58 protein-coding genes (2 of these 58 cut by a window edge) are annotated in these 54,935 nt (G+C 68.2%); 31 read left to right on the forward strand and 27 right to left on the reverse strand.

What is annotated here, in order from left to right:
• Both glpK (JNUCC0626_RS04325) and JNUCC0626_RS04330 read right to left on the reverse strand, forming a co-directional pair.
• Positions 1-143 carry the beginning of a glycerol kinase GlpK gene (gene glpK, locus JNUCC0626_RS04325; RefSeq protein ID WP_394621967.1) on the reverse strand. Its footprint begins 1,351 nt before the window's first position, so the window shows 143 of its 1,494 coding nt (coding positions 1-143); the start codon lies at positions 141-143; its stop codon lies off the left edge, out of view.
• Positions 144-168: 25 nt separating this feature from the next.
• Positions 169-933 (reverse strand): IclR family transcriptional regulator, encoded by a 765-nt coding sequence (locus tag JNUCC0626_RS04330; protein WP_394618335.1) that lies wholly within the window; start codon positions 931-933, stop codon positions 169-171.
• Positions 934-1,175: 242 nt separating this feature from the next.
• Between JNUCC0626_RS04330 and JNUCC0626_RS04335 the strand changes: the two genes are divergently transcribed.
• From JNUCC0626_RS04335 to JNUCC0626_RS04345, 3 genes are all read left to right on the forward strand, one after another.
• Positions 1,176-1,931, forward strand: a complete 756-nt coding sequence (locus tag JNUCC0626_RS04335) for an MIP/aquaporin family protein (protein ID WP_394618336.1) — start codon at positions 1,176-1,178, stop codon at positions 1,929-1,931.
• 22 nt (positions 1,932-1,953) lie between these two features.
• On the forward strand, positions 1,954-3,471 hold the full coding sequence (glpK, locus tag JNUCC0626_RS04340; protein WP_394618337.1) for a glycerol kinase GlpK: 1,518 nt from the start codon (positions 1,954-1,956) through the stop codon (positions 3,469-3,471).
• A 186-nt stretch (positions 3,472-3,657) separates the two neighbouring features.
• The gene (locus tag JNUCC0626_RS04345) at positions 3,658-5,268 is read left to right on the forward strand and encodes a glycerol-3-phosphate dehydrogenase/oxidase (protein ID WP_394618338.1); all 1,611 of its coding nucleotides are present in this window, start codon (positions 3,658-3,660) and stop codon (positions 5,266-5,268) included.
• A 774-nt stretch (positions 5,269-6,042) separates the two neighbouring features.
• Here the strand turns inward: JNUCC0626_RS04345 and JNUCC0626_RS04350 are convergent.
• Positions 6,043-6,888 carry a helix-turn-helix domain-containing protein gene (locus JNUCC0626_RS04350; RefSeq protein WP_394618339.1) on the reverse strand — a complete coding sequence of 282 codons (846 nt, stop codon included), beginning with the start codon at positions 6,886-6,888 and terminating at the stop codon, positions 6,043-6,045.
• Positions 6,889-7,030: 142 nt separating this feature from the next.
• On the opposite strand from JNUCC0626_RS04350, the gene JNUCC0626_RS04355 reads away from it, so the two are divergent.
• The gene (locus tag JNUCC0626_RS04355; RefSeq protein ID WP_394618340.1) at positions 7,031-7,918 is read left to right on the forward strand and encodes a lysyl endopeptidase; all 888 of its coding nucleotides are present in this window, start codon (positions 7,031-7,033) and stop codon (positions 7,916-7,918) included.
• Positions 7,919-7,922: 4 nt separating this feature from the next.
• Here the strand turns inward: JNUCC0626_RS04355 and JNUCC0626_RS04360 are convergent, their stop codons facing one another.
• Positions 7,923-8,324: an SsgA family sporulation/cell division regulator gene (locus tag JNUCC0626_RS04360; protein WP_285633685.1), complete on the reverse strand. Its 402-nt coding sequence runs from the start codon at positions 8,322-8,324 to the stop codon at positions 7,923-7,925.
• 316 nt (positions 8,325-8,640) lie between these two features.
• Complete coding sequence (locus tag JNUCC0626_RS04365; protein WP_394618341.1) at positions 8,641-9,582, reverse strand: pirin family protein; 942 nt, start codon at positions 9,580-9,582, stop codon at positions 8,641-8,643.
• Between the two features lie 32 nt (positions 9,583-9,614).
• On the opposite strand from JNUCC0626_RS04365, the gene zapE reads away from it, so the two are divergent.
• The 3 genes from zapE to JNUCC0626_RS04380 all read left to right on the forward strand — a co-directional run bounded on the left by zapE (position 9,615) and on the right by JNUCC0626_RS04380 (position 11,737).
• Positions 9,615-10,553 carry a cell division protein ZapE gene (gene zapE, locus JNUCC0626_RS04370; protein WP_394618342.1) on the forward strand — a complete coding sequence of 313 codons (939 nt, stop codon included), beginning with the start codon at positions 9,615-9,617 and terminating at the stop codon, positions 10,551-10,553.
• A gap of 64 nt (positions 10,554-10,617) precedes the next feature.
• Positions 10,618-11,391, forward strand: coding sequence for an ion transporter (locus JNUCC0626_RS04375; RefSeq protein WP_394621968.1), 774 nt, complete (start codon positions 10,618-10,620; stop codon positions 11,389-11,391).
• Positions 11,392-11,407: 16 nt separating this feature from the next.
• Positions 11,408-11,737, forward strand: a complete 330-nt coding sequence (locus JNUCC0626_RS04380; RefSeq protein WP_394618343.1) for a hypothetical protein — start codon at positions 11,408-11,410, stop codon at positions 11,735-11,737.
• A 111-nt stretch (positions 11,738-11,848) separates the two neighbouring features.
• On the opposite strand, the gene JNUCC0626_RS04385 is transcribed toward JNUCC0626_RS04380, so the two are convergent.
• Positions 11,849-14,527, reverse strand: a complete 2,679-nt coding sequence (locus tag JNUCC0626_RS04385) for a right-handed parallel beta-helix repeat-containing protein (protein WP_394618344.1) — start codon at positions 14,525-14,527, stop codon at positions 11,849-11,851.
• A 451-nt stretch (positions 14,528-14,978) separates the two neighbouring features.
• Positions 14,979-15,626: a TetR/AcrR family transcriptional regulator gene (locus tag JNUCC0626_RS04390; RefSeq protein ID WP_394618345.1), complete on the reverse strand. Its 648-nt coding sequence runs from the start codon at positions 15,624-15,626 to the stop codon at positions 14,979-14,981.
• A 77-nt stretch (positions 15,627-15,703) separates the two neighbouring features.
• Here JNUCC0626_RS04390 and JNUCC0626_RS04395 point away from each other — a divergent pair, with 77 nt between their 5' ends.
• From JNUCC0626_RS04395 to JNUCC0626_RS04405, 3 genes are all read left to right on the forward strand, one after another.
• A complete protein-coding gene (locus tag JNUCC0626_RS04395; RefSeq protein ID WP_394618346.1) occupies positions 15,704-16,852 on the forward strand; it encodes an MFS transporter in 1,149 nt (382 codons plus the stop codon).
• A 243-nt stretch (positions 16,853-17,095) separates the two neighbouring features.
• Entirely contained in the window at positions 17,096-17,950 is an 855-nt protein-coding gene (locus tag JNUCC0626_RS04400) for a geranyl diphosphate 2-C-methyltransferase (protein WP_394618347.1), read from the forward strand.
• The gene (locus JNUCC0626_RS04405; RefSeq protein ID WP_394618348.1) at positions 17,950-19,014 is read left to right on the forward strand and encodes a family 2 encapsulin nanocompartment cargo protein terpene cyclase; all 1,065 of its coding nucleotides are present in this window, start codon (positions 17,950-17,952) and stop codon (positions 19,012-19,014) included. The genes JNUCC0626_RS04400 and JNUCC0626_RS04405 overlap by 1 nt, the downstream gene beginning before the upstream one ends.
• Before the next feature lie 371 nt (positions 19,015-19,385).
• Here the strand turns inward: JNUCC0626_RS04405 and JNUCC0626_RS04410 are convergent, their stop codons facing one another.
• Genes JNUCC0626_RS04410 through JNUCC0626_RS04435 form a run of 6 tightly spaced genes read right to left on the reverse strand, consistent with a single transcriptional unit; the run spans position 19,386 to position 25,827 of the window.
• Entirely contained in the window at positions 19,386-20,324 is a 939-nt protein-coding gene (locus tag JNUCC0626_RS04410) for an alpha/beta hydrolase (RefSeq protein WP_394618349.1), read from the reverse strand.
• Positions 20,321-21,139 (reverse strand): carbohydrate ABC transporter permease, encoded by an 819-nt coding sequence (locus tag JNUCC0626_RS04415; RefSeq protein WP_394618350.1) that lies wholly within the window; start codon positions 21,137-21,139, stop codon positions 20,321-20,323. The genes JNUCC0626_RS04410 and JNUCC0626_RS04415 overlap by 4 nt, the downstream gene beginning before the upstream one ends.
• Complete coding sequence (locus tag JNUCC0626_RS04420; protein ID WP_394618351.1) at positions 21,129-22,016, reverse strand: carbohydrate ABC transporter permease; 888 nt, start codon at positions 22,014-22,016, stop codon at positions 21,129-21,131. The genes JNUCC0626_RS04415 and JNUCC0626_RS04420 overlap by 11 nt, the downstream gene beginning before the upstream one ends.
• The gene (locus tag JNUCC0626_RS04425) at positions 22,013-23,206 is read right to left on the reverse strand and encodes an ABC transporter substrate-binding protein (RefSeq protein ID WP_394618352.1); all 1,194 of its coding nucleotides are present in this window, start codon (positions 23,204-23,206) and stop codon (positions 22,013-22,015) included. Before JNUCC0626_RS04425 ends, JNUCC0626_RS04420 begins: the two co-directional genes overlap by 4 nt.
• A gap of 18 nt (positions 23,207-23,224) precedes the next feature.
• Positions 23,225-24,820, reverse strand: a complete 1,596-nt coding sequence (locus JNUCC0626_RS04430; RefSeq protein WP_394618353.1) for an FAD-dependent oxidoreductase — start codon at positions 24,818-24,820, stop codon at positions 23,225-23,227.
• A gap of 17 nt (positions 24,821-24,837) precedes the next feature.
• A complete protein-coding gene (locus tag JNUCC0626_RS04435; protein ID WP_394618354.1) occupies positions 24,838-25,827 on the reverse strand; it encodes a LacI family DNA-binding transcriptional regulator in 990 nt (329 codons plus the stop codon).
• A 136-nt stretch (positions 25,828-25,963) separates the two neighbouring features.
• Between JNUCC0626_RS04435 and JNUCC0626_RS04440 the strand changes: the two genes are divergently transcribed.
• From JNUCC0626_RS04440 to JNUCC0626_RS04455, 4 genes are all read left to right on the forward strand, one after another.
• Complete coding sequence (locus tag JNUCC0626_RS04440) at positions 25,964-27,742, forward strand: hypothetical protein (RefSeq protein WP_394618355.1); 1,779 nt, start codon at positions 25,964-25,966, stop codon at positions 27,740-27,742.
• A gap of 120 nt (positions 27,743-27,862) precedes the next feature.
• The gene (locus tag JNUCC0626_RS04445) at positions 27,863-28,039 is read left to right on the forward strand and encodes a hypothetical protein (protein ID WP_394618356.1); all 177 of its coding nucleotides are present in this window, start codon (positions 27,863-27,865) and stop codon (positions 28,037-28,039) included.
• Positions 28,040-28,127: 88 nt separating this feature from the next.
• Positions 28,128-28,427 carry a hypothetical protein gene (locus tag JNUCC0626_RS04450; protein WP_394618357.1) on the forward strand — a complete coding sequence of 100 codons (300 nt, stop codon included), beginning with the start codon at positions 28,128-28,130 and terminating at the stop codon, positions 28,425-28,427.
• A gap of 9 nt (positions 28,428-28,436) precedes the next feature.
• The gene (locus JNUCC0626_RS04455; RefSeq protein ID WP_394618358.1) at positions 28,437-28,904 is read left to right on the forward strand and encodes a general stress protein; all 468 of its coding nucleotides are present in this window, start codon (positions 28,437-28,439) and stop codon (positions 28,902-28,904) included.
• Here JNUCC0626_RS04455 and JNUCC0626_RS04460 read toward each other — a convergent pair.
• Positions 28,892-29,815, reverse strand: a complete 924-nt coding sequence (locus tag JNUCC0626_RS04460; RefSeq protein ID WP_394618359.1) for an anti-sigma factor RsbA family regulatory protein — start codon at positions 29,813-29,815, stop codon at positions 28,892-28,894. The two genes, JNUCC0626_RS04455 and JNUCC0626_RS04460, sit on opposite strands and share 13 nt — an antisense overlap.
• Positions 29,816-29,966: 151 nt before the next feature.
• Between JNUCC0626_RS04460 and JNUCC0626_RS04465 the strand changes: the two genes are divergently transcribed.
• On the forward strand, positions 29,967-30,344 hold the full coding sequence (locus tag JNUCC0626_RS04465) for an STAS domain-containing protein (protein WP_394618360.1): 378 nt from the start codon (positions 29,967-29,969) through the stop codon (positions 30,342-30,344).
• Here the strand turns inward: JNUCC0626_RS04465 and JNUCC0626_RS04470 are convergent.
• From JNUCC0626_RS04470 to JNUCC0626_RS04485, 4 genes are read right to left on the reverse strand one after another with little or no spacing between them, the layout of a single operon-like run.
• On the reverse strand, positions 30,341-30,712 hold the full coding sequence (locus JNUCC0626_RS04470) for a VOC family protein (RefSeq protein WP_394618361.1): 372 nt from the start codon (positions 30,710-30,712) through the stop codon (positions 30,341-30,343). The genes JNUCC0626_RS04465 and JNUCC0626_RS04470 overlap by 4 nt on opposite strands.
• Before the next feature lie 30 nt (positions 30,713-30,742).
• Positions 30,743-31,138, reverse strand: coding sequence for a PRC-barrel domain containing protein (locus JNUCC0626_RS04475; protein WP_394618362.1), 396 nt, complete (start codon positions 31,136-31,138; stop codon positions 30,743-30,745).
• A 34-nt stretch (positions 31,139-31,172) separates the two neighbouring features.
• Positions 31,173-31,721: a DUF305 domain-containing protein gene (locus tag JNUCC0626_RS04480; protein WP_394618363.1), complete on the reverse strand. Its 549-nt coding sequence runs from the start codon at positions 31,719-31,721 to the stop codon at positions 31,173-31,175.
• Positions 31,706-32,560 carry a lytic polysaccharide monooxygenase auxiliary activity family 9 protein gene (locus JNUCC0626_RS04485; RefSeq protein ID WP_394618364.1) on the reverse strand — a complete coding sequence of 285 codons (855 nt, stop codon included), beginning with the start codon at positions 32,558-32,560 and terminating at the stop codon, positions 31,706-31,708. The genes JNUCC0626_RS04480 and JNUCC0626_RS04485 overlap by 16 nt, the downstream gene beginning before the upstream one ends.
• 206 nt (positions 32,561-32,766) lie before the next feature.
• On the opposite strand from JNUCC0626_RS04485, the gene JNUCC0626_RS04490 reads away from it, so the two are divergent.
• From JNUCC0626_RS04490 to JNUCC0626_RS04500, 3 genes are read left to right on the forward strand one after another with little or no spacing between them, the layout of a single operon-like run.
• Positions 32,767-33,111: a VOC family protein gene (locus JNUCC0626_RS04490; protein WP_394618365.1), complete on the forward strand. Its 345-nt coding sequence runs from the start codon at positions 32,767-32,769 to the stop codon at positions 33,109-33,111.
• Positions 33,112-33,130: 19 nt separating this feature from the next.
• Positions 33,131-33,436 (forward strand): nuclear transport factor 2 family protein, encoded by a 306-nt coding sequence (locus tag JNUCC0626_RS04495; protein WP_394618366.1) that lies wholly within the window; start codon positions 33,131-33,133, stop codon positions 33,434-33,436.
• Positions 33,437-33,682 carry a DUF2630 family protein gene (locus JNUCC0626_RS04500; RefSeq protein ID WP_394618367.1) on the forward strand — a complete coding sequence of 82 codons (246 nt, stop codon included), beginning with the start codon at positions 33,437-33,439 and terminating at the stop codon, positions 33,680-33,682.
• Here the strand turns inward: JNUCC0626_RS04500 and JNUCC0626_RS04505 are convergent, their stop codons facing one another.
• Positions 33,683-34,153, reverse strand: a complete 471-nt coding sequence (locus JNUCC0626_RS04505; protein WP_394621969.1) for a GtrA family protein — start codon at positions 34,151-34,153, stop codon at positions 33,683-33,685.
• A gap of 96 nt (positions 34,154-34,249) precedes the next feature.
• On the reverse strand, positions 34,250-35,170 hold the full coding sequence (locus tag JNUCC0626_RS04510; RefSeq protein ID WP_394618368.1) for an AraC family transcriptional regulator: 921 nt from the start codon (positions 35,168-35,170) through the stop codon (positions 34,250-34,252).
• Between the two features lie 71 nt (positions 35,171-35,241).
• Between JNUCC0626_RS04510 and JNUCC0626_RS04515 the strand changes: the two genes are divergently transcribed.
• Complete coding sequence (locus tag JNUCC0626_RS04515; protein WP_394618369.1) at positions 35,242-35,865, forward strand: class I SAM-dependent methyltransferase; 624 nt, start codon at positions 35,242-35,244, stop codon at positions 35,863-35,865.
• Positions 35,866-35,988: 123 nt separating this feature from the next.
• On the forward strand, positions 35,989-37,965 hold the full coding sequence (locus JNUCC0626_RS04520; protein WP_394618370.1) for a WD40 repeat domain-containing serine/threonine protein kinase: 1,977 nt from the start codon (positions 35,989-35,991) through the stop codon (positions 37,963-37,965).
• A 10-nt stretch (positions 37,966-37,975) separates the two neighbouring features.
• On the opposite strand, the gene JNUCC0626_RS04525 is transcribed toward JNUCC0626_RS04520, so the two are convergent.
• Entirely contained in the window at positions 37,976-38,443 is a 468-nt protein-coding gene (locus tag JNUCC0626_RS04525) for a hypothetical protein (protein WP_394618371.1), read from the reverse strand.
• A 78-nt stretch (positions 38,444-38,521) separates the two neighbouring features.
• Between JNUCC0626_RS04525 and JNUCC0626_RS04530 the strand changes: the two genes are divergently transcribed.
• Together JNUCC0626_RS04530 and JNUCC0626_RS04535 are read left to right on the forward strand one after the other, a co-directional pair.
• Positions 38,522-40,135, forward strand: a complete 1,614-nt coding sequence (locus JNUCC0626_RS04530; RefSeq protein WP_394618372.1) for a purine-cytosine permease family protein — start codon at positions 38,522-38,524, stop codon at positions 40,133-40,135.
• A gap of 51 nt (positions 40,136-40,186) precedes the next feature.
• Positions 40,187-41,884, forward strand: coding sequence for a cation:proton antiporter (locus tag JNUCC0626_RS04535; RefSeq protein ID WP_394618373.1), 1,698 nt, complete (start codon positions 40,187-40,189; stop codon positions 41,882-41,884).
• Here JNUCC0626_RS04535 and JNUCC0626_RS04540 read toward each other — a convergent pair.
• The 4 genes from JNUCC0626_RS04540 to JNUCC0626_RS04555 form a co-directional block, all read right to left on the reverse strand.
• Positions 41,877-42,188, reverse strand: a complete 312-nt coding sequence (locus tag JNUCC0626_RS04540; RefSeq protein WP_394618374.1) for a hypothetical protein — start codon at positions 42,186-42,188, stop codon at positions 41,877-41,879. The two genes, JNUCC0626_RS04535 and JNUCC0626_RS04540, sit on opposite strands and share 8 nt — an antisense overlap.
• Positions 42,188-42,436, reverse strand: a complete 249-nt coding sequence (locus tag JNUCC0626_RS04545; RefSeq protein WP_394618375.1) for a hypothetical protein — start codon at positions 42,434-42,436, stop codon at positions 42,188-42,190. Before JNUCC0626_RS04545 ends, JNUCC0626_RS04540 begins: the two co-directional genes overlap by 1 nt.
• On the reverse strand, positions 42,433-42,855 hold the full coding sequence (locus JNUCC0626_RS04550; protein ID WP_394618376.1) for a hypothetical protein: 423 nt from the start codon (positions 42,853-42,855) through the stop codon (positions 42,433-42,435). The genes JNUCC0626_RS04545 and JNUCC0626_RS04550 overlap by 4 nt, the downstream gene beginning before the upstream one ends.
• 92 nt (positions 42,856-42,947) lie before the next feature.
• Positions 42,948-43,709, reverse strand: coding sequence for a GntR family transcriptional regulator (locus JNUCC0626_RS04555; RefSeq protein ID WP_394618377.1), 762 nt, complete (start codon positions 43,707-43,709; stop codon positions 42,948-42,950).
• A 278-nt stretch (positions 43,710-43,987) separates the two neighbouring features.
• Here JNUCC0626_RS04555 and JNUCC0626_RS04560 point away from each other — a divergent pair, with 278 nt between their 5' ends.
• The 6 genes from JNUCC0626_RS04560 (at position 43,988) to JNUCC0626_RS04585 (ending at position 49,934) form a co-directional block, all read left to right on the forward strand.
• A complete protein-coding gene (locus JNUCC0626_RS04560) occupies positions 43,988-45,124 on the forward strand; it encodes an extracellular solute-binding protein (RefSeq protein WP_394618378.1) in 1,137 nt (378 codons plus the stop codon).
• Complete coding sequence (locus tag JNUCC0626_RS04565; protein WP_394618379.1) at positions 45,121-46,065, forward strand: carbohydrate ABC transporter permease; 945 nt, start codon at positions 45,121-45,123, stop codon at positions 46,063-46,065. Before JNUCC0626_RS04560 ends, JNUCC0626_RS04565 begins: the two co-directional genes overlap by 4 nt.
• On the forward strand, positions 46,062-46,886 hold the full coding sequence (locus JNUCC0626_RS04570) for a carbohydrate ABC transporter permease (protein ID WP_394618380.1): 825 nt from the start codon (positions 46,062-46,064) through the stop codon (positions 46,884-46,886). The genes JNUCC0626_RS04565 and JNUCC0626_RS04570 overlap by 4 nt, the downstream gene beginning before the upstream one ends.
• Complete coding sequence (locus JNUCC0626_RS04575) at positions 46,883-48,286, forward strand: beta-N-acetylhexosaminidase (RefSeq protein ID WP_394618381.1); 1,404 nt, start codon at positions 46,883-46,885, stop codon at positions 48,284-48,286. Before JNUCC0626_RS04570 ends, JNUCC0626_RS04575 begins: the two co-directional genes overlap by 4 nt.
• Complete coding sequence (locus tag JNUCC0626_RS04580; RefSeq protein ID WP_394618382.1) at positions 48,271-49,638, forward strand: cellulose binding domain-containing protein; 1,368 nt, start codon at positions 48,271-48,273, stop codon at positions 49,636-49,638. The genes JNUCC0626_RS04575 and JNUCC0626_RS04580 overlap by 16 nt, the downstream gene beginning before the upstream one ends.
• 122 nt (positions 49,639-49,760) lie before the next feature.
• Positions 49,761-49,934: a hypothetical protein gene (locus JNUCC0626_RS04585; protein WP_394618383.1), complete on the forward strand. Its 174-nt coding sequence runs from the start codon at positions 49,761-49,763 to the stop codon at positions 49,932-49,934.
• Here JNUCC0626_RS04585 and JNUCC0626_RS04590 read toward each other — a convergent pair.
• Entirely contained in the window at positions 49,906-50,307 is a 402-nt protein-coding gene (locus JNUCC0626_RS04590; RefSeq protein ID WP_394618384.1) for an MmpS family transport accessory protein, read from the reverse strand. The two genes, JNUCC0626_RS04585 and JNUCC0626_RS04590, sit on opposite strands and share 29 nt — an antisense overlap.
• A gap of 76 nt (positions 50,308-50,383) precedes the next feature.
• Positions 50,384-50,959, reverse strand: coding sequence for a cholesterol catabolism transcriptional regulator KstR (gene kstR, locus JNUCC0626_RS04595; RefSeq protein WP_394621970.1), 576 nt, complete (start codon positions 50,957-50,959; stop codon positions 50,384-50,386).
• A gap of 159 nt (positions 50,960-51,118) precedes the next feature.
• On the opposite strand from kstR, the gene JNUCC0626_RS04600 reads away from it, so the two are divergent.
• The 3 genes in view from JNUCC0626_RS04600 to JNUCC0626_RS04610 are tightly spaced (each overlapping or abutting the next) and all read left to right on the forward strand, a layout consistent with a single transcriptional unit that may run on beyond the window.
• The gene (locus JNUCC0626_RS04600) at positions 51,119-53,020 is read left to right on the forward strand and encodes an acyl-CoA dehydrogenase family protein (protein WP_394618385.1); all 1,902 of its coding nucleotides are present in this window, start codon (positions 51,119-51,121) and stop codon (positions 53,018-53,020) included.
• Positions 53,020-53,976, forward strand: coding sequence for an acyl-CoA dehydrogenase family protein (locus JNUCC0626_RS04605; protein ID WP_394618386.1), 957 nt, complete (start codon positions 53,020-53,022; stop codon positions 53,974-53,976). The genes JNUCC0626_RS04600 and JNUCC0626_RS04605 overlap by 1 nt, the downstream gene beginning before the upstream one ends.
• Positions 53,966-54,935 carry the 5' portion of an acyl-CoA dehydrogenase family protein gene (locus JNUCC0626_RS04610; RefSeq protein WP_394618387.1) on the forward strand. The gene runs 158 nt beyond the window's last position, so 970 of the gene's 1,128 nt are visible here — the first part of the coding sequence; the start codon lies at positions 53,966-53,968; the stop codon falls past the right edge of the window. Before JNUCC0626_RS04605 ends, JNUCC0626_RS04610 begins: the two co-directional genes overlap by 11 nt.

Below are 54,935 nucleotides of genomic sequence, written 5' to 3' on the forward strand. Positions count from 1 at the left end.
CGCCAGATCTCCACGGCGTCCTGCTCCACCCAGCCGGGCCGAGGGTGGTACTGCCGGTGCTCGCGTTGCGCGACCGCGACGAGGCGGGCGTTCTGGTCGAACACGATGCAGCGCGTCGACGTCGTGCCCTGGTCGATCGCCATTACGAACCGTTGCACGGCGAGCCCTTCAGTTCTCGTCGACGAGGGACGTGGTGACGGATTCCGCTGCCTGCACGACCTGCCGCACCAGGGTCGCACGCGGACGGCCCGTCGAGTCGCACAGCCGGTCGGCGGCACCCGAAATGCCGATCGCGCCGATCACGAGCCCGCCGGGGATGCGGATCGGCGCGGCGATGCTCGCCTCGCCCGGCATGTACTCCTCGGCCTCGCCCGCCCAGCCCTGCCCGCGCACCTCGGTCAGCACCCGCTCCAGCATCTGGGTGCGCGTGATCGTGCGGCGCGTCAACGACGTCAGCTCTCGCCGGCGTGCGGCCGCCGACAGGTCCGGGTCGTAGGCGAGCAGCACCTTGCCGAGCGCCGTCGCGTGCAACGGCAGCATCGCGCCGATGCCGAGGGTTTGCACAGAGTCATCAGGGCGGAACACGTGGTGCACGACGAGCACCGCGCCGTCGTGGTGCATGCCGATCCTGACCTCCTGGCCACTGCGCGCGGCGAGCGTGTCGGCCCAGTTGATCGATCGAGAACGCAGTTCGTTGGCGTCGAGGTAGGACGTTCCCAGGTGCAGAAGTGCCGCGCCGAGGCGGTAGCGGCCGGTCGTTTGATCTTGCTCGACGAACTCGACCCGTTGCAGCGTACGGAGAATCCCGTGCGCGGTGCCGCGCGCGAGACCGAGCGAGTCGGCGATTTCCGTGAGACCGTGATGGCCGGAGCCACGCGCGAGCAGCCGCAGCACGGCGGCGGCGCGTTCGATCGACTGGATGGGTCCCGGCACTCGTCGAACGTAATTCAGACGACCACTGTCGGCAATGTCGAACAGCTACGACGCCCGTCACCCCTGGATACGGGCCTGAAACGCCTTGTCTGCGCGCAGCGTGACGGATCAGTCACGCGATCGTGGGTAGCAGGTGTCGACATTGTCGAAACGCACCTGTTGAACACCTGTTCAGACACTCATACGTTCCGCCTCAATCACCACGGGGTGATCAGCCGTTCAGAGTCGAATGGGAGGCCAGCGTGGGTCTCGGGTCAGTGTTCCTCAGCGAGGTGCTCGGTACGGCCATCTTGCTGTTGATGGGTGCGGGCGTGGTGGCCAACGTGCTGCTCGCCAAGTCGAAGGGTTTCGACGGCGGTTGGCTGTTGATCAACTTCGGCTGGGGTATCGGTGTCTTCGCCGGTGTGTACGTCGCCTTCAAGTCGGGCGCGCACCTCAACCCGGCGGTGACGATCGGCATTCTCACCAGCGGTGCGGCCGAGTACGCCCCTGGTGTTCCCGTCGGCTTCGGCTCGACGCTCGTCTACTTCGCCGGCGAGATGCTCGGCGCGTTCCTCGGTGCCGTCGTCGCGTGGCTCGCCTACAAGCCGCACTTCGAGGAGACCAACGACCACGGTCTCAAGCTCGCCGTCTTCTCCACCGGCCCGGCGATCCGCAGCTACGCCTGGAACCTCGTGTGCGAGATCATCGGCACGTTCGTCCTGGTGTTCGTCATCCTCGCGTTCGCCAAGACCCCCTCGCAGCTCGGCCCGCTGGCCGTCGCGATGCTCGTCGTCGGCATCGGTGCCTCCCTCGGTGGCCCCACCGGCTACGCGATCAACCCGGCCCGCGACCTCGGCCCGCGCATCGCGCACGCCGTGCTCCCCATGGCCTACAAGGGCTCTGAAGGCCAGGAGATCGGCAAGAAGGACTCCGACTGGAGCTACGCCTGGGTGCCCGTCGTCGGCCCGATCATCGGCGGCGCGCTCGCCGGTGTGATCGCTTCCATCGCGTTCTGACACTCCGGAAAGGACTTCTTCGATGTCGCAGTACGTTCTCGCCGTCGACCAGGGCACGACCAGCACGCGGGCGATCATCTTCGACCACAGCGGCTCCATCGTCGCCGTGGGCCAGAAGGAGCACGAGCAGATCTTCCCGCGCGCCGGCTGGGTCGAGCACAACCCGGTGGAGATCTCCGAGAACACCCGGTTCGTGATCGGGCAGGCGCTCGCGAAGGCCGACCTCAACACCGGCGACCTCGCCGCCGTCGGCATCACCAACCAGCGCGAGACCGCGGTGGTGTGGGACAAGAACACCGGCGAGCCCGTCTACAACGCCATCGTCTGGCAGGACACCCGCACCCAGGCGATCGTGGACGAGCTCGGTGCGTTGGGCGGCGGCGCCGACCGCTACAAGGCGAAGGTCGGCCTGCCGCTGGCGACCTACTTCTCCGGCCCCAAGATCCGCTGGATCCTCGACAACGTCGAGGGCGCCCGCGAACGTGCCGAGGCGGGCGACCTGCTCTTCGGCAACACCGACACGTGGACGCTGTGGAACCTCACCGGCGGCCCCAACGGCGGTGTGCACGCCACGGACGTCACCAACGCGTCGCGCACCATGCTGATGGACCTCGACACGCTCCAGTGGGACACCGAGATCGCCGGTGAGATGGGCATTCCGGTGTCCATGCTGCCGGAAATCCGGTCCTCCTCCGAGGTGTACGGCAACGGCGGCCCCGGCGGTGTGCTGAAGGGCGTGCCGATCGCGGGCATCCTCGGCGACCAGCAGGCGGCGACGTTCGGCCAGGCCTGCTACGAGCCCGGCACCGCCAAGAACACCTACGGCACCGGCAACTTCATGTTGTTGAACACCGGTACGGAGAAGGTCGCCTCGAAGAACGGTCTGCTCACGACCGTCTGCTACAAGATCGGCGACGAGGCCCCCGTCTACGCGCTGGAAGGCTCCATCGCGGTCACCGGGTCTCTGGTGCAGTGGCTGCGCGACAACCTCGGCATCATCGGCTCGGCGCCGGAGATCGAGACCTTGGCCGCCTCGGTCGAGGACAACGGTGGCGCGTACTTCGTGCCCGCGTTCTCCGGTCTGTTCGCGCCGTACTGGCGTGCTGACGCCCGCGGTGCCGTCGTGGGCCTGACCCGGTTCGTCAACAAGGGTCACATCGCCCGTGCCGTGCTGGAGGCGACGGCGTTCCAGACCCGCGAGGTCCTGGACGCCATGAACGCCGACTCCGGCGTGCCGCTGACCGAACTGAAGGTCGACGGCGGCATGGTCGCCAACGAACTGCTGATGCAGTTCCAGGCGGACGTGCTGGACGTGCCCGTCGTCCGCCCGGTCGTCGCCGAGACGACCGCCCTCGGCGCCGCGTACGCCGCCGGCCTGGCCGTCGGCTACTGGTCGGGCCTCGACGAGCTGCGCGCCAATTGGGCCGAGGACAAGCGCTGGACGCCCGAGGCCGACGCCGACGAGCGCGAGCGCCAGTACCGCAACTGGAAGAAGGCCGTCACCAAGTCGTTCGACTGGGTCGACGACGACGTTCGCTAGTGGTGTGGCTCGGAAGGTTGCCGGGGGAATGCGCGGTCAGACGGGTGCATCGTGGTGCCGTCCCCACGTCCTCGTACTGGTGGTACGGGGGTGTGGGGGCGGGGCCGCGAGGCGCCCTGCTGAGCGTGGATTACCTCGCCAACGTTCCGAGACGCGCCACTAGTCCTTTCCCTTGAGGAGCTGAAGTTGTTCGCGAGGCTGGATCCGGCTCGGCGTGCCCAAGCCCTGGAAGCGTTGGGCAGCACGGAGTTCGACGTACTCGTCGTCGGAGGTGGTGTGGTCGGCGCGGGCGCTGCGCTCGATGCGGCCTCGCGCGGCCTCTCCGTGGCGCTCGTCGAGGCCGACGACTGGGCGGCGGGCACGTCGAGCCGGTCCAGCAAGCTCGTCCACGGCGGGCTGCGATACCTGGAGCAGTTGGAGTTCAAGCTGGTCCGGGAGGCTCTGAAGGAACGCGGGCTGTTGCTGCGCCGGCTCGCACCGCACCTGGTGCGGCCGGTGCCGTTCCTCTTCCCCTTGAAGAAGCAGTGGGAGCGCGCTTACGTCGGCGCTGGGGTTTTGCTGTACGACTCGATCGGTGGGGCTGGGGCCGTGCCGATGCACCGGCACCTTTCGCGTCGTCGGATGGCTGCTGTCGGGCCGTCCGTTGACTCGTCTGCTTTTGCCGGTGCCATTCGGTACTACGACGCGCAGATGGATGATGCTCGACTGGTGGCCACGCTGGTGCGCACTGCTGCTCAGCACGGTGCGACTGTGGTTTCTCGGGCTCGGGTGACGTCTCTGCTTCGTGCTGACGGCCGGGTGAGCGGTGCTTCGGTGCGGGACGAGCTTTCTGGGGTCACGCATGTGGTTCGGGCTCGGCGGGTGATCAGTGCTACCGGCGTGTGGACTGACTCGCTGAACTCGATGTCGCCTGGGGCGCCGCCGTTTCACGTGCGGATGTCCAAGGGTGTGCACGTGCTGGTGCCGCGGTCGCGGATTTCGCTGGACGGTGGGTTGATCACGCAGACCGAGAAGTCGGTGTTGTTCGTGATCCCCTGGGGGGCTTACTGGATCATCGGTACCACCGACACGCCGTACTCCGGTGCGCCGGAAGATGTTTCGGCCACTGGTGAGGACGTCTCCTACATCCTCTCGCACGTGAACGCTGTTTTGCGGACGCCGTTGTCTGTCGAGGATGTTGTTGGGGCGTACGCGGGTCTGCGGCCGTTGCTCGCCGGGGCGTCCAGCGACACTTCCAAGTTGTCGCGTGAGCATGCTGTGGCTGAGCCGGAGCCCGGGTTCTTCGTGATTGCTGGTGGGAAGTACACGACCTACCGCGTGATGGCTGCCGATGTGGTGAACGCTGCTGTTGCCGGGTTGGGGCGGGCGGTGGCGCCTTCGTTGACTGCTCGGCTGCCGTTGTGCGGGGCGGTTGGGTTCCAAGAGCTGTGGGCGGACCGGGCTCGGATCGCTGTGGAGTCCGGTCTGCCCACGTCCACTGTGGAGCGGTTGCTGGGGCGGTACGGTTCGGCCGTTTCCGACGTGCTGGCTCTCGTCGCGCAGGATCCGTCGTTGGGCGAGACTGTTGCCGGGTATTTGGCGGCGGAGATCGTGTATGCCGTGACGCACGAGGGTGCGTTGGGGCTGGAGGACGTGCTTGCCCGGCGGACTCGGATTGCCATGGAGCACCTGGACTTCGGTGCTTCTGTTGCTGGGGTGGTCGCTGAACTGATCGCCGGGCCGTTGGGGTGGACCGCGGTCGAGCGTGATGCTGCTGTTGAGGCTTATCGGGCTTCGGTGGAGATGGTGGCGAGATGAGATGGACAGCGCTGAGCTGATCGAGAGGTTGCGGCGGGAGGGTGGGTTTCGGCTGCTCCCGTTGCTGGGGAACACCGGGCAGGTTGCAGGGGTGCACCTGGCCCGGTTTCTTCCCGGTGGGCAGCTTGAGGTGATCCAGGCTTGGGATGAGAGATGGGCCGTTTGGGCTCGGATGCCTGATGTTCTGGATTCTGGTGCGCCGTTTGCTGGGCCCGGTGGGGCTGTGGTGCGGAGCGGGTCGTTGGGGCAGATCGCTGCGCCGTTGTTGCCACTTCAGGCTGGGGTGCTTGGGTCCTGACGCCGGTTGGGTTCCTGTTCGCAGCGGGGTTGGTTGCGTTCTGTTGGTTGGGCTGCGGTTGCGAGGGTGGGCGCGCGGGTCGTGACGAATGAAGTGGGTTGCGATTGGGGCTTGACCTTGAGCCTCTAGCTGGATGCGTTCGCGGCCTCAAAAGCCGGGGTGAAAGCGCCCCGGCCGGACCGGACAGGTTGGCATCCAGCCCCTCAAGGTCAAGCCCCAATCGCCATGAACGGCGTAACCGCTTCCCAGAGCTGATCAGCCCGTTCGGGCTCGCTTCGCGTCGCCACGCCAGGACTCGTAGGTGGCTGGCGTGCGTTGGTGGCCGTCGGTTGCGTGCGCGCGCCGGGCTTGGGCGGTGGTCACCTTGCGTTGGCGACTGCGGCTGACACCACTCGCGCATTGCTGCTGCCTCCCCTTCTGCCTCCCCCTCAGTTGCCGCCGCTCCCTCTGCCTCTCGCTGCGCCTGCCGCCACCCCTCAATCCCTCGCTGTCCCCACCGCCAGCGCCCCTGCCTCTGCACCTACCTCCGCCTTCACCTCTCGCGGCCACCCCCTGCCCAGCTGGTGCTTCGTCTGGTCGTGGTCCAGGGCCACCGAGTCGAGCAGTTCGAAGAGTTTGTGGGCGTGGTCCACGGCGGCTGTGCCCTGGGCGAAGACCCTTGCCACGTCGGACTCCCAGTGCACCAGCGGTGGTGCCTTGTCGAACTCGAAGAGGGTGCAGGCCGACTGGAATGCTGCCGTGGTTGCTTCGACGGGGACTATGCGCAGCATGGCGGAGTTGGCTAGGAGCCAGCGGTGCTGGTCGGCCATCACCTGGGCGTTGCCGATGTGCAGGCGCAGGGCCAGCTCGTGGAGGTAGAAGACGCACTTCGGGCCGTTGGGGCGGCGTAGTACTGCCTGCCTGTCGGTGTCTCCTGGCGGGCGGCCCGTGGTGGCTTCCAGGGCCTGGGCGTAGGCCGGGGTGCGCAGGAGGGGGTTGACCGTCAGGACGTCGTAGGCCCTGATGGTGGTTGCCGTCGACTCGGTCATCGTCAGCGTGTGGACGTTGTCCGGGGCTTGGGCGAGGTACGGGGCGAAGGCGGTTTGGTAGCGGGTGGTGAAGTCCTCGAAGTAGTCGAGGTCCTTGCCGCACGCGGTGAGGTACTGGGCCAGGTCCAGGTCGCTGCCCTTGATCTTGCCGTGTTCCAGGTTCGAGACCTTGCTCGGGTCCCAGCCGAGTTGGTGCGCCATCGCGCGGCCCCTCAGGCCGGTGAACCGCTGGCGGAGGCGGCGCAGTTCGTCGCCCAGGTCCCTGCTGTAGGCGGTGGAGTTCGTCGCAGTCACGACATCGAACGTATGGGTTGGAACGACTCCATGATACGGACTCGTTCGGGTGAAAACGCTTGGCTCTTGATCTCGGCGCTATGGTTGCTGAAGGCCGCCGCCCAACTTCTTGGAGTTGCTCCAAGAGAAGGGAAAGGCGTTGATGAAGCGGCCCTGGTTCCCCGCTCTTCTTGCCGTGTTGCTGGCGCTTGTGTTCGTGCCTGCGGCTTCTGCTCAGGCTTCGCCGCGGTCGGCGATCTTCGGCGGCGGTCCGTTCTACTCGGACGGCCAAGCTGTGATGGACACCCTGCGTTCGTCCGGGTTCACGACCGTGATCCTGTGGAGCGTGCACGTGCACCCCAACGGAGATCTGTACCTGAACGACAAGTTGATCGTGCAGAGCGGGCGGTACGTCGGCGATTCCGGCTGGCCTGCTCGGCTGCGGACGTTGAAGCAGGCGCCCACGTCCGTCAACCGCATCGAGGTGTCGGTGGGGTCGTGGGGCGTGCGCGACTGGGAGAACATCGCGGCGTTGATCAGCTCGGGCGGCACCGGCCCGAACTCGATTCTGCACCGCAACTTCCAGGCGTTGCGCACTGCCACGGGGGCCGACGCGATCAACAACGACGACGAGTCGTTCTACCAGGTGGCGCCGACCGCGGCGTTCGCGCGCATGGCGGCGGGGCTCGGGTACTCGAAGTTCACGTTCGCGCCGTACACGAACCAGTCGTTCTGGGCGAGCCTCAAGTCGAACCTCGGTTCGCTGGTCGACCGGGTCTACCTGCAGGGTTACGCGGGTGGCGCGGGCAACAACCCCGCCACGTGGAATCGCGCGCTGGGCATGACCGTGGATCCCGGGTTGTGGAGCAAGCACGGCAGCGGCTGCTCGGCAGGCGACTCGCCGGCCACCGTCGAGAGCAAGATGCGGTCGTGGAAGAGCTCGGCGGGCATCACCGGCGGGTTCATGTGGCTGTACGACGACATGAAGGCGTGCAGCTCACAAGGCAACGCGGCGGCCTACGCGCGCGCCATCAACAACGGCGTGCGCTAGCCACTTAGTCGAGCAGCTTGCGCAGTTCGGCCTCGAAGTCGACGTAGTCGTTCTCGCAACCGGGGGCGACTACGTCGTACGTGGAGTTCAGGAACTCCTGCAGCTCCGACGACTGCACGTGGAACACGGCGTGCGACACGTCGGACCGCAGCTCGAGCACGGCGGTGGTGGAGTTGTGCGGCCGCAGTCGCACGTCGCCCGCACCACTGGTGGTGATCAGGCCGTCGGCGAGCAGGTCGCGGCTCACCAGCCACACCGTCTCCTGGCGTCCCATGCGGAACGTCATCGTCACGGCGTGGGGGTCGTCGGCGCGGTAGCCGAGCTCGACGTCAACGGGCAGCGGGCGCCCGGACGGGGCGATGAAGGCGAATGTCGAGTCGGCGCCCACTCGTGTCACGTTCCTCATGCCCCCTTAGACGTCCGGCAGCCTCCGTGGATGCCTCGATCAGGAAAAGCGATCGGAACGTGATTTTCAATGGTCCCAAAGTATGACTTTTCACATGCGGCGGAACCCGCCAGGTGAGACGGGTGCCCGGAGATGTTCTGACCTGGTGTTTTGTTGGGTTTGCGCTGGTGGTGTTCGGTCATCTGTGGAAGGAATCACGAGCTGAGACGGATGGCTCGCGGCCCGGATGATGGGACTGGTGGGTGCCTCCAACCTTAATTCTGTTTAAAGGTGGAGGTGCTTTCCGTAGCTAATTCGGCACGTTAGGTGACGTTGATCAGGCGGGGTTTCCGCGGGGCCGCAGCCGTCCGCCCGGCAGCTGTGGCGCAGGCAGCCGGTCGCCCGGATAGCCCTCGACCCGGCCGAACCGGTCGGTCTCCGCCTGCCACTCCTCGCGGAACGCGGCGATCTCCTCGTGCGTGCGCCCGACGAAGTTCCACCACATGACGATCTCCTCGCCGAACGGCTCGCCGCCCAGCAGCACGACCCGTGCGCCCGCGGTGGTCGAGAGCGTCAGCGTGGCGTGGCCGGTGCCGAGGTAGCCGAGCGAGTTCAGGCCGAGTTCGGTGTCGCCCAGGCGGAGGTCGCCGGTGTCGAGGAGGACGCCGTGTTCGAACTCCTCCGACACGTCCAGCGTCAGCGTGGTGCCGGCCGGCAGCAGGAGTTCGGCGCCCAGGAGTGGGCTGAAGGTGTGGACCGGCGAGGTGGAACCGGCCAGGGTGCCGAGGAAGACGCGTGCCGTTGCCCCGGCCACGTCGACGGTCGGTGGTGCGTAGTGCTGGAAGTCGCGCGGGGCGTCGCGGTGCGCGTCCGGGAGGGCCAGCCAGAGTTGGACGCCGTGCAAGGTGGTGGACGACGGGGTGGACTGCTCGGAGTGGCAGATGCCGCTGCCGCCGGTCATGAGGTTCAGCTCGCCGGGGCGGACGTAGGCGTGGACGCCGTGGCTGTCGCGGTGTTCGATCTCGCCGGTGAAGAGCCAGCTCACGGTTTGCAGGCCCGTGTGCGGGTGCGGGGCCACGTCCATGCTCGTGTCGGCCGGGCCGTAGTGGTCGCAGAAGCACCAGGCGCCGATCAGCGAGCGCTGTTTCTGGGGGAGGGTGCGGCGGACCGGCATCGCCCTCGGGCCGCCCAGCGGTACCTCGCGCGGGGTGAGGACTTCCACGTCGCCCGGAGTGGAGGTGCACGTCACTTCTGCGGGCTCGGCCTCGACATTGCTCACGGTGGTGATCGTAGGCTGGCGCGGGGGTAACTGTGGATCTTCAGCAGCGGGTGTCGGTCAGCGGGTACGTGCTCGACGCCGCGCAGGTCGCGGCCGTCGAACGGTTGGAGGAGCTCCAAGGGCGGCGCAGAGGTGTCTACCTGCACGGGCCCGTCGGGCGGGGGAAGAGCTTTCTGGCCGACGCCCTGTTCGAGGTGCTGCCCGGGCCCAAGAAGCGGGTGCACTTCCACTCGTTCTTCCAGGAGCTGCACCGGCGGATCTCGGCACGGCTGCACGAACGCGGAGCCGTCGCGAAGGCCGTGAAGGAACTCCTCGGCAGGGCGAAGGTGCTCGCGTTCGACGAGTTGCACGTGCACGACGTCGGCGACGCGATGTTGATGACGCAGTTGTTGGAGGAGCTCCAACGGCGGCAGGTGATGATCATCGCCACCTCCAACTACCCGCCGGACGGGCTGCTGCCCGACCCGCTCTACCACGACCACTTCCTGCCGGGCATCGCGCTGATCAAGCAGATGATGGACGTCGTCTCACTCGACGGCGCCACGGACTACCGGCATCTGCGCGGGAAGCCGAGGTCGCGGTTCGAGACCGGCGAGATCGTCCAAGAGTGCACACCTCCGGGGCCGCCCGTCGAACTGGAGGTCAACGGCCGGGCGATCACCGCGCTCGGTATCGACGACACCAAGGTCTGGTTCGACTTCGGCGACCTGTGCGAGAAGCCGACGTCGACGCAGGACTACCTGGTGCTGGCCCGGCGGCACGACGACTGGGTGATCACAGGTGTGCCACGGCTCGAGCACCGCGATCGTGAGGCGCGGCAACGGTTTGCGAACGTCGTCGACGTGCTGGTGGACGCCGACGTCAGGCTGACGCTGGTGAGTGAGCACCCGCTCAGCGAGATCCTCGGTGGCGAGGTGCGTGACCTCGATCGCACCGCCAGCCGACTGGAGCTGATCAACACGACCGGGTGAACAGTTGGCCCCGCTCCACCGCCGATAGGTAGCAAAACCCCTGTCGTAGGAGCAGCAAGTGAAGATGGTGCGCGCCCGCGTCGGCTCGCTCGTGGAGAGCAACCGGTTCCAGATGTTCATCGTCGCGGTGATCGTGATCAACGCGATCACCCTGGGAGCCGAGACGTCCACGGTTCTGCACGCGAAGTTCGGACCGGCCCTGACGGTGATCGACCACACCGCGCTGGCGATCTTCACCGTCGAGCTGGCGGCCCGGCTGTACGCGTTCGGTTGGAAGTTCTTCAAGGACCCGTGGAACGTCTTCGACTTCGTGATCGTCGCCATCGCGCTCATCCCGACGGCGGGGCCGCTCTCGGTGCTGCGCAGCCTCAGGATCCTGCGGGCGCTGCGACTTGTCGCGATGGTGCCGAGCATGCGCCGCGTCGTCACCGCGCTCGTCCGGTCCATCCCGGGCCTGGTGTCGTTGTCGGGTCTGCTGGTGCTGCTCGTCTACGTCGGCGGCGTGATCGCCAGCAATCTGTTCGGCGACACCGGCGACCCGCGCTTCACCGGCCTCGGCCCGACACTCCTGACGCTCTTCCAGATCACCACGGGCGACGGCTGGTCGGACGTGATGCGGGACCTGATGGAGCAGAAGCCGTTCGCGTGGATCTTCTTCCTGATCTACCTGATGGTCGGCTCTTTCACGATGCTCAACCTGTTCATCGCGGTGGTGTGCAGCGCGATGCAGGAGGAGATCACGTTGCCGGCGCCCCGGTCCGCGGCGCACGACGACCTGCTGCTGCGCGAAGTGAAGGCGCTGCGCGAAGAAGTGCGCGCGATGCGGCAGACCGCCTAGAAACTACGATCACCGCGTGATGGACGAGAGAACCGATCCGACGTTGATCATCGCGCAACCTGGGGGCCTCGCACCGCCGAGGCAACGGATCGTCGAGGTCTGGGCACATCTGGCGGCGAAGGCCGGGTGGCAGGTCGAGCCGGTGGCGGACTTCGAGCTCACCACGAAGCAGGACTGCGGCGCGGTCGACGTCGAAGGCCTGCGGTACGTGGTGAAGTACGGCCCGCGGCTCCGGGAACCGCTCTACGAGGGCAACTCCGAGCGTCCGGTCTTCGCGCCCGCCGCGTGGGTCGAACCGCTGGTGGCCGCGAGCGACCGCGCCCTGTGGCCCGATCTGGTCAAGTGACGCGCTGCGGAGCCCGCACCCCCCACTAAGGGTGCGGGCTCCGCGTCCTGCCAGGGATCCCGATCGGCGACGCCGCCGTACACCGATCGGGACCCCTGCAACCCCCGCCTTCTACGGGGTGACCGGGATGTTCGACACGCCCTTCTTGGCCTTGCTGGCCGTGTTCGAGGCGTAGACGACATTCGGGTTGGCCTTGCACTTCGACGTGGACGACACGTACACGGCGTACTCGCCGACGTTGCCCAGGTCGGACTTGTTGTTGCGCCACACGTTCCCGCAGCCGTTGCCGAACGACGGGGACGTGCTCGGGTTGTGGGTCTCGTAGCCGTTCTTGAACGTGCCCGGCGAGGAGAACGTGCCGGTGTTGTTCTCGATGCGGTAGTCGAAGCCCTTGACGTCGATCCACGAGTCGGCCGAGTTGGCGCCGGAGATGCCGGTGCCGTTGAACGTGTTGCCGCTGATCAGGCCGCCCTGCGTGCCTTCCTTGACGTCGATGTGCTCGGCGGAGACGCCGGGGCCGATGCGATTGTTCAGCACCTGCACGCGGTCGGACTTGTCGACGCCGCTGGAGTTGCCGTGGCACTTCCAGTTGGAGTTCGCCGAGCCGATGTAGACGCCCTCGCCGTAGTCCTTGGTGACGACGCCCGCGTCGGTGATCGTGGAGTTCTTGATGACGCCGTCCGCCGAGCTGCGGCGGAAGTGGACGCCCTCCTCGTCGGTCCTGCGGACGGTGACGCCGTCGATCGTCACGTGGTGGGAGTTGTCGAGGATGATGCCCTTCTTCGACTCCGCGATCGTGATGCCCTTGATGTTCCAGTAGGGCGCGTTGTACAGCCACAGGCCGTACCCCGAGTCCCAGCCCGCGGTGGGGACGGGGCAGGACGGGGCCGTGCCGGACGGGCCGTCGTTGATCAGCACCGCCGACGAGGGCCCGGTGAGCGTGATCGGGTTGCCGGACGTGCCGGACTTCTGGCTGACGAACGAACCGCGGTAGGTGCCCGAGGCGAGCTGGATGGTGTCGCCCGGCTTCGCGTTGAGCAGGGCGGACTTCAGCTGGTCGGCGTTCGAGACCGGGATCGTGGCCTGCACGCCGAAGTTGTCCTCAGTGGACCCCGCGGCGAAGTTCGCCGGGATGTTCTTGAGGAACAACGACTTCGCCGAGTCCGTCTTGGTCGCGTCGAGGCCGTGGCCGCCGGTGTAGTCGCGCTGCTCGTTCTTCGCCCAGTCCGCGATCGGGGTGCCACCGACGTCGAGGTGCTTGTAGGCGGTGCCGTTCCAGCCGAACTGGTAGATGCGGCCCTTCTCGCTGTAGAACGCGTCGTACGAACCGTTGGTGGACAGCTGCTTCGTCATGCCGTTGTTGAAGAACACGTTGCGCGGGCCCGAGGCGCCCGACCACTTGACGGCCTTCTTGCCGGCGCCCCACCAGATCGGGAACCAGTTCGAGTCGTCCGGTCCGCCGCCGCCTTCTTCACCGCAGTTCGCGCGGCAGTTGCCGGAGCGGTGGGCGTAGGAGATCCTGACGCTGTTGTTCTCGAACAGGTTGTTGCGCTCCCAGCCGCCGTGCAGGTTGAGGTCGGAGTCGAAGTCGTTGCCCACCACGACGTTGCCTGACGCGGACCACTGGAACGTGAAGTGGCGCAGGTTGCGCGACGTGTTGCCGGCGTACAGCGAGTCCCAGACGCGGGAGCCGCGGAAGTAGCCGTTGCCGCCCTTGCCCTTGTTCCACGAACCGTCGAGGTAGTTGTCGACGATCTGCAGGTTCTTGGCCTCCTCGGTGACGATCGGGTGCGACCCGGTCATCTCCGCGCGGATGCCCTTCACCCAGGAGTTGGCGGCCCACTTGAAGACGATGCCGTGCATCTCGTCCGCGGGCGCCATGTTGCCGTAGTTGTTGACGGCCTCGGCGGGGTTGAGGTTCGGCATCGCCTGCGTGAAGCCGAAGTTCTCGAACCCGACGCCGAGGACCGGGTCCACCAGCGGCGACACCTTGGAGTCGTATGTCGCCCCGTCAATCGCCGGTGAACCGTCCGAGGTGGAGTTGACCGGGACGTCGAACTCCAGCGGCTTGTCGAGCGTGACCGTCGTGCCCGACACCGATGCCACGGTGAAGATCTGCTGGCGCATGTGCATGTTCAGGTACGGCCACTCGGTGCCGTTCGCGAACTGCTGCTCGTAGAACTTGACCGAGTTGGCCGAGCGGACGTTGACGAGCATGCCCGCCTTGATCGTGCTCGCGGACGCGACCTTGATCGCGCGGTCACCGGCCTTCGCGGCCGTGCTGACCTTGGCGCCCGCCTTCCAGTGCACGTTGATCGTGCCCTCGAAGATGTCCTTGCGGTTCTCCGGCGCCCGCGAGTAGTCGCTCGCGTAGCTGGCGTGCACGCCGCGCGACTGGACCCGGAACAGCCCGCGGCCCGGCCACAGCCAGCCGCCCTTGCCCTGGCCGAACGTCATGCCGTCCTCGTCCCAGTCGGAACCGTCCGGCGTGAGCGCGTCGTAGCGGGTGGAGGCGTCCGGCGTGTAGACGATCTTCGTGGCGGTCGCGCCGGCACCCCTGATGATCAGGTAGTCGGCGTCGACGTGCAGTTCCTTCGAGACCTTCAGCTCGCCCGCCGGCAGCGTGATGGTGCTGAGCTTCGTGTAGCTCGCGCTGGGTGAGCACTGCGTCCGGATCGCGTCGATCGCGGTCTGGAGCCCCGCCGTGTCGTCGGCCGCGTCATTCGGGCGGACGTTGAACTGACTCGCGAGTTCGGCCGCCGTGATCTGACAGGCCGCGCTCGGATTCACCTCATTGTTTCCGGGCAGCACACCATTGCCGCGATAGCCCGCTTTCGACCAGTCGTACATACCTGAAATAGGTGCGCGACGGTTGCCTGACGAGACGTCTAGCCCTGTCAGGGCAGGTGCAGCGGTCGCCGTGGCGGCAGGGACGGCCAGGGAACCGATTAAGAGGAGTGTGAGCAGGGGTATGGAGGTTTTCGTCATTGATTACCCTCGTTTGGCAGGGCGGGGCCATTTCTTTGTAGTCGATGGTTTAGATGTGTGTCAAACTTTCACATCCGTGAAATGGGTAATGCTGCAATGCTTTTCAATGACGAATGTTTGCCTCTTCGGACAGTGAGTGGTCCAGCTCACGCGTCTGAATCGAGGGAGACCGGCAGGCCGGTTGCGGCCCGAGTGGACGTGAGGGGGCCTCGGGTCGGAGTACCGGGATTTTTGGATTCGTCGCCCGGACGGCTCAGTCGCGGGGGCCGTACGCCCGCAGGAACGCCCGCACGCCGGACGTGACGAGCGCCGTGACCTCGGCCTCGGGCAGCGGGACCGCGCCGTAGAACGTCTGGTGGTTGACCTCGGTGATGGTCAGGAGCGTCAAGTGGGCCGACGCGCGCTCGGCGTCGCCGTCCTCGAAGACGAGCAGACCGCGGTCGGCCAGGGCGCGCAAGTACGGCGCCAGGCGCAGGTGTGCGGTCTGCGGGCCCGCGTCGATCCACGCCTTGAGGAGGACGGGCGGAATCCGGGACGCCTCGGCCTCGATGGCGCGCACCAGGGCGAAGTGGTCGGGGAAGATCTGCATCGCGGCGACCCGGTCGAGGGTGAAGTCGATCAGGTCCTGCTCCAGGTCGACGATCTTGCGCAGGTGCCGGTCCATGATCCGGCCGATCTCCGCGGTCACCTCGCGCGCTCCCTCCAGGGCGACGTCGAGGAACAGCTGCTCCTTGTCGGAGAAGTGGTTGTAGAGCGTCCGCTTGGAGACGCCCGCCTCGGCGGCGATCGCGTCGACCCCGGCGCGGCTGTACCCGTCACGGCCGAAGACCTTGCGCGCGGCGCTCGTGATCGCGCGCCGCTTCTCGGGCCTGCCGTGAGGTTCCCGCTGACCGTCGATCATGCGCGGAGTCTAGTGGTCGTTCAACTGAGGTAAACAGATCGGTGCACAAAATGAACTCATCAGTGTACTTTTGCTCTGTGATCACCCAGACCGCCTCTGACCAGCGCGTGTCCGTCGCGTGGTTGGCCCTGCTCGCCACGCCGGCCGCGCTCAGCGCGAACGCCGCCACCACGGCCATCCCCGTGCTGGCCGCCGACCTCGGGGTGCCGATCGGCGCGGCGACCTGGATCGCGACGGCGTTCGGCTGGGCTGCCCTCGTCGGCACCCCGGTGACCGCCGCCCTGATGCGCGCCCGCGGTGCACGGTTCGCGGCCGTCCTGAACGCCGCGCTGATCGTGCTCGGCACGGTGCTCGTGCTCGTCGCGCCCGGCCTGCCCCTGCTGTTCGTCGGCCGGGCGGTGCAGGCGGCGGGCGGTGGCGGGCTGGTGGTCCTCGGCTACGGACTCGCGGGAACGGCCCGGCGCACCGGCGTCCTCGCCGCGAGCTTCGGCCTGGTCGGTGCCTGCGGGCCGTTGGCGGGCGCGGCCTTGTCGGAGTTCTCGTGGCGGGCCGCGCTCTCCCTCTCGCTCCTCGGGCTGCTCGCGGTTCCGGCCGTGCTGCGGCGGGCTCCCGCCCGGCAGGGGAGTGGCGCGGGAGACGGAACCGGCCTGGTGCTGGTGCTCGCGCTGCTCAGCGCGGTGGTGCTGGTGCCGAGGTTCCCGTTGGTGGGACTCGCCGTCGTCGCACTGGCCGCCCTCGTCGCGTGGCACGTCCGGCGGCGGCCGGAGGGGTTCGTGCCCCTGGAAGTCGTGCGGACGCGCGCCTTCCGTTCGTCCGCACTTGTCGTGTGCGCGCTCTCCACTTCGTACTTCGTGCTGCTCTACACCGTGCCCCGGCTGCTGGAACGGCAGTGGGCGGCGGACCGGATCGGCGTGACGACACTGGTGGCGATGGCCGCCGGGTCTGCGGCCGCAATGGTGCTGTCCAGGTACTCCACCTGGTTCGTGCCGGTGATCGCCGGTGCGGTCGCGGCGGTGCTGACGTGGGCGACGCCCTGGCCGGCGGCGTGGGTCGCGGCGCTCGCGTTCGCCGTGTTCGCCTCGGCGACCGGGATGGGGTGGTACGCGAACCGGGCGACCACGGCGGTGCCGGGGCCCGATCGGGTGGTCACCTCGGGCCTGATCACCCTGTCGTACCAACTCGGTGGCGCGGCCGGTCCGGCCCTCGCGGCGCTGACGATCGGGTGACGTCCATTTCGGACGGCGTGGAATATCCGGGCCGCGCTTCATACGGTTGGTCGCCAGGAACCCACGAAAGTGGGGCTAGCCAAGGGCTTGTGCGGGTTATGGGGCCTACCGAAATGCAGTATCGGACACACCCGTTCGTGGCCGAACCAAGCCTGAACGGCGGATCGCCGGTTGGGCCGACAGCTGCAAGGGTCTGTTCCTGTTCGGCAGTGAGCGTTTCAACGAACAGGAGCCACCTAGGTCATGGCGAGCCCCACTGTGAAGCCGGTTCTGCGCACCGACTACCAGCGTTCCGTCGCGGACTACTGGAACAAGGAGAAGGACCCGGTCAACATCAAGCTCGGCGAGGTGGACGGGCTGTACCACCACCACTACGGGCTCGGCCAGTACGACCCGGCGGTGCTGGAGGCGCCCGCCGACATCCGCGACCAGGTGATGATCGCGGAGATGCACCGCCTGGAGACCGCGCAGGCCGAGGTGCTGCTCGACGCGTTCGGCGACCTGCCGGCGAACCCGCACCTGATGGACGGCGGTTCCGGCCGCGGCGGCACGAGCTTCATGGCCAACGCGAGGTTCGGCGCGCGCATCGACGGCGTCAGCATCTCCGAGGAGCAGGTGGCGTTCGCCAACAACCAGGCGAAGGAACGCGGCGTCGCGAACGACGTCAAGTTCCACTTCAAGAACATGCTCGACACGGGCTTCGAAACCGGCTCGTTCAACGGCATCTGGACCAACGAGACCACGATGTACGTGGACCTCCAGCAACTCTACGGCGAGTTCGCCCGCCTCATCGCCCCCGGCGGCCGCTACGTCTGCATCACGGGTTGCTCCAACGACCTGACGGGTATGCGTTCCCGCGCGGTCAGCCAGATCGACCAGCACTACATCTGCAACATCCACCCGCGCAGCTACTACTTCAGGGCGTTGGCGGACAACGGCTTCGTCCCGATCAGCGTCGTCGACCTGACCCCGGAGACCATCCCGTACTGGGAACTGCGGGCCCAATCGTCGGTCGCCACCGGCGTGGAGGACCCGTTCCTCACCGCGTACAAGGAAGGCAGCTTCCACTACCTCCTGATCGTCGCGGACCGCATCTGATGAAGGACCTCCTCACCGGGCCGTCCGGGCTGGGCACCTCTGCTGCCCGGCTCGGGCGGCCCGAGGTCGTGGACCTCCCACCGGAACCGGGCTACGCGGAACGCCCCTGGGGTGACGGCACAGCACCCCCGCTCTACGTACCGGTCCTGGAACGCGAAGACCCACTCCTGGCGGCCGCAGTGGACGAACGCCTGGTCGCCTGGGCAGCCGACTGCGGCTTCGAGGAACCGGAACGCTTCCTGGGCGGCATGTTCGGCCGACTCGCAGTGCTCACCCACGTCGACACCAACGACGTGGACCAACTGCTGATCGCGGCCCGCCTGAACGCCGCGTGGTGGGCGGCCGACGACCTCTACGCCGACGACACCGAAATGGGCGCGATCCCAGCCGAACTACCGCCACGGCTTGCCCTGGCAATGGCGGCAATGGACCCGGTAGCCCCGGCCGCCGAGTTCACCACCGCGTTGGAAGAGCGAATCGCCTCCGACCCGGTACTCGTAGGCCTGCGCTCAGGCATCGCCCACCTCACCTCGCGCTCCACCGCGACCATCGTGCAACGCGTCTGCTACTCGACGTTCGCGATGTTCGTGTCGTGGGGCGCCTACGCGGCGTGGCGCCACACCGGCAACTACCCACCCGCCTGGCAATACCTCGCAACCCGGCAACACGACACCTTCTACACGTCGATGACACTCATCGACGCCGTAGGAGGCTACGAACTACCCGCACCGCTCTACTACGACCCCCGCGTACGCCAACTCCTCACCGCAGCGGGCACGGCATCGGTGATCGTGAACGACCTGGTGTCGGTGGAAAAGGACGCCGCCGACGAGAAACCGGTGTGCAACATGGTGTTGCAGATCGCGGCAGACCAGGAGTGCTCGATCGCCGAGGCCACCGAACGCACCGTGGAGCTGCACAACCAGCTGGTGCGGGACTTCGAGGCGGGCCACAGGGCGCTGCTGTCCGTACCTTCCCTTGAACTGCACCGCTTCCTGAAGGGCACCAAGGCCTGGATGGGCGGCGGCTTCGAATGGCACACCACGCACCCGCGCTACAAGTAGCCCGCAGGGGCAGGGGAGGGCGCGAGAGCTGGAGGGAGCGGCGGCGGAGCCAACAAGATTGCGGAAATGGTGGTGTCAACAGCAGTCGCCAACGCAAGGTGACCACCGTCTTGGTCCGGCGCGCGCATGCAACCGGCAGCCACCAACGCACGCCAACCACCTACGAATCCTGGCGTGGCGAAGCGAAGCGAGCCCGAACGGGCTGCTACCAGGTTGGGTAGCGGTAAACCCCGCTCATGGCGATTGGGGCTTTACCTTGAGGGGGCGGGATGCCAACCTGTCCGGTCCGGCCGGGGCGCTTTCACCCCGGCTTTGAGGCCGCGAACGCATCCCGCCAGAGGCTCAAGGTCAAGCCCCAATCGCAACCCACTTCATTCGTCATTGCCTGATGGACCACCCTCGCAAGGTGAGTCGAACTGTGGGACGCAAGCAACCCGCCGCAGCCACTCAACACGCGCCGCACGAGCACGCCGCGACAACACGGCCTCAGGCACAAGCTGATCAAACCCGTGACACCCACCCGGCCACACGTGCAACTCGGCATCCCCACCGGCCTGCCAAATCCGGGACGCATAGGCAACCGCCTCATCCCGGAACACATCCACCGACCCCACATCGACATAGGTAGGCGGCAGACCCTCAAGACTGACCGCTCGAGCCGGCGCAGCAAACGGCGACACATCCGGCCCTCCACGAGCCTCACCGAGCAACGCCGTCCACCCGGTGAGGTTCGACGCGCGCACCCAGGTGGTCCCGGCCAGGAACTGGTGACTGGACGGCGTCTCACACCGATCGTCGAGCATCGGGCACATCAACAGCTGCCCGCGAACCACCGGCCCACCGAAGTCGCGGGCCATCAGAACAACTGCCGCCGCAAGCCCACCACCCGCCGATGTCCCGGCGACGACAGGCTCAGCGAAACCGTTGCGCTCCATCCACTTCAACGTGCGGTAGCAATCCTCCACAGGCGCCGGATGCGGATGCTCAGGCGCAAGCCGGTACTCAGGCGAAACCAGCACAACGCCCAGCTCAGCCACCCACTCAGCCAACACGTGCAAGTCGGAACGACGAGTTCCCGCCACCATCCCGCCCCCGTGGATGTGGAGAACAGGCGGCCCAACAGCACCAGTAGGCCGAAGCACGAGCACCGGCACCCCGTCCGCATCCTCCTCGGAGAACGCAACCACCCCACCCCGACCCAACTCGGCATCGGTGACCACCCGCCCGTGCTCCCGCCGCCAAGCAATCCGATCGGCAGTCAACGGCGGCAAGGAGAAATCCACCCCAGCCGCGATCTCCGGATCGATCACCCCTTCACCCCGGTGTGCGCAAGCCCTTCGATGAACTGCCGCTGAGCCACCACGAACACCACCAGAATCGGCACAGCGGTCATGGTCGCCGCAGCCAACTGAACGTTCCACATCGGCCCACCGTAGATGTCCACGAACTGGGTCAAAGCCTGAGGCAACGTGAACATGTCCGGTGTGGACAGATAGACGATCGGCTCCAGGTAAAGATTCCAGGAGTGCAGAAACGTGAAGATGGCAACGGCACCCAAGGCGGGCCGGGACAACGGCAACGCGATCCGGTAGAAGATCCCGGCCCGCCCCAGCCCGTCCATCCGCGCCGCCTCCTCCAACTCAGGCGGCAACGCGACGAAGAACTGCCGCATGATGAAGATCGCCAGCACGCAAGGCGCCCCGAAGACCGGCACGATGATCAACGGCCAGTGCGTGTTCGTCATCCCCAACGACTGGAACATCTGGAACAACGGCACGATCGTGACCTCGCTGGGAATGAGCAACCCGGTCAGCACCACCACGAACAGCACGTTCTGCCCGGGGAACCGAATGCGCGCGAACGCGTACCCGGCCAACGCCGCCACCACCATCGTCCCCGCGGTGACGATCACCGCGATGTACAAGCTGTTCCAGTACTGCTGCCCGAAGGGTTGCATGCGGAACACGGTCGAGTAAGTCGAGAACGTCCACTCCGACGGCAGCAACGACTCCGAGAAGATCTCGGAGATCGGCTTCATCGAAGACGTGACCATCCACCACGTCGGGAACACGAACGGCACGCACAGCAGGCACAGCAGCCCGTACAGCCACACCTTACGACTCATGGAGCACCCACTTCCGGCGCATCCGCCACTGCACCAGCGTCAAAGCGGCGACGATGACGAACAGCAGCACCGAGATCGTCGCACCGTAGCCGAAGTGGTGGAACTGGAACGCCTGCTGGTACAGGTAGTAGATCAACACCGTGGTGGACGTGCCGGGCCCGCCCTGGGTGAGCACCGCGATCTGCGCGAAAACCTGCAACGAGCCGACGATCGTGATGATCGACGTGAGCAGGATCGTCGGACTGATCAACGGGATCGTGATGCGCCGGAACCGCGTCCACGCCCCGGCCCCGTCGATCTTCGCCGCCTCGTACAGCGGCGCCGGAACCCCTTGCAGGGCAGCGAGGAACAGCACCATGTTCAGGCCGACGTTCTTGATCACCTGCACGACGATCACCGACACCATGGCCGAGGACTCGCCGCGCAGCCAGTTGGGGCCGCTGAGACCGAACACCCCGAGCAGGTCGTTCACGCTGCCCTCGGGCTGGAGCATCAGCTGCCACACCAACGTCCACGCCACCAGCGACACCAGCACGGGCGAGAAGAACAAGGTGCGGAAGAAGGTCGTGCCGCGCAGCTTCTGGTTGAGCAGCACCGCGAGCAGCAACGCCAGCGACAGGTTCAGCACCACCAGCCCGGCCGCGAACCAGGCCGTGGCGACGAGCGAGTCGCGCAGCTTCTCGTCGGCCAGCAGCCGCGCGTAGTTCTCGCCGCCGATGAACTCGAAGGTGCCGCCGAGCACGTTCCACTCGTTGAGGCTGTACCAGCCGACCATGCCCAGCGGGATCAGCACGAACGCGAGGCTGCCGAGCAGAGCGGGCGCGACGAACAGGTAGCCGACCAGGTTGTCGCGCCTGCGATACGTCCAGAACGTCACGAGCGCTCCAGCAGCGGCTTGATCTTCGAGCACACGCCTTCGAGCACGGAAGAGACGTTCGCGTCCGGCTTCCACATCGGGTCGAGGGCCGCGCGGATCGTCTGGTTGAGTTCTTCCTGGCCCTGGTGGCTCGGCTTCACGACGCCCTTGCTGATGCCGTCGATCACGACCGACTGGAGTTGCTCGGGCTTGATCAGCGGGTTGCTCTTGGCGAGCGTGTCGGCGTTGAGCAGCGACTGGCGGACCGGCGGGAAGAACTGCGCGAGCTTCGCCGAGTTGGCCGCGTTGGTGAAGAAGCCGAGGAAGTCCGCGGCCGCCTCGGCGTTCTTCGAGCGCTTCAGCACGCCCACGCCCGCCTGGCCGATCACCGCGTAGTCACCCTTCGGGCCCTTGGGCAACGGCAGCAGCGTCCAGCCGAACTTGGCGTCCTTCAACGCACCCGCGCGCGAGATCTGGCTGATGGCCATCGCCGCGTCGCCCGCGAAGAAGTCCACGGTCGTGCCGGGGCCGGGGATCGACTTGTCGGTGAAGATCGCCTTGTGGACGAACGTCATGGCGTCCTTCATCTCCTGGCTCGCGAACCCGCACTGCTTGCCGTCGTCGCTCCACGCCTGAGCGCCCCAGCCGCGCCAGATCGCCGACAGCACCGCCCAGTTCTGGTACTTGAAGTCGGGCAGCACCAGGTTCTTGCCGGCGGCCGCGGCGACGGCCTCGTCCCAGGTCGCCGGCAGGTCCTCGACCAGGTCGGTGTTGACGAACAGGCCGAACGGCGAGGTCGAGAACGGGTAGGCGAACAGCTCGCCGTCCTTCTCCCACAGCTTTGTGGCGGACGGGACGAGCTCGTCGGCCTTCTCCACCTTGGCCTTGATGGGCGCGAGTGCTCCGGACGACACGAAGTCCGGCGCGGACTCCTCGAGGATCCACGCGAGGTCGGGGGCGTTGCCGCCGGCGATCTGGGTGGTGAGGGTCGTGGTGTAGCCGTCGGCCGGGATCGAGTCGAACTTGATCTCGGTGACGTCCGGGTGCGCCGCCTTGTACTCGGTCGCGATCTCGTTGAGCAGCTTGAGATGCGCTTCGTTGGCGGTCCACACGGTCATGCGCAGCGTCTTCGGCCCGGACTGCGCCGAGGAGCCGGAACACGCGGTGAGCGCTAGCAGCGCTGTGACGACGAGCGCGAGAAGCCTGGACATCGTTGTCTCCCTGAGGCTTTAGTAACCGGACACGTCCGGCCAGCGGAGCTCGACCCCGTCGCGTTCCAGCCGGTGCTGGAAGTCCGCGAGCAGGGCGGGGGTGTTGCGCACCGCACGAGGGGTGACTCGGTGCGCCAGGCAGAAGTCCGCGAGCGCGCCCGCGACCTCGCCGACGTTCCACTCGACCGGGTGCAGCCGGTGGGAACCGTTGGTGATGTGGGTGGTGCCGATGTTCTTGCCCGCGGGCAGGAGGTTCTCGACGCGCTGGGGGATGAGCGCGCCGAGCGGGATCTCGAACGGGCAGCTCGCGATGTCGAGATAGTTGTCGCCGCCGGTCGACGGGTGCAGGTCGATGCGGTACATGCCCACGCCCACCGCGTCGGCGTGCTGCACCGCGCCCTTGTCGCCGCGCACGGCCAGAGAGAGGTCCTGCTCGACGATCGTGTACTCGGTGCGCATCCGCCGCGACTCGCGGATGTACGGCGCCTGCGCCAGGCCGTCCGCGCTGCCGGTGACGTCGCCGCGCAGCCGCAGGCCCGGGAACCCCGTGCCGCCGTCGGGCCGGGGTGCCTCGGTCTGGAGCCAGTACAGGACGGACTTCGACAGCTCCCGGGCCGCCGCGACGTGCGCGTCGGCGTCCGGCACGTCGATCACCGGCGACTCGAAGTAGTCGATCATCGGCCAGTTGACCAGGCAGATGTCGCTCGCGTAGGCGCCCTCGACGAAGTTGCGGCGGGCGGCGATGCGGCGGAACGTCCACAGGTTGCTGTCGCCCGCGCTCAGCCGCTGGTCCGACAGCACCGACAACGGGTCGTCGTCCGGGTTCGGCGTGAACGTGCGCTCGGCGATGTTGAGCGTGCGCGGGTCGGGGGAGCGGAACGACAACATCCGGTCACCCCAGTAGGAAGGCTGGTACTCGCGCCAGAAGTCGTAGCGGGAGGGACGGTCGATCGTGTGGTCGCCGTCGACGTGGTCGATCGCGAAGCACACCGACATCGCCTGCATGTTCGTCGGCTGGGAGACTTCGGGCGCGCTGGGCTCGCCGGTGTCCAGTGTGGACTCGAAGCCCGTCACGTACTCCGTGCCGGACAACGGCAGCAGCTCACCGGTCTCGGTCGCGTCGAGGACGTACGGCGCCGCGAGCTCGACCTCGGACCCGTTGTGCTCGACGGTGACGGACACGATCCGGTCGCCGTCGGTGCGCGCGGAGATCGGCCGAGCGGGTTGTAAGACCGTGAGCAGACCGCTGCCCCGGTACGGCGCCAGCATCTCGTCGATCACGGCGACGGCCACGCGCGGTTCGTGGCACAGGCGGCTGACGTTGCCCGCGCCGGGGTTGAGCTCACGCCACACCCGCGCCTGAGGCGTCAGCGGGTAGTGGCGGCGGTAGTAGTCGCGGATGCCGTCGCGCAACGCCCGGTAGGACGCGGTGACGCCGAAGCGTTCGACCCAGCTGTGCTCGTCCGGGGGCACGGCCTGGCTGGTGAGCTGCCCGCCGAGCCACTCGAACTCCTCGGTGAGCACGACCCGGCGTCCGGCGCGCAGCACCGCGAGGGCTGCGGCGACGCCGCCGAGTCCGCCGCCGATGACGACGACGTCAGGGTTGTGGGACAAGACGTTCCTCCAGAAACTCAGCCGAGCGTGGTGCCTTCGACGAACTCGCAGGCCAGCAACTCCTGCGGGGTGGTGCCGTGTTCGAGCACCTCGGTCAGGGCCTGCACGGCCCGCCGTCCCATCTCCCGGCGCGGGATGTGGAACCCGGTCAGCGCGATGTCGTCCGGCGCGGGCCTGGTGGCCGCCCCGAGCGTGAGCACGGACAGATCACCGGGGACCGACAGGCCGCGCTCGCGGGCGGCGAGGACGAGCGCGGCACCGTCGGAGACCTCCTCGGCGAGCACGCATGTGACCCCGCTGTCGCGCAGTTGGTCGAGCCCGGCGAACTGCACGTGCGTTCCTTCAAGTCCTCGTGCCGCAACGGCCTGCTTGAAGCCGCGCAACCGGTCGGCCGACGACTCCGCGCCCGTGCCGGCCCCGACGTAGGCGAACTTCCGATGGCCCAAGGCAACCGCCCGGTCCACCAGGTCGCGCACGGCGGCGGGGTAGTCGGCGCCGACGTGCGGCACCGGCCCGCCCGCGTCGTCCCGGCGGCCGATCGACACGAACGGGATGGCCTCCGCCACGAGTTGCGCGAGGTCGTCGCGGTCGACCGTGCGACCGAGCAGCACGCACCCGTCCGCGAGCCGGATCCTGTTGTCGTCGTTGAAGATCCGCCGCCGCCCGCCCGCCGCCTTGGCGCTGGTGAACAGCAGCAGGTCGCAGCCCACCTCCTCGGCCTGCTCCTCGATGCCCTCGAGGAACGGCTGGTAGAAGTCGGCGCGGGTGCTCGGGAAGACGGCCTCGTAGGTGAACACGCCGAGGATGCGGTTGCGCTGGTCGTGCAGGCGGCGCGCGATCGGGTTCGCGACGTACCCGGTCCGGCGGATGACCTCCAGGACCCGGGCACGGGTCTCGTCGGCGATCCGGACGCCGCTGTCGGTCCGGTTGTTGAGCACCAGGGACACCGTGGCCTGGCTGACGCCCGCCATCCGCGCGATGTCCTGCTGGGTGAGCCTCTTGGCCATTGAACACCTGCCAATTCGAATTGGCACGGAGTCTGCGCCAGCACCAGCGCCGCCGTCAACCCTGTAATAATTCGAATTAGCACCTTGACGGGCCGGGTGTGGGGGAGCGAGGGTGTTCCGCCAAGGAGGTAGGCCCGTGAACGCACTCAGCCGTCGCAGCCTCATCACCGGCGCGACCGCGGCCGGACTGCTCGCCGCTCTGCCCGTGACAGCACACGCCTTGCCCGCACCCCCGCCCGTGACGCCCCGCCGCCGCGCCTTCGCACCCGACGAACAGCGGTTCGCGCAGTACCTGATGCTGGTCTCGCCGATGGTCGCCGACATGAACTCGGCCGGGTTCTTCGGCGGTGGCTGGTGGCGCAGCCCGAACGTCCCGCACAACGCCCGCGTCCAGGAGCACGTCTACACACTGGCGTGGTTCGCGACGCGGTCCCGCCCGTGGAACCCGTACCGCGGCAACGCCCAGGTGCTCGCCGCGCTGGACGCCGGGCTCGGCCACTACCTCGGGCTCCAGCACGCCGACGGCTCGTGGCCCGAGTACTCGCCCGACCAGCACTCGCTCGCCGCGACCGGGTTCGCGATGGGCTACCTGAGCAAGACGAACGCCCTGCTCCGGAGCGCTCGGATGTTGCCGGCCCGGCAGAAGCAGATCTCCGCCGCACTGCACCGGGCCATGACGTGGTTCCTCGACCCGTCCACCGGCACGGTCTGGCAGTCGCCGCTGACCTGGGCGAACCAGACCACCTCCGGGCTCGCCGGCGCCGCGCTGGCGTTGCGGCAGGACCCCGATCCGGTGCTGCGCGGGCGGCTGACCGAGGCGTTCCGCAGGCTGGCGGTCGTCGGGCAGAGCCCGGCCGGTTTCTTCTACGAGGAGTCCGGCGCCGACACGAACTACAACTTCGAGGTGATGCTGCCGGAACTCGCCGACGCGTGGCGGCAGACCGGCGACCGCAACCTCGTCACCATGACCCGCAGGTACACCGACTGGCTCGGCTACAACCTGCTGCGCGAACCCGACGGCTCCGGCTGGTTCGCCAACATCGCCACGAACTCGCGCACGTCCTCGAAGTTCTACGCCGACGTCCGCCCCGACCCCGAACGCACGGCGTTGAACGCCCAGTTCGTGCCGGAGGTGGCCGACCTGGCGGCGTTCATGTCGAGCCGCGAGGACCTGGCTGCCGCCCGCAGGGCCTGGGCAGTGTCGCCGGACCCGATCCCCGCGCTCGCCAAGCAGGACACGTCCCCGCGGATCCTCGCGCACGCGATGTACGGCGAGCGCTATCCGAGTCGTGCCCAGCGCACGGCGGCCATCGCGCGCTTGCCGTACCGGCGGGGGCACTTCACCGAACGCCGCAGCGACCAGGGGCAGGACTTCCTGTTCGTGCGCCGGCCCCGGTGGTACGTCGGCGGTTACTTCGGGACGCGCCGCGCGACCTCGTTGGCGCGCACGGGGTTGACGTTCCTGTGGCACCCGGTCGCGGGCACACTCGTGCAGTCGATGAACAACAACAACCACGCGTGCTGGGCCACGGTGTTCCCCGGCCAGAAGCCGGACTCCGACGGCGTGCAGCAGGCGGAGTTCCTCGGCGGCGAGCCCTACCGGTTCCGGTATCGCACGCCGTCCGGGTCGGTGGTGACGGAGGTGACCGTCGGCGACCGCGTCACCCGGACCGTGCGCGCGCAGACCGCCGCCACCGAGCAGATTCCCTTGGTGGTCAAGGATTCCGATGTCGTCGCATTGGACGGTCGCGGACTGACGCTCACCCGCGGCCGCACGGTGGTCCGGTTCGGCTGGGGGAGGGCGCTGGAACCGCAACTGCGGCCCGCCTCCACGATCACGTATCCGGGACGGCGGATGCACATCCTGACCGTGCCGCACGACGGGACGTTCGACCTCGTGGTTTCGGTGCGTTAGTCCACAATGGACTACCGGTTCACCCTGATGTCCTAACGCTCGAAGGCATGTCCGTGCAGCTCACGGGGTATTCGATGTGCCCAAACCCATTTGGTCCCCATCCGTGAGGGAGTGGTTGTGATGGCCCACGTGCGCCGCATCGTCGACATCCACACCGGAGACGAGTTCGATCAACCGGTTCCCTTCGGCCTGGTGTACCCGATCTGCACCGCGGACGGCGAGGCACCGCCGAGTCAGCGCGGCCGCACGTGGGAGCACCTCGTCGCGAGCGACCGCGAACTGCGTCAGGTGTCCTGAAGGTTTGACGGCGCTCGCGGCGGGTACTCGTGCGCGGGCGCGTCAAGCAGTCGGCGCGGGATCGCTCCGGCTGTGAAGGCAGATGACCATGAGGACCGAACTCGAAGAGCTCGACAACGCCGTGTGCGCCGCACTGGGAGGTGCCGACGACGCCCGGCGAGGCCTCAAAGCGGCGCTGGCGGCGTGCACGGCCGCCGACGTCGCCGTGCCCGCGCAGATCACCGGCTGCCTCCAGGCCGCGGATGAGCACCTGGGCTACGGCGAGCGGATGGAGGCGCGGACGTTGCTGACCGTCGCCCACCGCCTGCTCTCCCGCACGTCTCCCCGTCCGGTCGTGCTGCCGGGGCCGCGCGAAGTCGATCGTGTCAAAGGCTCCGCGCGCGGGTAACCGGTGATCGTGGACATCAAGCACGAAGTGCCCCAGGAAGTGGCCAGGGTCGAGTCGTCACTGCTGGCGAGCTACCCCGACTACCTCGACGCCCAACGGCTCGTGGACCGGATGTCCGACGACGGGTTCCCCGTGGAGAGCGTCCGGATCATCGGCGAGGGCGTCCGCACGGTCGAGCAGGTGACCGGCCGGATGACGCGGGGCCGCGCGGCCGTGATGGGCGCGGCCAGCGGTGCCTGGTTCGGTGTGTTCATCGGCCTGCTGTTCGGGCTGTTCACCACGGACACGGCCTGGGGCTGGTTCCTGGCGATCAGCGTCGTCGTCGGCGCGTTCTGGGGCGGTGTGTTCGGGTTCGTGGCGCACTGGAGCACGCGCGGCCGTCGTGACTTCGCGAGCACGATGACGTTGCAGGCACGCCGGTACGAGGTGCACGTCGACGCGGAACGGGCCGCCGAGGCCGCGCGTTACGTGCTCTGAGAACCGCCGACGCTCACCCGCACGGTGAACCCGTCGCCGTCGCGGCCCATCGCCACGTAGTCGCACGTGCGGTGCAGGATCCACAGCCCTAGTCCGGCCGACAGCGTCTCCTTGGTGGGCATCAGCCCCGCCAGCGGGTCGGTCGGGCCAGGGCCCTGGTCTGTCACCGACACGACCACCCGCGACCCGGCGGCCCAGAGACGGAACCGGACCGGGGCGATGCCGTGCGTCAGGCCGTTCGTGACGATCTCGCTGGCCGCGTAGACGACGTCGTGCGCGTCGTCCTCGTCCAGTCCCAGCGGCTCGATGGCCGTGCCGACGGCCTCCCGCACGGCACCCGCTGTCAGGTCGAGGAGCTCGACCAGCGGCACGCCTGCCTCGAGCGGATCGGTGACCTGCGCCGTGGCGGCCAGCCCCTCGCGGTAACCGGGGTTGGGCTCGTGCGTGCCGGGCGCCGAGGTGATGTTCGGGTGCGTGCTGAGCACGTCGGCCAGTACGCCTTCAGGTGTCGTCCTCGTGTCGTACGGACACAGCCCCCACACCGGGAACTCCGCGTACGCCCGGTTGACAGCGGCCTCGTAGCGCGCCCACCAGTCCCAACACGCGCCCACGCCGGAGTGCGGCACGTCGCCGACCACGCGCATCTGCTGCGCGCCGCTCGCCGTGTGCTCGGCGAACAGGGCGCGGAAGCGGGCGATCGACTCGGACGGCCGGGAGTACTGGTCGGCACCGGGCAGGTACATCACGGCCGCGTCGCCGAGCGCACCGCGCAGCAGAGCAGTGTTGTGCTCCGTGCACGCCACGACCGACGGCTCGCCCGCGCGCAGGCCGCCCTCGACGAACGGCACGGCGTGTGCGAGGAACTCGTCGTCAGAGCCGTAGAAGGCGGTCTCGTGGAAGAAACCGGTCACGGCGACCGATGTTACGCGCGCCGGGCCCGAGGCATCCGGGGGAACCTGTCCTGCGAACGGCACTCACACGTCGAGTGCGCTACGGTTCTTGCGGGTTGAGCAGCCAGCCCGTGTGACGGCCGTGCGTGCCGTCCCAACTGGAGGTTGCCACGTGCTCCCCATCGGCCAAGTACCGTTCCGCACGAACTGCGAGAGCACGGGCGTCTCCACCCTCGTCCGCGTCGGCGGTGAGGTCGACTGTTCGACGGCCCCTGAGCTGGCCGAATGCCTCACCCGGGCGGTCGAGGCGGTCATCCCGCCCGCGCCCGTCGTCGTCGATCTGAGCGGTGTCCGGTTCCTCGGCGCCCAGGGCATCGGCCTGCTGCTCGACCACCAGGACCTGTGCCTGCGCCGCGGCAGCGCGCTGGTGGTCGTCGCGAACACCGCCGCGGTGCTGCGGCCCTTGCGGGCCCTCGAACTGATGAGCGTGCTGGGCGTCCGGTCCTCGGTGCTCGAGGCGCTGGCGCCGGAGATTCCCGCCCAGGCCTAGGCCCTTTCGGCTGCGCTGCGCAGCACGCAGAACTCGTTGCCCTCGGGGTCGGCGAGCACCGCCCAGCCCGTGCCGTCGGGCTCGCGGTGGTCGCCGACGAACGTCGCGCCGAGCCCGAGCAACCGCTCGACCTCCTCGTCCCGCGTGGTGTCCGGGCGCAGGCAGAGGTGCAGCCGGTTCTTGCCGCTCTTGGGCTCCGGCACCTCGTTGAAGTACAGCACCGGCCCCTCGGCCAGCAGCACCTCGCACTCCCGGTCACCCGGCTTGTCCTCGGGGTGCAGCGGGCGACCGGTGACCGCGCTCCAGAACGACGCGAGCTCGTAGGCGTTCCGGCAGTCGATCGCCACGTTCTGCAGCACCGAGGTCATGCACCTGATCCTAGTTCGTCCACAGTGGAGTCAGAGCATCGGCGGCATCAGCCGGTAGCTCTCGGAGTAGTACTCGCCCGAGCGTTCGCGGTAGCCGTCGTGGTCGTGCGGGTCGTACGGCGGCGCGTTCTTGATCTGCTCCTTGGTGCGGTCGACGTGGACCTTGCGTTCCTCGTGGTCCACGTGCCGCACGGTGCCGACGGGCAGCACCACCTTGTTGCCGAAGATCCACGGCCCGGTGTCGACCATCAGGCAGTCGTGCGGCACCTTCGCGTTGTCCTCGTGGATCTTGCCGATGCCGCCGTCGGTCGCCTCGACGTCGTAGCCGATCAGGCCGGTGTCGGGGCGATCCGTCAGGTCCGGCTCGGGTTCGCCGGCCCACGACGGATCGCGCCACAGCCACGGGATGAACGGGACGGGTTGCATGTCGGCCTCCTCAGGTCCGCCATGGGGTACCCCGTCACGCCCGGTCGAGGAACTTCTTCATCATCGAGATCTGCGCGGTCCGCGACTTGTCGATGCGGTCCGCGAGATCCTTCACCTCCTGGCTGGCCCCGCTGCCGGTCTCCCAGCGGGCCATCTGCACGGCGTCGTCCTGGTGCGCGATCATCACGTTGGCCAGGCGCTGGTCGAACTCCGCGCCCCGCAACGCCGACAGCCGTTCGATCTCCTTCGGGTCGGACTCGCGCATGCCGCCGTGGCCCGCGTGCGCGTCGGGCGGTGCGGTCAGCGGTTCGCCCCACGACGTCAGCCAGGTCCGCATCGTGTCGGCCTCGGTCACCTGGGTCTTCTCGATCGCGGCGGCGAGCATGCGCAGTTCCTCGTCCTGCGCGCGGTCCTTCGCGAGCGCGACCATCTCCACTCCCTGCTGGTGATGGGGAAGCATCATCTGCAGGAACATCACGTCCAGCGGATCGCCGCGCAACACGGCGTCCGACTGCGTCGAAGCGCAGCCGGACACCATGAAGGCGAGCACCAGCAGGAAGAACCGCATCAGAGGCGTCGCCACAGGGCGGGCGTGTTCGGCGGTTCCCAGCCGGCGAGGGCGGTGTGCGCGAGCTGGCACTCGTAGCTCACGCCGCCGTAGGTGACGCGGTTGCCGATCGAGTACGTCGTGCCCGCGGCCCACGTGCCACCGGCCGGCGGCTGCGTCGTGGTGGTCGTGGTCGTGGGCGGCTGGGTCGTCGTCGTGGTCGTCGGCGGGTTGGTGGTGCCGCCGCCGAAGTCGACGTCCGAGCAGGTGTAGAACGCCTCGTTGCTGCCCACCACGCGCTGCCAGATCGAGTAGAGGATGTGGCGGCCGGAGCGGTTCGGCAGGTTCAGCGTCCAGTTGGTGAACGTGGACGGGTTCTGGTTGTTGAACGTCTGGAGGTGCACGAGGTCCGACCAGCGCAACGGCATGGTCGGGTTCCAGCCGTCCCTGGTGATGTAGAACTCGAAGTTGCTGTTCGAGTGCGGTGCGGACGCGTGGTACGTCACGGTCAGCGACCCCGGCGAGACGCGCTTGGCGGGCCAGTCTGCGCGTTGCAGGTCGAGACCGCGGTACTTGTCACGACCGGCGCTGCACAGCTTGCCGTCGGGGATGAGCTGGCGGTGGCGCCCGCCGGCCTCGAGCAGCGAGACCTCGTTCCAGTCGTAGTACGCCTGGGTGCCACCGGCGGCGACGGCGGCCTTGCAGGCGTCCGACTTGGGCGTCTCCGGCCCCTCGTTCTTGCACGTGTAGACCCGGCTGGCCGGATCGGACATCGTGCCGTGGGCGATCGCGGGCGTCGTGGGAACGATGAACGCGACGACGATCGCGGTGGTGGCGGACAGGCTCGCTAGGGCAAGCCGAGTGCGTGTCTTCAACTGCGCCTCCTGGCAGGCGGAGGTGGCGATCACTTCCCGGAACAGGAGGTGTTCGCGCGACGGGTCGGCGGCCCTGGTTCACGAGTGTAAACAATTGGTTGAACCATTTCATTGGACCAACCGGGCGAATCGCCCATGCGCGGCGATGAGTTCCGGAGCCACTCACGGTCTGCCTCCACGACGGTTTCGAGGAAGGGTGGATCGACGTGGACCTGCACAGCGTGATGTGCGTGAGCGACCTGGCGCGGTCGCTGGAGTGGTACGGCGTGTTCTTCGGCCGGGCGGCGGACGAGGTCATCGGCGAGGAGCACCTGTGGCGGGTGGGGGAGAACGCGTACGTCGTGCTCGACGCCCGTGACGTGCGAGCTGCCCGTGTGGGCGGATCCATGGTCACTTTCGGGCTGTCTTCGAACGAGTTCGACAGCGCGTTGGAGCGGTTCGCGTCTCACGGCGTGACGCATGGGGCTGTGGAGACGTACTCCAACGGAGTGCAGCACGTCGAAGTGCTCGATCCCGACGGCAACAGTCTGTCGCTCGCGGCACTGCCGTAGGTCTTGCACACTCGACGACATGACCACCGATCCCACCGTTGAGGCGTTCATCGCCGCCGTGAACGCAGGCGACCGCGAGGCGTTCTACGGGCTGTTGACCGACAACGCCACGATGTCCGATGACGGCAGCGATCGTGACTTGCGCGCGTGGACCACCAAGGAACTGTTCGAGGACAACGGGTCGATGAAGGTCGAATCGTCCTCGGAGGACGGAAAGTCCTTGATCGTCCACGTGCACAACGACACGTGGGGAGAGATGCGCACCTTCTGGCGGTTCGTCGTAGAGTCGGGCAAGGTCAGCCGCTTCGAGACGGGACAGGCGTAGATGAGCGACGAGAACGTGCTGGGACGCATCAACGAGCTGGTCGCAGAGGAGCACGAGCTCCGTCAGCAGCTCGCGTCCGGCGAGATCTCCACCGACGAGGAGCACGCGCGGTTGCGGTCGCTCGAAGAGGCCCTCGACCAGTGCTGGGACCTGCTGCGGCGGCGGCGGTCGGCCCGGTCGCTGGGCGAGAACGCCGAGGACGTGCCCGCCCGGTCCGTGGGCGAGGTCGAGGGCTACCTGCAGTAGTCAGTTCCTGGTGTCGCGGAAGATGACCCAGCGCATGACGCTGTACATGAACGCGGCCTCGCACGCCCCGGCCACGATCCGGGACAGGTGGTACTGCAGGCCGAGCTCGGTCAACGCGCTGCCGACGCCGAGGATGAACGCCAGGTAGTTGATCAGGATCGCCACGGCGTAGAGACCGGCCTGCGGTCCGACCGGGGCGTGCGAACGGAAGTTCAGGGCTCGGTTCAGCACGAAGCTGAGCCCGAACGCCAGCACGTAGGCGATCGTGAACGCGATCGGGACCGGCAGGCCGAGGCCGCTGCGGAACAGCGTGAGCAGCAGCAGGTCGATGCCGAACGTGAAGCCGTTGATCAGGGCGAACCCGAGGAAGCTCGGCGCCACGACGCGGGACAGGCCGAACGGCAGCCACCTCACCACGACTTCCATCAGGTCGTGGAACCTCGTGCCGAGGTCTCGGTCGTTCGAGTGCATGGTGGGCGTCCCGCCGGTCATGGTCACGACACTGCCACGTCCGAGAGGGACGAAAGCGACGAAACGCCTGGTGATCGACAGGCCGCCCACAGGTGTTCAGCGGGTGTTCAAGTGGTTGAACCGCCGCCAACGCGTGGGGCTCATCCCGTGCACCTTGCCGAACGTGCGCGCGAAGTAACCGGCGTCCGGAATGCCCACCTGGCTGCCGATGTCGCCCACCGGCAGGTCCGTGACGGCGAGCAGGCGGCGGGCCTGCACCATGCGGCGTTCGGTGATCCACTCGCCGACCGTGCGCCCGGTCCGCTGCCGCACGGTCGAGGTGAGGTGGCCGGGGGAGATGCTCACGGCGGCGGCGACCTCGCGCAGTGACAGCGGTTCGGCGTAGCGGCGCTCGATCACGTCGAACACCGAGGCCAGCAGCGGTTCGGCGTTCTCGCGCAGGTCACCGACCACGTCCGCGGCCAGCCGGGAGACGCCGACCAGCAGCAACGTCAGGTGCGCCGACACGGCCTCGCGGTAGCCGTCGCGGCGGTGGTGCAGTTCGTCGTGCAACGCCTCGACGCGAGCGGTCCACTCGGCGCGTGCGGGCTCAGGCACCTTGAGCCGGAGCGCACCCGTGGCGCCGCCGTGGACGAACGGGAACAGCAGTGGGTGCGTGCGCCACGCCAGATGTGTGCCGGGGGTGTCGGAACTCAGCGCGTCGGCGGTGAAGAAGACGCCCCAGCCCCGTGCGCCGAGCAGGTCGTCGCTGCGGGCCTGGCCCATCACGTCGCCGGGCGCGATGACGAACAGGTCGCCTGCCTCGACGTGGCGGACGTGCCGGCCGTGCCGCACGACGCCACCGGACTCCTCGAAGTACGCGATGCCGGGGAAGTCGTGGGAGTGGGCCTCGTGCGCGCCGTTGATCTCCGCGCCGTGGCCGAGCCGCACGGCCGCCACGGACAACTCGCCGGGGGCGGGTCGCCAGGCGTACTGAGCGGGCTCGTCACCGGTCATCCGCGTTCGTTGGGTGCGCACCGTCAAATCATCCCAGTCAAACCGTGGATCGCCACAGAAATCCAGGTAGGACTGCGGTCAGACTGGGATTCATGACCGACGTATCGTCCCAGGAGCGGGACTACCTGCCCGGCATGGGCAAGCACTACCTGATGCCCCTCTACGACCTCCTGCACCGGGTGTCCGCGCTCGGCCGAGTCCACGCCGAGATGGTGGCGCTGGCCCGGCTGCGGTCAGGGCAACGCGTCCTCGACGTCGGCTGCGGCACCGGGAACCTGTTGCGCGCCACGGCGAAGCGGCACCCGGACGTCGAGCTGTTCGGCGTCGACCCCGACCTGAAGATGCTGGCCCGCGCGGAACGGAAGCTCCGCAGCGCCGGTGCACGGCTGGACAAGGGGTTCGCGCAGGAGTTGAAGTTCCCCGACGGCACGTTCGACGTCGTCTTCTCCAGTCTGATGCTGCACCACCTCGACACCGCGTCGAAGGACGAGATGCTGGCCGAGGTGCGGCGGGTGCTGAAGCCGGAGGGCGTCCTGGTGCTCGCCGACGCCGTCTTCCATCACCACCACGGCACGACGAAGGACCACCTGCAGGACAACGTCGGTGACGCCGTGCCGAAGCGGATCGAGGCGGCCGGGTTCACCACCGGGCCGACCGTGCTGCGCAAGTTGCGGATGTTCGGCACCATAGGAATCGAGGTCGCGAGAGTCCACTAGGGACAGGTCCATTGTCGACCTATTGAACCTGCACGATGTTGCTTTGCTACCAACGGATCCAATGGATCACGAAGTTTCCGGTTCCCGTCGTGAGAGCGCGTTCTCCCATCTAAGCTGCGCGCCGTGACAGATGCGACGGGAAGCCTGGTGGCACAGCGCTACCGGCTTGTTCAGGTGATCGGCACCGGCGGCATGGGCCGGGTCTGGCTCGGCCGTGACGAGGTCATCGGCCGTGAGGTGGCCATCAAGGAGCTGCTGCTCCCGGCCGGTCTCGACGCGCAGCAGCGGGCGGTGCTGTGCCAGCGCGCCATGCGTGAGGCGCAGCTCGCCGGCCAGCTCAACCACCCCGGCATCGTCACCGTGCACGACGTCGTCGAGTACAACGGCACCCCGATGATCGTGATGGAGTTCGTCCGCGGCGGGTCGCTGTCCGACGCCATCAAGACCCAGGGCGCGCTGCCGCCCGACCAGGTCGCCTACATCGCCACGTCGATGCTCAGCGCGTTGCGGGTCGCCCACCAGGCCGGGATCGTGCACCGCGATCTCAAGCCCGCCAACGTGTTGCTGTCCGGCGACCGGGTCGTGATCACCGACTTCGGCATCGCCCGGCTCACCGGCGACGTGCCGCTGACGACCGACGGTTCGATCATCGGCACGCCCGCCTACATGGCGCCGGAGCAGGGCACCGGCGCGCCGATCACCCCGGCGACGGACCTGTGGTCGCTCGGCGCCACCCTGTACGCCGCGGTCGAGGGCAGGCCGCCGTACCAGGGCCAGGACTTCATGACGACCCTGTCGATGCTGCTCACCCAGGAACCGCCGCCCCCGCAACGCGCCGGGCACCTCTCGTCGTTGCTGGGCGGGCTGTTGCGCAAGAACCCCGCCGAGCGCGCCACCGTCGACCAGGCCCTCGCGATGCTCGCCGGCGCCCCGGTCGTGCTGCCGGTCGTCGCGCGGAAGTCCGGCGTCAGCAGACGCACGGCCCTGTTCGCGGGCATCGGCGCGGTGGCGGCCATCGGTGGTGGCGCCGCGTGGTGGATCAGTCAGAAGAACAACGACGGCGAGGCGGCCCAGCTGCCGTCGACCAACGACAACAAGGCGGCCTCCAACAAGGAGGGCGGCTCCGAGCAGTCCCCGACGACGACCAAGTCCGATCCGGGCCAGCCCCAGGAGTTCACCGAGCACGTCCAGCTCGTCGACCACAAGGACGCGATCGCGTCCATCGCCTGGAGCCCGGACGGCAAGATCCTCGCCAGCGCCGAGGACGGCCTGGGCGACGGCGGCGACCTCGTCCGCATCTGGGACACCACCACGAACAAGGTCATCGGCACCGTCCAGCTGCCGGCCGGACCCGGCGGCGCCGCGGCCACGGCGGTCGCGATCAGCCCGGACGGCAAGATCCTCGCGGCGGGCGGCAACCGCACCGGCGACTTCACCACGTACCTGTGGAACCTCGCCGACCGCTCGATGATCGGCGGCCTCGACGAGAGCCGCTCGATCATGAAGACCCTGCGCTTCCACCCCGACGGCAAGACCCTCGTCGGCGTCACGCACACCGGCCGCATGCAGGTCTGGGACGTCGCCACCCGCAAGGTCAAGATCGGCCTGACCGAGGCGCGCGGCAGCAGCGAACTCTCGTTCACCCCGGACGGCAAGCTGCTCGCCTACGCCGGCAGCAAGTACCAGGAGATCAAGATCGTCGACCCGGCCACCGGCAAGACGGTCAAGACCATCAACGACTCGACCGGCGACGGCGGCTCGTTCTCGCCCGACGGCAAGACCCTCGCGGTCATCGACGGCGACGGCACGAACAGCATGCAGCTCTGGGACGTGGAGTCCGGTAAGAGCAAGGCGGTGTTCTTGCGCGCGGACGACGACCTCACGCTCTCGAGCGCGTTGTTCCACCCGGACGGCGACACGGTCGCTGCCTGGGGGCAGGGCAACTTCATCCAGCTGTGGGACGTGGAGACCAAGAAGATCCGCGCCACCGTGATCGGGGCGGCCGGGCAGATCCAGGCGGTGGCGTTCTCGCCGGACGGCAAGCGGGTCGCGGCGGGTGGCGACGACAAGATCGTCCGGATCTGGAAGCTGGCGGACTAGAACGAGGGGCCTAGAGGCCCTCCAGTTCGAACACGTCGATGCCGTGGCGGTCCAGCGTGTCCGCGAACGCCTCGATGGCGTTGTCCAGGATCCACTCGCACCGCGCCTTCAGCACGGCGCCCTCCGCGCTGCGGAACGCCGGGATCGTCGGCGTGAGGCGGGCGGAGACCGTCCAGTCGGTGTCGTACTGCCACAGGTCGGCGGCCGGGGTCAGCAGGATTCCGGCCTCCTTGAACACGCCGGGGTGCGTCGCGCTCGGGATCCTGGTGGTCAGCACCAGCCAGCCGGACGCGATCCGCACCTTCCGGTCGCCGGCCCGGTCGTGCAGCGTGTGCTCGGCGGGGACCTGGTGGTTCGTCAGCAGCAGCACGACTTTGCGCGCCCACTCCGAGATCGTGGCGGCTCGCTCGGCCCACACCCGCGCGGCGGCTTCGTCGGCGAGCTTGCGCTCCTTCATGAACGTCACGAGGTCATCCATGATCAGTGAACATAGCGTGACTCGGTCGTCACAAACGGTGTGTTCGCTGGAAACGCGCGGTTCGTAGCGTCGGACTCCATGACCCTTGACCAGGTTGTGGAGCGCGCGGAGGCTCCGGCGGCGTCCAAGGAGACGCTGGAGGACTACACGCTGCGGTTCGCCCCGCGCACGTACCGGCGCTGGACGCCGGCCGTCGTCGGGGCGTCCGCGCTCGGTGGGATCGCCTACATGGCGGACTTCTCGATCGGCGCGGGCATCGCTCTCACCCACGGCACCGGGAACGCGTTGCTGGCCATCGCGTTCGCGGCCGTCGTCATCTTCGTGACCGGCTTCCCGCTGGCCTACTACGCGGCCCGGTACAACATCGACCTCGACCTGATCACGCGTGGATCGGGCTTCGGCTACTACGGCTCGGTCATCACCAGCGTGATCTTCGCGAGTTTCACGTTCATCTTCTTCGCGCTCGAAGGCTCGATCATGGCGCAGGGCCTGCGGTACGCGCTGGGCCTGCCGTTGTGGCTCGGGTACCTGGCGTCGACGCTGGTGATCATCCCGTTGGTGATCTACGGGATGAAGGTGCTCGCGAAGCTCCAGAGCTGGACGAACCCGTTGTGGTTGCTGCTGATGGTGGCGCCGCTGCTGTACCTGGTGATCGCGGACCCGTCGTCGGTCAGCCGCTGGCTCTCCTACGGCGACCAGGGGGTGAACCTGGCGGCGGTGATGCTCGGCGCGGGCGTGTGCCTGTCGTTGATGGCGCAGATCGGCGAGCAGATCGACTACCTGCGGTTCATGCCGCCGCGCACCGCGGAGAACCGCCGGGCGTGGTGGACGTCCATGGTGATGGCCGGACCGGGGTGGGTCGTGTTCGGCGCGCTGAAGCAGGCGATCGGCGCGTTCCTCGCGATCTACGTGCTCGACGCGGTCGGCAAGGTGGCGGCGGTGGAGCCGATCGAGCAGTTCACCGGGGTGTTCAAGCAGTTCATGCCCGCGTGGCTGGTGGTGCCGCTGGCACTGGTGCTCGTGGTGCTCAGCCAGGTGAAGATCAACGTCACCAACGCCTACTCGGGGTCGCTGGCGTGGACGAACTCGTTCACCCGCGTCACGAAGCACTACCCGGGGCGGTTGGTGTTCGTGCTGGTCAACCTCGGGATCGCGCTGATCCTGATGGAAGCGGACATGTTCAGCTTCCTCAACAACCTGCTGAGCTTCTACTCCAACTGCGCGATGGCGTGGGTCGTCACGGTCGCGGCGGACATCGCGATCAACAAGTACCTGCTCAAGCTGTCGCCGAAGCAGCCGGAGTTCCGCCGGGGCATGCTGTTCGCGGTCAACCCGGTGGGCGTCGGGTCGTTCCTCGCGTCGTCGATCTTGTCGATTTCCGTCTACTTCGGACTGTTCGGCGCGGGCGTGCAGCCGTACTCGCCGCTGGTCGCCGTCGGCATCCCGATCGTGCTCACACCGCTGCTCGCGGTCGTCACACGCGGCCGGTTCTACCTGCGGCGCACCGACGACGGCATCGCCGAGCCGCTGCTGGACTCCGACGGCAACCCGAGCGGCACGCGGTACGACTGCGTCGTGTGCGAGGAGTCGTACGAGCGGCCGGACATGACGGCGAGCGCGCAGGGCGGCGAGATCTGCTCGTTGTGCCTGAGCACCGACCGTGACGGGCGCCACGTGCTTCCCGCTTCCTGACCGGCGTGGCTCCACGGGCGAGGTCCGTCCTGATCGACCAAACTGCACGTCATGCAGGAATGGGCCTTGCTCGCGGTCGCGGCCGTGCTGATCATCGTGGCGGTGTCGTACTTCGCGCCGAAACTGGGCGTGGCGGCACCGGTGTTGCTGGTGCTGGTCGGCATGGCGTGCAGTCAGCTCCCCGGAGCACCGCACCTCGACGTGGAACCCGAGTGGATCCTGGTGATCGTGCTGCCACCGATCCTCTACTCGGCGGCGGTGAACGTGCCGGTCGTGGACTTCCGGCGGGACTTCTCCACGATCGGCTCGCTGTCGGTGCTGCTCGTGGTCGTGTCGGCGTTCGGGACGGGCCTGCTGATCTGGTGGCTGGTCCCGGACATCGGCTTCGCGGCCGCGCTCGCCCTGGGCGCGGTGATCAGCCCGCCGGACGCGGTCGCGGCCACCTCGATCGGCAAACGGCTCGGCCTGCCACCGCGGCTAGTGACCATTCTGGAGGGTGAGGGCCTGGTCAACGACGCGACGGCGCTGGTGCTGCTGCGCACGGCCGTCCTTGCGATCACGGCCAGCGTCACGTTCGGCGACGCGCTGGGCGACTTCGCCTACGCCGTCGCGGTGGGCGTGGCGATCGGGTTCGCGGTCGGCCTGGTGTCGGTGTGGGTGCGGTCGAAGATCCAGGGTCAGCCCGTGCTGACCACCGCGATCTCCTTCGTGGTCCCGTTCCTCGCGTTCATCCCGGCCGAGGAGGCGCACGCGTCCGGCGTGATCGCCGTCGTCATCGCGGGCCTGGTGACCGGCCACCTGAGCGCCCGCCGGTTCACCGCGCACGACCGCATCTCCGAACGCACCAACTGGCGCACGATCCAGCTGCTGCTGGAGAACGGCGTGTTCCTGCTGATGGGCTTCGAACTCACCGCCGTCATCGGCGCCGTGGCGGACGAGGGAGTGCTGCGCACGTTGCTGATCGGCGCACTGGCCACTGTGGCGCTGGTGCTGCTGCGCGGGGTGTTCGTCATCCCGTTGATCGCGATGCTGCGCCGCCAGCAACGCCGCGCGGACGCGTTCACCGGCAAGCTCGACTCCTTTTTGGACCGCTTCCTCGAACGCGGCCCGCGCCCAGGCGAGGAGAAGCGCTACGACCGGGGAGTCCGCGCTCTGCAACGCAAACAGGCCGACGTGGCGTTCTACGCGAGCGAGGGCCTGAGCTGGCGAGGCGGCGCCGTCCTCGCCTGGTCGGGCATGCGCGGTGTCGTCACGCTGGCCGCCGCCCAGACCCTGCCGGCCGACCTGCCGCACCGCGAGGAGCTCATCCTCATCGCGTTCACCGTCGCGATCCTGACCCTGGTCGTGCAGGGCGGCTCGCTGCCGCTGGTCATCAAGTGGCTCGGCATCCGCGGCAACGACGAGGAACACGGCCGCCGCGAATACGCGCGGCTGGCCAACGAACTCGTCGTCGCCACGCAGGACCTGCTGGCCAGCCCGACGTTGTGCCGCGAGAACGGGGATCTCTTCACGGACGACGTACTGGAACGGACTCGCGAGCGCACGGTGTTCATGAGCGAGAACATCGAGAAGATGCTGGTCGAGCCGGAGCCGGACAGCGAGATGCACCAGCACCGGGAGTTGCAGCGGCTGATGCTGGACGCGCAGCAGAACGCGTTGCTGGACGCGCGGGCGAGCGGCACCTACAGCTCGCACACGCTGGAGAAGGCGCAGAACTTCGTGGACAGCTTCTCGGTTCGTTTCAACTGATCCGGCGCACGGCACCGTCCGGAACGCGCGGGGTCAGCCGCCGCCTGCGCGGGTGGGGTTTCGGTGCTGCCGGGATGGGAGGAGCGGCCACGTAGGTCACGGCCATCAGGCAGCAGACGACGAGGAGCTGCACTCCCAGGAGGAAGTCGAGCCTCGTCAGGCCGGAGATGTCGGTGGGTACGAAGACCTGGCGCAGGGCGATGAGGGCGAGGAGAGCGGCCGCGAGTTCCATGGCCGCCGAGGAGTCGCCGGTGGCGCGGCGCCTGGTGCGGAAGTAGAAGCTCAAGCCGATCACGGCGGGCATCAGGCTGACGGCGTAGACGAACGCCCAGTACGTCCACCCCTGCCGAAACTCGCTTTGATGCTCGGCCGGTAGAGCGGATGGGCGGCGCGGTACCGGTCGACTACGTCACCGGCGACCGCGGTGACGGTGTCCGCGTCGAGGAGCCAAGGGCTGAGCCGGTCGTCCAACGCGAGGCCGAACACAGTCGGGGTGTCGACTGTCGTTCTCGGCTCGCTGTCGTTGGTGGGTTCCGGGTCGATGACCCTCACGCCCCCAGGCAGTCTCGTGGTGACGCTGAGATCGAGGGTGTGGCGCTGACCGGTTCGCCGGTGCTGTGGGGGAGCACGATGTGCTTCAGCGGGAAGGAAACGGTGGTCTCACCCACGGATCCGTTGCGCAGCACCACCGTGAGCTTCGCCTCGGCGAACTCCGCTCTGATGGTGTCGTCCCGCACGACGGGCTGGAACTCCCCGTCCGCGAAGACGGGCTTCGGGCTGCCGGGGACGACCGCCACCGTGGCCTGGAGACGGCGTTCGACGGGGTTCAGGACGGTCGCGATCACCATGAACCGCAGCGCGGGGAAAGGGGTGTCCCACGTCCCGCGGTCGAGGGCGTGCTCGACCGCGAACCTGGTGTGCTCCTCGCTGGGGGAGCGGATCAGGTTCCCGAACCCGGACACGAGGGCCACGGCTGCCAACGTCGCCGAGACCACCCGGACTGCTCTCGCACCTCGCACGTGAGGTCACGTCGCGCCGCGCTGCCGGGTCGTTACGGCCCGAATCAGAACGGGTCGCCGCCCACCTTCGCCCGCACGTCCACGGTGTTGCGCGGAGAGGCCCCGAGCGTCAGCCTCGACACGATCTTGTACCGGTCGCCCCGGTAGATCGAGTGCACGTACTCCACCTGCCGCCCCTCGGCGTCCGTGGTGAGCCGTTCGAACAGCAAAGCCGGCGCCAGCACGGGAACCGCGAGCAACGCGGCCTCGGACTCGTTCACCACGGTGGGCTCGATCGACTGCACCGCCTCGGAAACGTGCACGCCGTGCTCGCGCAGCCGTTCGTAGAAGTCGCCGGATTCCATGTCGTGCAACGTCAACGAAGGCGCGACGGCGGCCGGCACGTGCAGGTACTCCAGCGCCATCGGCTCTCCGTCGACCAGCCGCAGTCGCGCGATGTAGTGGATCTCGGCGGCGGGGGAGACGTGCAACCGTCGGCCGACGCGTGCCCCGGCCGGGATGCGGGCGTGCTCCAGGACGCGGGACGACCACACCCCGCCTGCTTGAGGTAGTGACATCGAACCGGTGTCCGACACCATCTCCTGGGTGATCTTGGCGCGGGCCACGAAGGTGCCCCTGCCGTGCTGGCGCACCAGCAGGCCTGTGTTGACCAGTTCCTCCACCGCCGAGCGGACGGTGGGGCGGGAGACCGAGAGCTGTTGGCACAGCACGCGTTCCGCCGGGATCGGGGCGCCCGCGGGGTGGGTCTCGATGAGTTCGAGCAGGTAGTCGCGGACGCGCTCGCGCTTCAGGATCGCCTCGGCCATGCCTCTCCGCTTCGTCGGCGGCCAGTATGGCATACCACTGGTAAGTAACCAGTCCGTTGAAGATCGAGAGCGCTCCCACGCGTCCGAACTGGGGATTGACCTGAGAAGTGGTCTATGCCACTTTCTACCTCACCCGTCGAGACCTGACCAATTGGTCACATCCCAGCGAGAGGTGAGTCGTGTCGCGCTCCGCTGCCTTACTGGTTCTTGCACTCGCCTTGTCCGCCTGCGGCACGGAGGCCGGAGGAGGTGAGAAGCAGGAGATCACCGTGTGGCTCATGAAGGACACGGCCACCGCGGACTTCGTGCAGAAGTTCGAGACCGAGTTCGAGAAGGACCACGCGAACCTCGACCTGAAGATCCAGATCCAGGAGTGGAACGGCATCACGCAGAAGGTCACCAGTGCGCTGGCCAGCACTGATCCGCCCGATGTGATCGAGGTCGGCAACACCCAGGTCGCGCAGTACGTGGCCAGCAAGGGCGTCACGGACCTGTCCGCGAAGAAGGCCGAACTGCAGGGCGACGACTGGATCCCCGGCCTCGCCGACCCCGGCGCGGTCGACGGCAAGCAGTTCGGCGTCCCGTTCTACGCGGCCAACCGGGTCGTGCTCTACCGGACCGACCTCTTCGAGGCCGCGCAGGTCAAGCCGCCCAAGACGCGGCAGGAGTGGCTGGACGCCACCGCCAAGCTCGACCAGGGCGAGCAGCAGGGGATCTACCTGCCCGGCCAGAACTGGTACACGCTGTCCGGGTTCGTCTGGGACGAGGGCGGCGACCTCGCCAAGCAGGACGGCGACAACTGGAAGGGCTCGCTCAACACGCCCGAGGCGTTGGCGGGCATGGACTTCTACAAGCAGCTCCAGGCGCTCGGCGACGGCCCGAAGGACGCCGACGAGTCCAAGCCGCAGCAGACGGACGTGGTCGCCGGCGGCAAGGTCGCGCAGTTCATCGCGGTGCCCGGGGCGGCGAAGCTCGTCACCAAGGCCAACCCGGCGCTCGAAGGCAAGATCGGCTTCTTCCCGATCCCCGGCAAGACCGCCGACAAGCCCGGCGCGGTGTTCACCGGCGGGTCCGACCTGATCATCCCGCTGGCGTCGAGCAGGCAGGACGGCGCGTACGAGGTCGTCAAGGCGCTGGCCGGGGAGAAGTGGCAGGTCGAGCTCGCGAAGGCGATGAACTACGTGCCGAACCGCAAGTCGCTGGCCGGTTCGGTCGGCGGTGATCCGGGCACGGCGGCGATGGCGCAGGGCGCCGCGAACGGGTTCGCCACGCCGAACTCGCCGAACTGGGCCGCGGTCGAGGCGCGCAACCCGATCAAGGAGTTCCAGACGGCGGTGCTGACCGGCGCCGACCCGAAGACGGCCGCGGCGAAGGCCGACGAAGTGATCACCCAAGCGCTCAACTCCGGCAAATGACGCTCCTCGCCGAGAGGCCGGTGCAGGAGACTGCACCGGCCCCGCCGCCGAGGCGCAAGCGCCCGATCCTGCCGTACCTGCTGATCGCGCCCACCCTGCTCACCACCGCGTACCTGCTGTTCTACCCGTTGGTGCGCAACGTGATCATCTCGCTGCAGGAGTTCGGGCTGCCGCAGCTGGTGCGGGGTGACGCGAAGTTCGTCGGCCTGGCGAACTACGCGAAGGTGCTGCAGGACCCCGAGTTCTGGAGCGTGGTCCAGCGGACGCTGTGGTTCACGGCGATCAACGTCGTGCTCATCATGGTGCTGTCCACTTTGGTCGCACTGCTGCTGGTGCGGCTCGGCAAGTGGTTGCGGTTCCTGGTGATGGGCGGCCTGGTGCTGACCTGGGCGACGCCGATCATCGCGGCCACCACGGTGTTCCAGTGGCTCTTCCAGTCGCGGCTCGGCATCGTGAACTGGGCGCTGGTCGCGCTCGGCTTCGAGGAGTACCGCGGCTACACCTGGTTCGCCGACGGCGACGCGACGTTCGGCATCCTCGTCACCCTGATCGTCTGGCAGTCGGTGCCGTTCGCCGCGCTGTCGCTGTACGCGGCGATGATCACCGTCCCGCAGGAGCTGTACGAGTCGGCCCGCATCGACGGCGCCGGCGCGTGGCGGGTGTTCACCACCATCACGTTCCCGATGCTGCGGGCCATGTTCGGGCTGATCACGTGTCTGGAGGTGATCTGGGTCGTCAAGGCGTTCGTGCAGATCTGGGTGATCAGCCAGGGCGGTCCGGGACAGGCCACGACGACGTTGCCCGTCTACGCCTTCCAGGTCGCGCAGTCGTTGCAGCGCTACGACCTCGGCGCCGCGGTCTCGATGCTGATGGTCGTGTTGCTGGTGCTCGCACTGCTGGCGTACTTCCGCCAGCTCTACCGGCAGGAGCGGGAAGCATGATGATCGGGAGGATCTCCCGCACGACGGCGGCGCTGGTGGTGTTCGTCCTCTCCGTCTTCCCCGTCTACTGGATGGTGCTGACGGCGTTCAAGCCCACCAAGGACATCCAGAGCGAGACGCCGACGTTCCTGCCGATCCCGCTCACGTTCGACCACTTCGGCACGGCCATCGCCGCGCAGGGGTTCTTCTCGTTCTGGCGCAACAGCCTGCTGGTCGCGGGAGGGGCGGTGCTGCTGGCCCTCGGTGTCGCACTGCTCGCCGCGTTCGCGATCGCGCGGTTGCAGTGGAAGGGGCGCAGGGCGTTCGTGCTGATGGTGTTCGTCGCGCAGATGACGCCTTGGGAGGCGTTGCTGATCCCGATCTACGTGATCGCGCGCGACACCGGGATGCTCGACACGCTCTGGATCCTCACGCTGGTCTACTTCATGATGACGCTGCCGTTCACGATCGTGACGCTGCGCGGGTTCCTCGCCGCCATCCCGGTCGATCTGGAGGAGGCGGCGCAGGTCGACGGCTGCACGCGCGCCCAGGCGTTCCGCAAGGTCGTGTTCCCGCTGCTGGCGCCAGGCCTGCTGGCGACCTCGCTGTTCGGGTTCATCACGGCCTGGAACGAGTTCGCCTTCGCCAACGTGCTGATCATCAAGAACCAGGACGACCGCACGCTGCCGGTGTGGCTGTCGTCGTTCAACAACACCTTCGGCACCGACTGGGGCGCCACGATGGCCGCCTCCACGCTGTTCATGCTGCCGGTGCTGCTGATCTTCGTCGTGTTGCAGGGCCGGGTCACCACCGGCATCGTCGGAGGGGCGGTGAAGGGATGATCGTGCCACTGCCGACCAGGATCGTCCGGCGCAGCAAGGGTTTCACGCTGGACTGCGGCACGAGCGTCCGGGTCACACCCGGCGCCGAACCGGCGGCGCGGCTGCTGCGCACGTTGCTCCGGCCCGCCACCGGGTTGTCGTTGCCGCTCGCGGACTACGGCCAGATCGTCATCGCGCTCGACGCCAAGCTCGTCGGCCTCGGCGAGGAGGGGTACGCGCTCACCGTCAACGAGCACGGCGTGCTGCTCAGGGCAGCCACCTTGAACGGCCTGGCGCACGGCGTCCAGTCGATCCGCCAGCTCCTGCCGGCCGAGGCGCTGCGGCCCAGTCGAGTGTCCGAAGTGGAGTGGACGCTGCCCGGCGTCGACATCCGGGACGTGCCGAGGCTGCCGTGGCGCGGGTTCATGCTCGACGTGGCCAGGCACTTCCAGCCGGTGCACGTGGTGCGCCGGTTCATCGACCTGATGGCGTTGCACAAGCTCAACGTCCTGCACCTGCACCTCACCGACGACCAGGGCTGGCGGATGCCGGTCCCGGCCCACCCGCTGCTCACCTCGATCGGCGGCTGGCGCACCGAGACCAACGGCGACGGCGTCCCGCACGGCGGCACCTACACCGGTGCCGAACTGGAAGGCCTCGTCGCGCACGCCGCCGAGCGCGGCATCCGGATCATGCCGGAGATCGAGATGCCCGGGCACGCCCGCGCGGCGCTGGCCGCGTACCCCGACCTCGGCATCGCCCCCGAACCGTTGCCCGTCTGGACCCGTTGGGGCATCAGCGATGCCGCGTTCGGGATGCACGCCCTCGGCTTCGTCCGCGAGGTGCTGGCCGAGGTGCTGGACGTGTTCCCCGGCGAGCACGTCCACCTCGGCGGCGACGAGTGCCTGCTGCCCGAGAACGTGCACGCGCAGTTCCTGAAGCAGGCGAGCAAGTACGTGCTCGACCGCGGCCGCACCCCGGCGGCGTGGGAACCGACGGGCGACGTGAGGTCCCTCCTCATGCCGTGGAAGGACGAAACCCAAGCCACCAAAGCACTCGATCGCGGCCAGCCGGTCGTGATGACCCCGCACACCTCCACCTACCTCGACTACCCGCAGACCGGCGGCCCGCTCGAACCACCGGGCCAGCCCGGGTTCGTCGTCACCACCCGCGACGTCTACGACGTGCCGTTGCCCGACGGCGTCCTCGGCGCCCAGTGCCAGCTGTGGACCGAGCACGTCCGTTCGAAGGACCACCTGGAATACCTGGCGTTTCCCCGACTTGCCGCGCTGGCCGACACCCTCTGGTCCCAGCGCCCCGAGTGGGAGGGCTTCACCACCCGGATGCGCCTCCACTCGTCAAGGCTCGCCGCCCTGTCCGTCCCTGCCGAAATGAGGAGAGAACGTTGCGAGCACTCTTAGCCGCGTCCTGCGCGGCACTGGCGGTGGCCGCACTGGCCGTCGCACCGAACGCGTTCGCCGCCGACGCGATCACCGCCCAGTACCGGACCAGCGCGTCCGGTGCGACGACCGACCAGGTCGAACCCTGGTTCAAGCTGGTCAACTCCGGCAGCACGAGCGTGCCGCTGTCCGAGGTGAAGATCCGCTACTACTTCAAGGCCGACACCCCGGACGTCGGCTACCGGTTCGCCTGCTCGTGGGCCGTGCGCGGCTGCGGCAACGTCACCGGCCAGTTCGGCACCCTCACCGGCGGCCCCGCCGACCGCTACCTGGAGGTCGGCTTCACCTCCGGCGCCGGTGTGCTGAACCCCGGCGCCGACTCGGGCGACCTGCAACTCCGCTTCTACCGCACCAACTGGGGCTCGATCACCCAGACCGACGACTACTCGTTCCGCGCCGACAGCAGCTACTCGGCGTCGAACAAGGTGACCGTCTACCGCGGCAGTTCGCTGCTGTGGGGCACCCCGCCCGGTGGCAGCCCGCCCACCACCACGACGACCACGACCACACCGCCGAACCCCAACGGCCCCAAGCTGTTCGACGACTTCGCGTACAACAACTCGAGCGACTCGCGGATCAGCCAGCGCGGCTGGACCGTGCGTTCGGGAGCGGGTGGCCCCGGCGTGCCCGGCGCCGAATGGGACGCCTCGCGCGTCACGTTCCCGACCGTGGACGGCCAGAAGGTCATGCGCCTCGACTCGTGGAACAACGGCTCCGCCGCCAAGCAGACCGAGATGTTCCACCAGCGCAAGTTCTTCGAGGGCACCTACGCCTCGCGCGTGAAGTTCAGCGACGCCCCGGTCTTCGGACCCGACGGTGACCACGTCGTGCAGACGTTCTTCACCATCACCCCGCTCGACGCGCCGATGGCCCCGAACTACGGGGAGATCGACTTCGAGTACCTGCCCAACGGCGGCTGGGGCGAGCAGGGCAACATCATGTACGAGACCACGTGGGAGACCTACCAGAACGAGCCGTGGGTGGCCGACAACATCCACAACTCCCAGCGCCAGAGCTACAACGGCTGGCACGACCTGGTCTTCCAGGTCGCCAACGGCCGGGTGAAGTACTACATCGACGGCGCGCTCGTGGCCGACCACGGCGACAAGTACTACCCCGAGACGCCGATGTCGATCAACTTCAACCTCTGGTTCATCTCGGGCGGCCTGCAGGGCAGCAGCGCCGAACGCGCCTACCAGCAGGAGGTCGACTACGTGTACTTCGCCAAGGACCAGGTGCTGAGCCCGGCCCAGGTGAAGACGGCGGTGCAGGACTACCGGAACGCGGGTGTCACGCACACCGACAACGTGTGATCTCGAGCGGGCGCCCCGGAATCGTTTCGGGGCGCCTGTTTCAGTCGTCGACCCGCGGGTTTGCCGGAAGGCCGGGCGGCCGATCCCGGGTGCGATCGTTGGTGTCCGGGGGAAGGTGACACATGTGGCGACGGCGTGCGTTGATCCTGCTCGGCGCGGTCGTGATCGGGCTCGTAACGGGCATGATCCTCGCGAAGTTCGGTGTCGAACCGCCGTGGATCCAGGTGGTCGTGGGGGTGGTCGTACTCGCCACGACGCCGTTCGCGGTCAGGTACTGGTGGAAGCCTCGCAGGTGACCTTCTCGCCGGGCTGACCGGTGGCGGACGAGAGTTCCTTCATGCCGTCGAGCAGGATCCGGCACGTCAGCACCTGGTCGCCCTTCGGCGTGACGGCGACCTGGGCCTTCTCACCGGCGTTGATGATGACCTCGGTGGTCCACGGCAGCGGCGCCGCCACGCTGGCGCTCTGCGGGGCCTCCTTGCGGTTGCGGTCGGGCGACTCGGCGTACGTCACGTCCGCAAGGGTTTCCGCTGGTTGGGCCGTCACCTCGTAGGTGATGGCCCAGGACTTGCCGATCAACGTGTTCCAGCCGCCCAGGTGGTTCACCAGCGCGACGGTTCCGCCGCCGAGCACGGCCAGCACGGCTAGGACGACCAGGAGCGTCTTCATAGGACAGACGGTAGTGGTGACGGTGTGCGCCGGCATCGTTCGCGGGTGTGACTGACGGGTCATCCCGCAGGACGACTCACTTGAGCAGCAGGCGGACCGTGAGTTCGAGGCGGTTCGCGACGTCCGTGGCGGTGGCGCGGCGGGTGACCCAGGCGACCAGGTTCGACAGCCACACGTCGCCGATCACGCGGGCGATGGCCTTCTGCTCGTCGGTCGGGGCGTCGTCGCTCATCGCCTTGGTGAACATGCTCTCCATCAGCCACGAGACCTTGTCGATCTCGGCGCCCGCGCTGGCGTCGGCGAAGGTGAACGCGCGCGTCATCGCCTCGGTGAGGTGCGGGTTGCGCTGCAGACCGCGGGTGATGCGGCCGAGGACGAACAGCACGCGCTCGTACGGGCTCTCGCCGGGAACGGTGGTGCGGTCCATCTTCTCCTGGGCGCGCTCCAGTTCCACCGCGAGGCTCGACACGAGCAGGTGGACCTTCGAGGGGAAGTAGCGGTACAGCGTGCCCAGTGCCACGTCCGCGCGGTCGGCCACGGCACGCATCTGGACGGCGTCGAACCCGCCCTTGGACGCCAGCGCGATCGTCGCGTCGACGATCCGCTTGCGGCGCTCGCGCTGGGCGGCCGAGCTGAGCTCGTCGCCCGCCATCAACGCGTCCGTGCGCGACTTCGAAGGTGACACGGAGATGATCCTCCTGAAACGTGTTGCAGCTGCCCCCTCATCATACTCGATCGGTTTCCCGGCCATGATCTGTTGCTCGAAATAGAACACGTTCTATAAACTTCTTCACGTACTGGAGGAGGCCGCATGCCGATCGCCACGACCGGGGACCAGCGCGCGTTGCGCGACAGCGTGGACGCCGCCGGGGACGAGTGGGCTGATCTCGTCAAGGTCGGGTTCTTCGAGGTGACGCGGGAGGGCGGCACGGTCGCCGATCTCGCGGTGATGCTGGAGCGGGCGGCCGAGAACCTGGTGCCGGGGCCGTTGCTGCCCACGGCGCTGGTGTCGGTGCTGCTGCCCGACTTCGACGGGATCGCCGGGTTCGGGTTCTCGTCTCAGCAGGTGGTCGGTGCCGCCGAGGCGACGCACCTGCTGGTCAAAACGGACAATTGGATGCTGGTGCCGGTGTCCCAGGTTTCGGTGACACCACTGGAATCCGTGGACCACTCACGTTCGCTCGGCGCGGTGCGGATCGACGGGCCGGGGCAGGAGGTGAGCGATCCTGCCGACCTCGCGGTGACGCTGATGGCGGCCGAGGCGAGCGGGGTGGCGGCGTGGTGCCTGAACACCGCCGTGGCGTACGCGAAACAGCGGCAGCAGTTCGGGCGTGTCATCGGCTCGTTCCAGGCCGTGAAGCACCTCTGCGTGGAGATGCTGTGCCGCGCGGAGCAGGCGTCGTCGGTCGCGTGGGACGCGGCGCGGTCGGTGGGGGAGGACGAACACCCGCTGGCGGCTGCGGTCGCGGCGGCGGTGGCGTTCGACGCGGCGGTCCGCAACGCCAAGGACTGCATCCAGGTGCTCGGCGGGATCGGCTTCACCTGGGAGCACGACGCGCATCGGTACCTGCGGCGGGCGTTGGCGTTGCAGCAGCTCGCGGGCGGTGTGGCGCACTGGCGCCGCCGGGTTGCCGCGCTGGCTCTCGAAGGTGCGCGGCGGTCGCTCGCCGTTCAGGTCGAGTCCGATCCAGAGGTGCGGGCGTTCGCCGAGGAGATCGCCGGGCTGGACCCCGCCGGTCAGCGGGAACGGTTGGCCGGCAGCGGTTTCCTGGTGCCGGGCTGGCCCGCGCCGTACGGTCAGGACGCCGACCAGGCGCGGCAGCTGGTGATCGACAGCGAGTTCGCGCGAGCGGGGGTGCGGCGGCCGGACCTGATCATCGGCGGCTGGGCCGGGCCGACGATCCTCCGGCACGGGACGGCTGAACAGCAGGAACGGTTCGTGCCGCCGACGTTGGACGGCTCGCTGACCTGGTGCCAGTTGTTCAGCGAACCCGAGGCGGGCTCGGACCTGGCGTCGTTGCGCACCAAGGCGGAACGCGTCGACGGCGGCTGGCGGCTCACCGGGCAGAAGGTGTGGACGTCGCTCGCGCACGAGGCCGACTGGGCGATCTGCCTGGCCCGCACCGACTCCAGCGTGCCGAAGCACAAGGGCATCACCTACTTCCTGGTCGACATGCGCTCCGACGGCGTGGACGTGCGGCCGTTGCGGGAGATCACCGGCGACGCGCGGTTCAACGAGGTCTTCCTCGACGGCGTCTTCGTGCCGGACTCGTGCGTGGTCGGCGAACCCGGTGACGGCTGGAAGCTCGCCCGCACGACGTTGGCCAACGAACGCGTCGCCATGGGCTCGTCGCTCGGCGAGGCGCTCGAACAGATCCTGAGATCACCCGCCGCACCGGACCACGCCGAACGGCTGGGTGCGCTGGTGGCGCAGGGACTCGCGGTGTCGGTGCTGGACCTGCGGGCGAGCCTGCGGGTGCTGAGCGGGCAGGAACCGGGCGCGGAGTCGAGCGTGCGCAAGCTCGCCGGCGTGCGGCAACGGCAGGACGTCGCGGAGTTCGCGGTCGACCTGCTCGGCCCGGACGCCGCCGTCGAGGGCCCGCTGATCTACGAGTTCCTGCTGACGCGGTGCCTGAGCATCGCGGGCGGTACGACGCAGGTGCTGATGAACCTCGCCGGCGAACGGATTCTCGGTCTACCGAGGGAGCCCTGATGGATTTCCAGCTCGACGAGACCCAGCAGGAGATCGCCGCGCTGGCGGCCGACGTGCTGGGCAGGGAGAGCGACACACCCTGGAAGGCGTTGGGAGAGGCCGGACTGCTGGCCCTCGCCGTGCCGGAACGCCTCGGTGGTGACGGGCTCGGCGTGCTGGAGACGGCCGTGCTGCTCACCGAGGTCGGACGGCGGGCGGTGGACGTTCCGGCGCTCGCGACGCTCGCGTTGGGTGTGTTGCCGATCGTGACGTACGGGACCGAGGAGCAGCAGAACTCCTTGCTGCCGTTGGTGACCGAGCAGCACGGGGTGCTGACGGCGGCGTTGAGCGAGCCGTCTCGGCCGTTGCCCGGCTCGCCGGAGACGACGGCGGGACCGGACGGCATCACCGGCGTGAAGATCACCGTGCCGTACGCCGCCGAGGCCGTGCGGATGCTGGTCAGCACGGACAGCGGGGTCTTCGTCGTGGACCCGGCGCAACCCGGTGTGTCCGTTGTGGACGACACCGTGAGGTTCGAGAACGCCAGGGGAGACCTGCTCGCCGGCGCCGACGTGCGGAGGTTCGCGCTGGCCGGAGCCTGCGCGGTCGCGGACGGCGTGCTGGCCGGTGCCCTCGACCTCACCGTGAAGCACGTCGGCACGCGCCACCAGTTCGGCAAACCCCTGGCGACGTTCCAGTCGGCCGCCGCGCTGGTCGCGGACGTCTACATCGCCTCCCGCACCCTGCACCTGGCCGCGGTGACCGCCGCCTGGAGCCTCGACGACTCCGACCTCGACACGGCGGCCTACTGGCTCGCGGCCGAAGCGCTGCCGGCCGTGCACAACTGCCACCACCTGCACGGCGGCCTCGGGCTCGACATCACCTACCCGATGCACCGCTACTACGGCATGGCCAAGGAGCTGACGCGGTTCGTCGGCGGAGTCGAGCACCGCTTGGGGGCCATCGATGTTCATTGATCTCAGCGCCGCACAACGCAAGCTGCGCGACGAGTTGCGCGAGTACTTCGCGAACGTCATGTCCGACGCCGAACGCGAGGCGATGCTCACCGAACGGCACGGCACCGTCTACCGCGAGCTGGTCAGCAGGCTGGGCCGTGACGGCAGGCTCGGCGTCGGCTGGCCCGTCGAGTACGGCGGCCTGGGGTTCGGCCCGGTGGAACAGCAGATCTTCGTCAACGAGGCGGCGCGCGCGGACGTGCCGTTGCCGTACGTGACGCTGCAGACCGTCGGCCCGACGCTCCAGACGTACGGAACCCAGGAGCAGAAGGACTTCTTCCTGCCGAAGATCCTGAGCGGCGACCTGCACTTCGCCATCGGCTACACCGAACCGGACGCGGGCACGGACCTGGCCGCGTTGCGCACCAAGGCCGTTCGTGCCGACGAGGGCTACGTCATCAACGGCCAGAAGACCTTCACCACCGGCGGTCACGACGCCGACTACGTGTGGCTCGCCTGCCGCACCGGCGCCGCGGACTCGCGCCACAAGGGCATCACGATCCTGATCGTCGACACGACCGACCCCGGCTACTCGTGGACGCCCATCATCACGTGCGACGGCGCCCACCACGTCAACGCCACCTACTACAACGACGTGCGCGTCCCCGAATCCCGCCGCGTGGGCGAGGAGAACAAGGGCTGGCGCCTCATCACCACCCAGCTCAACCACGAACGCGTGATGCTCGGCCCGTCCGGCCGCATCGGCGCCCTGATCACCCGAGTCCACGACTGGGCCTCGTCGCGCGGCTTGCTGGACGAACCGGACGTGCGCCGCGCGTTGGCCGAGGCACGAGCCGTCCACCGGGTGAACGAACTCCTCAACTGGCAGGTCGCGAGCGGCGAACTCGAAGTGGCCGACGCCTCCGCCACCAAGGTGTTCGCCGCCGACCGCACCCAGCGCATCGGCCGACTCCTCGAAG

Origin of the sequence: Lentzea sp. JNUCC 0626, from assembly GCF_043632865.1 — a bacterium.
GTDB lineage: Bacteria > Actinomycetota > Actinomycetes > Mycobacteriales > Pseudonocardiaceae > Lentzea.

What these genes read in the sequence shown, in the direction of transcription:
- glpK (WP_394618337.1), top strand. Translation starts at nt 1,954, where the DNA reads ATGTCGCAGTACGTTCTCGCCGTCGACCAGGGCACGACCAGCACGCGG.
- JNUCC0626_RS04355 (WP_394618340.1), top strand. Translation starts at nt 7,031, where the DNA reads ATGAAGCGGCCCTGGTTCCCCGCTCTTCTTGCCGTGTTGCTGGCGCTT.
- JNUCC0626_RS04360 (WP_285633685.1), bottom strand. Translation starts at nt 8,324, where the DNA reads ATGAGGAACGTGACACGAGTGGGCGCCGACTCGACATTCGCCTTCATC.
- JNUCC0626_RS04375 (WP_394621968.1), top strand. Translation starts at nt 10,618, where the DNA reads ATGGTGCGCGCCCGCGTCGGCTCGCTCGTGGAGAGCAACCGGTTCCAG.
- JNUCC0626_RS04390 (WP_394618345.1), bottom strand. Translation starts at nt 15,626, where the DNA reads ATGATCGACGGTCAGCGGGAACCTCACGGCAGGCCCGAGAAGCGGCGC.
- JNUCC0626_RS04400 (WP_394618347.1), top strand. Translation starts at nt 17,096, where the DNA reads ATGGCGAGCCCCACTGTGAAGCCGGTTCTGCGCACCGACTACCAGCGT.
- JNUCC0626_RS04405 (WP_394618348.1), top strand. Translation starts at nt 17,950, where the DNA reads ATGAAGGACCTCCTCACCGGGCCGTCCGGGCTGGGCACCTCTGCTGCC.
- JNUCC0626_RS04415 (WP_394618350.1), bottom strand. Translation starts at nt 21,139, where the DNA reads ATGAGTCGTAAGGTGTGGCTGTACGGGCTGCTGTGCCTGCTGTGCGTG.
- JNUCC0626_RS04425 (WP_394618352.1), bottom strand. Translation starts at nt 23,206, where the DNA reads ATGTCCAGGCTTCTCGCGCTCGTCGTCACAGCGCTGCTAGCGCTCACC.
- JNUCC0626_RS04435 (WP_394618354.1), bottom strand. Translation starts at nt 25,827, where the DNA reads ATGGCCAAGAGGCTCACCCAGCAGGACATCGCGCGGATGGCGGGCGTC.
- JNUCC0626_RS04445 (WP_394618356.1), top strand. Translation starts at nt 27,863, where the DNA reads ATGGCCCACGTGCGCCGCATCGTCGACATCCACACCGGAGACGAGTTC.
- JNUCC0626_RS04450 (WP_394618357.1), top strand. Translation starts at nt 28,128, where the DNA reads ATGAGGACCGAACTCGAAGAGCTCGACAACGCCGTGTGCGCCGCACTG.
- JNUCC0626_RS04470 (WP_394618361.1), bottom strand. Translation starts at nt 30,712, where the DNA reads ATGACCTCGGTGCTGCAGAACGTGGCGATCGACTGCCGGAACGCCTAC.
- JNUCC0626_RS04475 (WP_394618362.1), bottom strand. Translation starts at nt 31,138, where the DNA reads ATGCAACCCGTCCCGTTCATCCCGTGGCTGTGGCGCGATCCGTCGTGG.
- JNUCC0626_RS04495 (WP_394618366.1), top strand. Translation starts at nt 33,131, where the DNA reads ATGACCACCGATCCCACCGTTGAGGCGTTCATCGCCGCCGTGAACGCA.
- JNUCC0626_RS04500 (WP_394618367.1), top strand. Translation starts at nt 33,437, where the DNA reads ATGAGCGACGAGAACGTGCTGGGACGCATCAACGAGCTGGTCGCAGAG.
- JNUCC0626_RS04505 (WP_394621969.1), bottom strand. Translation starts at nt 34,153, where the DNA reads ATGCACTCGAACGACCGAGACCTCGGCACGAGGTTCCACGACCTGATG.
- JNUCC0626_RS04515 (WP_394618369.1), top strand. Translation starts at nt 35,242, where the DNA reads ATGACCGACGTATCGTCCCAGGAGCGGGACTACCTGCCCGGCATGGGC.
- JNUCC0626_RS04525 (WP_394618371.1), bottom strand. Translation starts at nt 38,443, where the DNA reads ATGGATGACCTCGTGACGTTCATGAAGGAGCGCAAGCTCGCCGACGAA.
- JNUCC0626_RS04530 (WP_394618372.1), top strand. Translation starts at nt 38,522, where the DNA reads ATGACCCTTGACCAGGTTGTGGAGCGCGCGGAGGCTCCGGCGGCGTCC.
- JNUCC0626_RS04535 (WP_394618373.1), top strand. Translation starts at nt 40,187, where the DNA reads ATGCAGGAATGGGCCTTGCTCGCGGTCGCGGCCGTGCTGATCATCGTG.
- JNUCC0626_RS04540 (WP_394618374.1), bottom strand. Translation starts at nt 42,188, where the DNA reads ATGCCCGCCGTGATCGGCTTGAGCTTCTACTTCCGCACCAGGCGCCGC.
- JNUCC0626_RS04555 (WP_394618377.1), bottom strand. Translation starts at nt 43,709, where the DNA reads ATGGCCGAGGCGATCCTGAAGCGCGAGCGCGTCCGCGACTACCTGCTC.
- JNUCC0626_RS04560 (WP_394618378.1), top strand. Translation starts at nt 43,988, where the DNA reads ATGAAGGACACGGCCACCGCGGACTTCGTGCAGAAGTTCGAGACCGAG.
- JNUCC0626_RS04565 (WP_394618379.1), top strand. Translation starts at nt 45,121, where the DNA reads ATGACGCTCCTCGCCGAGAGGCCGGTGCAGGAGACTGCACCGGCCCCG.
- JNUCC0626_RS04570 (WP_394618380.1), top strand. Translation starts at nt 46,062, where the DNA reads ATGATGATCGGGAGGATCTCCCGCACGACGGCGGCGCTGGTGGTGTTC.
- JNUCC0626_RS04575 (WP_394618381.1), top strand. Translation starts at nt 46,883, where the DNA reads ATGATCGTGCCACTGCCGACCAGGATCGTCCGGCGCAGCAAGGGTTTC.
- JNUCC0626_RS04585 (WP_394618383.1), top strand. Translation starts at nt 49,761, where the DNA reads ATGTGGCGACGGCGTGCGTTGATCCTGCTCGGCGCGGTCGTGATCGGG.
- JNUCC0626_RS04590 (WP_394618384.1), bottom strand. Translation starts at nt 50,307, where the DNA reads ATGAAGACGCTCCTGGTCGTCCTAGCCGTGCTGGCCGTGCTCGGCGGC.
- kstR (WP_394621970.1), bottom strand. Translation starts at nt 50,959, where the DNA reads ATGGCGGGCGACGAGCTCAGCTCGGCCGCCCAGCGCGAGCGCCGCAAG.
- JNUCC0626_RS04600 (WP_394618385.1), top strand. Translation starts at nt 51,119, where the DNA reads ATGCCGATCGCCACGACCGGGGACCAGCGCGCGTTGCGCGACAGCGTG.
- JNUCC0626_RS04605 (WP_394618386.1), top strand. Translation starts at nt 53,020, where the DNA reads ATGGATTTCCAGCTCGACGAGACCCAGCAGGAGATCGCCGCGCTGGCG.